Source organism: Pseudanabaena mucicola FACHB-723, from assembly GCF_014696385.1.
Lineage (GTDB): Bacteria > Cyanobacteriota > Cyanobacteriia > Pseudanabaenales > Pseudanabaenaceae > Pseudanabaena.
In genome coordinates this window covers 1-57,671 of record NZ_JACJQB010000014.1, presented here as the reverse complement: position 1 = coordinate 57,671, position 57,671 = coordinate 1, and the positions used below count along the sequence as shown (strand labels likewise).

Sequence of the window (57,671 nt, the reverse complement as noted above, 5' to 3'; positions counted from 1 at the left end):
TGAGCGCTTGACTAAAACCTTACATGAGCGTCTGGGTGATAAATACAATTTGTTTTTGGTGGAGGGACAAGACCGCAAGCCTGTGGTGATTGTGTTGCCTAGCCGTGTGAGTAATATCGACAACAACACCGTCCCTCAAAAAATCTTGATTGCGGTGCTAATTATTGCCAATGCTTACACGGCGGTAAATTTAGGGGCATTAGTATCAGGTATTCCCGTTGTCCAGCAACCACAGGAATATTTAGCGGGGCTACCCTTTGCCCTTGGCGTAGTAGCAATTTTGGGTATTCGCGAATTAGCGATGCGGATGATGGCAAAGAAATATCAAGTAACGATGAGCTTGCCCTTCCTATTGCCATCCTCGCAGCTAGGTTCTTTCGGGGCATTTAGTCGCATTTCTTCGCCATTACCAAATCGGATTGCCCTGTTCGATATTGCGATCGCACCTGCCATGGCAAGTGGCTTACTGTCTTTACTGATGTTGCTAGTGGGTTTACGACTTTCGGCAATCGGCATGGGTAGTATTGATATTCCCACACAGATCTTCCAAGCATCGGTTTTAGCTGGCACTTTGGCAAAACTATTTCTGGGTGATGCCCTCAGAAGTAGCTTTATTGCGATCCATCCCCTAGTAGTTTTGGGTTGGTTGGGTTCGGTGATTACCGCATTAAACCTCATGCCTGCGGGTCAGCTTGATGGTGGTCGCATTGTGCAGTCAATCTATGGTCGGCGCACGGCGAGTTGGACGACGGTATTAACCTTGATTTTCTTGGTGATTGCGACGGTGATCAATCCCCTTGCCCTTTACTGGGGTGGCATTATCTTGATCTTGTTACGAGATTTAGAGCGTCCGATGCTCAATGAACTATCGGAACTAGACGAAGATCGCGAAGCCTTGGGTATCGTTGCCCTCTTTTGGATGTTGATTACCCTGCTACCACTTACCTCTGGCGTGGCGGCGCGTCTGGGAATTGGTGGAGTGAGCGGCGGTCTACTGCCTTAAACTAAAAAGCACCGCAAGCGGTGCTTTTTAGTTATTTAGGAAAAATGCGTAACCGACGATTGGGTTCTGCGCCATAACTTTCCGATCGCAATTGATAATGCTCAACTAGTTCATGCTGCATTCGACGAATTACCGAAGAACGGGGCAGTAGTTCCACGGGCTGACTTTTGGGGATGACGATTTGTTCTACCGCGAGACGGGTTTCTTCGAGGGCTTCGATTTCGTCTTCAGAGTCACCATAGGCAAACATATTCAGATCGGTAATCGTGTCGGCAGGGCTTTCATCGATATGCAGAATGCGGCGCAAAGCGCGATTGATTTGGGGAAGGGTGCTAGTTTTAATCGCGTGGATCGGAATTTGACGGGCTTCGGCAACTTGGCGCACTTTGGAACTAGTCCGAATTTGCGATCGCAAAGCCAACACAATATCTGCCTCATCGAGATCCTTAGTTACTTCGATTGGCAAATTAATTGATTGAATCACCTGCTCGGTTTGATGGCGGCTAACACCATAGAGATATACATAGAGCGTGCCGAACCGCTCCTGCATTGCTCCATACATATTCGCAGGATCATTAAACTCTTCTTCCTCCTCTATGGCACTAGGGCTACTGAGATTATCCTCACTAGTAACTTTATTATTGAGATTATTTAGATCCACTAATCCCGATCGCGCTTGCACCGTCGGATCAAGGGGAATTGGTTTCATTCTGCCAGAGGAGCGCCAACCCTTCACCGCAGGATTTTTGACAACTTCAGGATTTTTGGGCTTTTCTTCAGTGGTGGTGACTTCGCCGCCATCACTGACTGCCCGAATCTGGCGACCGGGGTCGCGATCGCGTAGCAACATATCAATCGTTCCCGCCACATCATCATGGACTGCCCAACGGTAACGCTCCCACATTTCCACAGCAATATCAAAGGTGGGCTGGGCTTTGCGTTCGAGAATACTCTTTTGCGGTAAACCACGACGACGCATTTCCTCATCACCGAGGGTGACGGATTGAATACCGCCAATTAAATCGGAAAGAGTTGGGTTTTTGATTAAATTAGCAAGTTGATTGCCGTGGGCTGTACCAACCAGTTGCACACCTCTTTCGGCAATCGTCCTTGCGGCAAGGGCTTCCAGTTCTGTACCAATTTCATCGATGACAATTACTTCAGGCATATGGTTTTCCACTGCCTCGATCATCACTTGGTGCTGCAATTCGGGCTGTGAGACTTGCATCCGTCGCGCCCGTCCGATCGCAGGGTGGGGAATGTCGCCATCGCCAGCAATTTCGTTGGAGGAGTCAATAATCACGACCCGTTTATTCAAGTCATCGGCAAGCACACGGGCAATTTCCCGCAGGGCTGTCGTTTTACCCATGCCAGGTTTACCAAGTAATAAAATCGATTTGCCTGTTTCCACCAAATCCCGAATCATGGCGATTGTGCCATAGACGGCTCGACCCACCCGACAGGTTAGCCCAATGATTTCGCCTTTGCGGTTGCGGATGGCACTGATGCGGTGGAGGGTGCGCTCGATACCAGCACGATTATCGCCACCAAATTCCCCCACTTGTTGGACACAAATGGCTAAATCTTCTTTGGTAATCGGGTCATCGGTTAAATACTTGGTGCTATCAAAATAACGCGCCTCTGGCAATCTGCCCAGATCCATCACAATTTCAACAAGTTGTTCTAGTCCACCACAGAGTTCGAGGCTATTTTTGATACGCGGCGGCAAAATATCGAGGAGCTGATCAAGGTTGTCGGTAACTTGCTTGCGGATGGATTCCATTAGGCTTTTTTAAATTTTTGATAATTAAGTTTTTAAAGTCCCTTCTCCCATCGGGAGAGGGATTTAGGGTGAAGGCATTTTAATTTGCGAGACTAATTGTTTTGCGATTGCAATTAATTTAGACCTTTAGATAACTACATTGTAATCATTACCCAGTTTACTTTCAGTGGTCAGGCACACTTTCTGGCAAGGGCTGGCGAGTAATATAGCTACAGGCATCATCCATCCCTGCTAGACTGACCAGTATCAAAAATCAGGATCGTGATTACTTTTGAGTATCATCACTAAATAGAAATAAAGCCAGAACGACATCTCCTTTTTGTAAAGACATCATATAGGCTCACCATCTTCAAGGGTGTAAATATCTGGCTCTGTCTCTAAGAACTTAAAAGCATCTCCCAACATCGCAATCTTGGCAATTTCCTGACTCGATATCTCTGCTGCTTCCCAAAATAATTTTTCCTCTAGCAAAAATCGCTCTTCCCAAGATAGAGATCGAATCACCTGTGCAAGACTTTCAACTAATTGAGTGTTAATCATATTTTCACCCTGTTTTTAATCTTTGCTTTGAAACTATAGCAAAGCAAGTTTTGCTGAGGAAGAAGATGAGTTGCGGCGCAAAGCACTGCAACTCATCTTCTGGTTTTAATTTGCGAGACTAATTGTTTTGCGATCGCAACGGCTCGCCAGAGTAAACAAGATTTCTCTTCTAGATGATCAGGGACATCTTCCCCTGATTCTTCCAGAAAATCGATGACGATTTTACGAGCATAACTGCCATAGGCAACCCCAGCAACAGGAATGTTGGCTTGGCGTAGTTTGGTGACAGTGCTAGCATTTGTGCCGCCTGCGAGTTGCACAAAACCAAGGGGTAGCTGAAAATCTAGAACCTTCTGCCCTAGTTGCAAAGCGGCACGGGTTGCCCCATCGCCAATGTCACCACTCATCGGTCTACCATCGGTCTGCCAAATTAGCGATCGCGGCTGCGGCTGCATTCCTGAAAGCAAAGACATCAAGTAATCTCGCAAGTTTTCGCAATCTGGGAAACTAACCGCCATCAACTGAAGTTTGGGAATCACTGGACTGAGACGCTGCCAAAATGCGGAAAATTCTTTAGTGCGGTTAGGTTGTGTATGAATTTCGATCGCATCAATTTGTTTATTCATGATGAGATCAAAAATATCTTCAGGGACATAAACCTGTTCGCGGGTATGAATTATTTGCTCTGGACAGATTGGCAAGCAACGACCGCATCCATAACAAAGGTTAGATATAACCCCATTGTAATCATTACCAAATTTAATTGCTGTGGTGGGGCATACTTTCTCGCATGGTCTGGGGCAGTCTGGGGGGCAAAGTTGTGGATCAAAAAAAGCTTTCCGAAAATGCGGATCTTCGCCATCATTAAAGCTCACCATTACCAATGGCGATCGCGTTGCGCCTAAATCGATAGCGGCGGCGATGCCCTCCCTTGCGGCAGCGATGGTGGCTGGATCGGGAGCCATGTCGATGCAGTCGGCTCCTGCCAAGGTGTAGATTAGGGCAAGATGTCGAATTGCGGGTAAGTGTTGATAGCTAGCGCCACAAATGAGCTTAAACCACTGTTGCGATCGCAAAGATTCGATTGTCATTTTTATTTTTTATTTAAACCCGTCAAGGATGTCACTATCTAAGCGAATAGATACGGCTTGCTTTGTTATTGGCATGATCATTTTTGCGTTTTTCCAAAAGTGATCATCTAACTCTGGGATATCTGAAGTATCAATTTATGCATCGGTGATATTTTGAAGTTCTTCAAGGCGATCGCGTGAGATGGTCACAGTATTTTATCCTTTCTTTTTAGCTTTAAACTTTTGCCATTAATGACATCACTATCAAAAAATATTTTCTTCACTGATATTTTTCTTCTAAGTAATTAATATATTGCTCTTTACTATCTGTCTCAGGTGGTTGAATAACACCAACTAGTTTAGATATCCAAAAATTTGTGACATCTGTTGATGTTTGATTGTCTGCGAAGTTTTGGGTTTCTTGTTGAATAGAAGTTAGTAAGGATTGTACGAGTTGCCAACGTTCTGGCAATGGTAGTTTAAGCGCTTGGGCTTGCAGACTTTTGGCATTCATAAAAAAATTCGCCTATAGAGACTTAATTAGATTTTACCAGTTTCATAAAACTAGAGAGGTGATAGCGTTAAACCTTTACCATGAGGGAGTTAAGCAGGTTGGTCTGTTTGCTTTCTGCTGCGTCAATTTGTTTTTCTAGCTCGTCGCAAAGGGTCATGAGCTGATCGATTTTGGCAACAATGCGATGTTGTTCGGCGAGGGGAGGGAGGGAGATTTGAAATTGTTCTAAAACTTTTTTGCTTAATCCTTCACGGGACATTCCAACCTGTCTTGACCAAATCATAGACTGTCCATAAGGTGATATCAGTAAGCAGTGGATAAATTTTCTTATTTCAGGATTAACACAACGAATTATCGTAACGTGTTGACTGACATTTGCTTCTTTAAAATCATCTGGCACTATTGCACATCTACCTATAGAAGCGCCAGTAATATTTAGAAGAATGTCCATAGACATTACAGTTGTTGCTGACATTTTACTGTGTGTTTCTTCTGATATAAAAGCAACATCATCAAGCTGTATTCTATCATTCCAAATATTTTGAGAACGTATAAAGGGAATTCCTTCTGTCAAATAAGATTCTTTACCTCCACGAGGAGTACTTCCAGATCCTATTTTTGATACTATTTCGTCTAATCTAACCCATTCCCAACCATTCGGCAAATCATAGGGAACCTCATCAGGTTTAATTTCTGGCAAAAGTTTAGAAGCTTTGATTTTTCCTTCTTTGATTAGTTTTTGTTTCTCTTTTTCAATTTCCTTTAACAACTCACTAGCAGGGCGATCGCTAGGATCTTGGGGGACCAGCTTACCCATCACAGCAAGTTGGAGTATAGCTTTCCGTAGTTCCGCTACATTTTCTTTGACCGAATAAAGCTCGTCGAAATGTTGGGTGATGAAATGCCATGAGGTTTGGAAATCGCTGTGATCTTTGGCAGTTAATAAGCGATTTAGGGCAGCTTTATGGACGGTGATTTTTTTGCGATCGCGTTCTGTTTTTAACTTTTCCAGTTCATCACATCGCGCCATCAATTCATCAATTTTGGCAACAATTCGGCGTTGTTCTGCGAGGGGAGGAAGACCAATAATAGTTTCACCAATAATTTCTGTATTTAGATTTGGCTGTCCTTGACCTCTTGATGCTTCATGTAAAAAATAATACGTTTTTGAAGAAAGAAAATAATAGAAAAAAGGCTTGTATAACGCTGTATTCAAAAAAATAAATGCTGCAATTCCATCATTAAATGTTGTTTGAAAAGTGCATATTTTAGGGATTCCAAGTGTAGCACCACTATTCGTTAACATTAATGTATCTGGCGGAACCATTCGAGTTTTGTGTAAACCAGCTTCCTTAATTGAGTATGTGTACTTGGATAAATACATTTCATTTTTTGCCGTTAAATCACCAACTTTTAGAAATGGAATATGACCATCATAAAATCTTGGATCTCCTGCGGGTCTTGGGGAGCCACCTCGAACTATATTAGTAATCTGTCCTAGTCTCACCCATTCCCAACCATGCGGTGAATCGCATAGAACCTCATCAGGCTTAATCTCAGGCAAAGGCTTAGAAGCCTTAATCTTGCCATCCTTCACCAACCGACTTTTCTCCGCCGCAATCTCCTTTAACAACTCACTCGCAGGCTGATCAGCCTCATCTTGTGGCACTAACTTCCCCTGCATCGCCAAAGACAAAATCAACTCGCGCAGCTTCTTAATTCCATCAGGTGCAGCAAAAGCAACATCGAAGTATTGGTCTAGGAGATTGGAGAGAGACATTTTTTTGAGTAATGAGTAATGAGTTTTGAGTAATGAGTAATGGGGAGAGTTTTTTTGAGTAATGAGTTTTGAGTAATGAGTAATGGGGAGAGTTTTTTTGAGTAATGAGTTTTGAGTAATGAGTAAGAAGTAGACAAGAATTACTCACTACTCATTACTCGTTACTCCTTACTCACTATTTATTACTCACTACTCGTTACTCCTTACTCACTATTTATTACTCATTACTCATTTTCTGTTTTAGCCTATTAATAGTCGTAGTCAGTATTTTAATGATTCTTTCATTTTCTTCGATCATGCTGACAAACTTGGCTGGTGAGACAATATCAGACTTGATCATAATAGTGATCCAGTAGAGAGTTTCATTAGCCTCCTTCAAGGCAATAGAGTATTTGTTAATAAAATCCTTGGTTGATTGTGCATACTTTGCCTCCGAACAGTTAGCCCCAATCGAAGTACCACTTCTTAGAAACTGTTTCGACAAAACTTTCCCCGCATCATCAAAAGACCTCTTATTAAGCTCACAATAAGCCTTAATCACACGAACCGCAAAATTTTCTGTGCGTTCTTGAATACTAAGGGAGTCCATGGGGGGTGAGTAATGAGTTTTGAGTAATGAGTTTTGAGTTTTAAGTGATGAGTGATGATTAAGGAGTAGATAAACATTATCTAATACCATTGATCATTACTCAAAACTCATTACTCATTACTTCCTACTCATTACTCATTTCTAGCTTTGCCAAAGTTTAGCCGCAGTTAAATCTAGTTCTCCCAATAATGGCGAAGCGATCGCCATCTCTCCTGTAAATACCAACTCATCATAAAACCCCTCAACCCATTGCAAAATCGTCAACTTTTGCGCGATCGGGTCAACAATCCAATATTCCATAATTCCCCTCGCCGCATACTCCGATCGCTTATAGCGATAGTCTCGACTCTCCTGATTGGGGCTAACAATTTCCACTACTAACAACGGTGGCGGCATCTCCATCAAAACCAGCGATCGCGTTGCCCCTTGCATCGCCGCTTCCAACTCCTCCGAAAAAATCACCAAATCAGGCACACGCACCCCCACCCGTCGGCTATGCACTGCAATTTCCGTCTTCATCCTTAACCGCCCATAGGAAATACCCAACTGTAAAAAACAGGCAACCAAGAACATGGCAATGCGTTGATTGATCTCACTCTCCGAAGCCATCTCAATTAATTCTCCATTCTCCAATTCATACAAAAACTCGGTATCACTACTGAACTCAAGAAACTCCGCAAAGGTCAATTTCTTTACGGGTGCTTGATTTGTAGACTGAGATGTTGGTTTTACTTCAGCGATCGTCATAGTCATTAACTTGATCTCCTATGCGCTATAGCTTGATTATGCCTTGAAATAATTAGATTTGATTCCATTAACTGCCCCCACGATGCAAAGCATTTACCAGTTCTCGCTTGAGTGCATCCTGCGCCGCCTGCATTTGATTAGCGATTTCTAAATATTCCGCCATCAACTCATCAGGCTCCCCATGATTAACCATCACCTCATGGGGATTTTTGCAATCGAGATTATAGTTACGCGCCGCAATCTCCGCCGCCGAAACCTTCCACGCATACTCATTCACCTTGCGCCCCTTGCGAGACTTGCCGCCCCACCAAATCTTTTCGCGATCGAACTCCGCGATCGTGAGCGGCTTAGACCGTGAATAGGACTTGTAACCCTCTGGATAGGGATGCTCAAAAAACCACACATCCTTAGTCGGGTCACCCTTCTCAAAAAAGAGAATATTCGTATTAATGCCCGTATAGGGACTAAACACCCCCTTTGGTAAGCGCACAATCGTATGCAAATTAAACTCCTCTAGCAATTCCCGCTTGAGATTAGTTTTTGTTCCTTCACCAAACAAGAAACCATCAGGCAAAACTACCGCAGCCCGTCCCGTTTCAGGCTTGAGCAAGTGCATAATCAGAGCCATGAATAGATCGGCAGTCTCGCGAGTCTGGTACTTCTTAGGAAAATTGCTCTCAATGCCATCCTCCTCCATGCCTCCAAACGGTGGATTTGTAATCACAATATCTACCCGATCCTTGGGTGTGTAGTCCCGTAATGGACGCTTCAAGGTATTGTCGTGGCGAATATTTGTCGGCACATCAATGCCATGCAACATCACATTCGTCATCGCCAACATATGCGGCAAAGGCTTCTTCTCTACCCCATTGATATTTTTTTGCAAGTTTTGTAAATCCTCAGCCGTCTTTGCCTGCGCCTTGAGATGATCGATCGCATTCACCAAAAATCCCGCCGTACCACAGGCAGGGTCAAGCAACTTTTCGCCCAACTTCGGATCGAGAGTATCCACCATAAACTGCGTAACGGCGCGAGGTGTGTAATATTCCCCCGCATTTCCCGCCGATTGCAAATCCGCCAAAATCTTTTCGTAGATGTCATTGAATAGATGGCGATCGCCCGATGAGTTAAAGTCCACATCACTCTGAATGCAGTTAATCACCTGTCGCAACAAAGTCCCCGACTTCATATAGTTATAGGCATCCTCAAACACCGCGCCCACAACCCTGCCGTGCGGCGACACACCAGCAGCCGTCGCCAGCTTTTTCAACTCAGGAAAAAGCTGGATGTTTACAAAATCCAGTAACTCTTCCCCCGTTATCCCTTCAGGATTCTTTGCCCAGCTAGACCACCGCAACCGCTCAGGCAATGGCGACTTGTAGCCAGAAATTGTAAATTCCCACTCCTGTTCCTTATCATCAAAAATCTTCAGAAACAGCAACCACACAATCTGGCTAATGCGCTGAGCGTCACCATCGACACCCACATCCTTACGCATGATGTCCTGAATACTCTTGATTAACGTTGCGATCGCCATAATTGTCTAACTAGAATGCCTATGAGATTATAAAGCTATGCAGAAGCGCATAAGGGAGAATACAAAGATGAACAGTATCCAAATTAGAAATCAAGCCAAACAATACATTGACGCACTTTCTCCCGAAAGCCTGAAATTTGTTAATGATTTTCTTATTTATTTAGTCACACAAGAAGCCATTAGAAATACTGCTAATCAGATAGATAAAATTGAGAATGATGCTGAACTCAGTGCCTTAGAACTAGCAGGGGATTTAGTTGGCTGTTTAGAAGCCGCTTCAGATCTATCAACGAACAAAGAATATTTTCAGGGCTTTGGGGAGTAATGAAAACCAAAGTTATTTTGGATACGAGTCCGTTAGTAGCTCTGATCAACAAAAGAGATAATTATCATGAATGGTCAAAGCAACAGTGGGCGATGATTAAGCCGCCTCTATTGACTTGTGAAGCTGTAATTACAGAGAGTTTTTTTCTGCTTCGTAATACTCACGGCGGTCAAGAAACAATTCTCAAATTGCTTGAGCGTGAAGTTATCACTATAGATTTTGATTTGGAAAACGAGTTGATAGAAATCCAAAGATTATTAGCGAGCTATAAATCAGTCCCAGTATCCCTTGCAGATGCTTGCCTTGTGAGAATGTCGGAAGTGCAAAGCAGTAGTTCAGTATTTACCCTAGATAGCGATTTTCAAATTTATCGCAAAAATCGCCATGAAATCATCGATCTCATTATTCCCAATAGCTAGGATAAACGGCGCAAAGCGCCGTTTATCCTAGCTATTGGCTCAATCTAAGCACTATAAAGCGATCGCTTTAACTCACGCACAGCCCTTTGATAACCATCTAAGCCCCCAAAGGCGCGGACAATTTCCATCGGTGTTCCGATTTGGCTAAAAGGGGCGATCGTCAAAACTTGGTTCTCCTCGATCTGGGCAACTCCTTCATCTGCATATTTATCCAAGAGCGCATCTAGCACCCGCTTAGCTTGCTCGCCATACTCCGTAAAATAGTTGCGTTTTTTAACCCGTTCTGCCCTCTCCTTGCGGGTTAGAGGCGGCATATCCCAAACAATATGACAGAGCAAATCAAAAGGATCACAGTCGCGACCAATTTCATCAGCCAGAGCCTCAAAGAATATACCTTCCTGTGCCAACTCATCAACGATCGCCTGTTTTTTATCGGCACTGCTCCAACATTTCAAAAAGTCATCTAGGGATGCAAAATCCTTTGCGATAGCCTTGCGGGTATAGTCTTTCAGCGACTCTGTAATTAACTTTCCCTTCGCATCAAAATACTGCACCCGTTCCGCCGCCACCTTGACCTCGACATTCGCCACCACATAGCGCCTAAACGATGGATCGGCGATCGGTTCTGTAAAGTTATAGGAAGAATTACCCGCTTCTCGAAATCTTGTCTCACCTTCCTCAATTACATCTTGATAAACATTCATTTCATCCTCTGGCAAATCTGGCGGCACTGGTGATTCATCAGCCTTTGGCTCATAAATTTGCACTGGATCGCCATCAAAATTAGGGTCAGCAAATAGTTCGGTATCTTTTCTAAAATCCATAATCGTGAAATAGAACTTGCCATAGTCCTCATTAATCCGCGTCCCACGACCAATGATTTGCTTAAACTCGGTCATCGACTGAATCCTTTGATCTAAGACAATCAACTTACAGGTCTGAGCATCAATACCTGTCGTCATCAGTTTTGAAGTCGTGGCAATCACAGGATATTTGGACTCAGGGAAGATAAAGTACTCAAGCTCATTTTTTCCCTCTTCGTTATCCCCCGTAATTCGCATCACATAGCGCGAATCTGCTGCCAAATCTGGATTCTCATTAACTAACGCTTGACGCATCCGTTCCGCATGGTCAATATTTTCACAAAACACAATCGTCTTATCAAAGCGATTAGTAGCTTTTAGGAACTCGCTCACCTTCTTTGCCACTAACTTGGTGCGCTGTTCCAACACCAAATTTTTATCAAAGTCCTTCTGGTTATAAACCCGATCCTCAATCTCATAGCCATATTTATCGACCATCCCCTTATCAGGTCGCCAGCCTGTCAAGTCTTTATCAATATCAATCCGCACTACCTTATAGGGCGCAAGAAAGCCATCATTAATCCCTTGTCGTAGTGAATAGGTATAAAGCGGCTCACCAAAATAATCAATGTTAGAAACTTCTTTGGTTTCCTTGGGCGTAGCCGTTAGTCCGATTTGGGTCGCTGACGAAAAATATTCGAGGATTTGTCGCCATGCCGAATCCTCAGCCGCACTACCCCGATGACATTCATCGATCACAATTAAGTCAAAGAAATCACGACTAAATTGCTTATAAATATTCTGGATATCCTCAGTACCAGTTACAGCCTGATATAACGACAAATAAATCTCATAGGACTTATCCACCTGTCGCTTCTGGATTTTAGTCATTGTCGAGCCGAAGGGTTTGAAGTCATTAACCATCGTTTGGTCAACCAGAATATTGCGATCGGCTAAGAACAAAATCCGCTTCCTCGTCTTCGATTTCCAAAGCCGCCAAATAATCTGAAAAGCGGTAAAAGTTTTACCTGTCCCCGTTGCCATCACTAGTAATAGGCGATTTTGTCCCTTAGCGATCGCCTCAATCGTTTTGTTTATCGCCAATAGTTGATAGTAACGCGGAGTCTTATTAGACCCATCGCTGTAATAGTCCTGCGTGATAATACTATTTTGCGCCTCTGTCATACCTCGATGCGCTGACCACCATAGCCACAGCAGATCGGGTGAAGGAAATTCATCAAGGCTTAGTTCTCGCTCGATAATTCCATCATGGGCAATTTTGTTATGAAATAAAAAGCCATCGCCATTGGAGCTAAAAATAAAAGGAACTTCCAGCATTTCGCCATAGCCTAGCCCTTGCTGCATTCCATCCCCAATGGCATGGTTATTATCCTTGGCTTCAATAATGGCGATCGGGATATTCGGTTTGTAAAACAGGACATAATCAGCACGCTTGTTTTTAGCACGGGTATGTAAATTCCCCCGCACCAAAACACGCCCATTAGTCAGTGGAAATTCTTCGCGGATCTGTGTAGCAATATCCCATCCCGATCGCTCCAGAGCAGGAGTGATGTATTTGGTACAAATATCACGCTCAGAAAATTGCTTTTTATCCATGATTAAATTCTTAGGCTTGGTATGAAGTATAGCTGTAGTCCTTGAGCTCTATCCATTGAACAAAGTCTCGATCGCACAAACGCGGCACATCTGCCAACGGTTAATTTCACCAGTTAGGGCAGGACGACCACAGCGAGGACATTTGGGCATTTGGTGCGTGCGTTGTTTCATCACTTCTTGCCAACGCTGAAAGGCTTCACTGGCAGTTTCAGGTGGTTTGGGTATTTGGATTACCTTTGCGGGTGCTGATGGCGCAGTTTTATTATTTGGTGGCTGAATTGCGATCGCAGGTGGCAAATAACTAGGATGATCTTCTGCCACAACTTTGCGCTCCTTTAGGGTTTGCTGCTGCGTCGCCCATTTTGCTGTTGAAAAATGAATATCCTCAATCGCCCCCGCATTTCCCAGCAAACTATTAATCTTTGCCAAAATCCGCAACCGCTCAAAACTCAGAGCCTGTGACCATACAGCGTTCGACACCGCCACTTGCAAAGCCTTTTGATAAACCCCAATCGGGCAAGTTTGTTTCGCAACCGAATCCCCCACAATTTCTGACCATCGTTCCACAATCAGCAAATATTGCCCCCGCTGTTGCCAACTAGTGCGGGATTGGATGTTTCGCAAAATATTTGGTAATCCTGTGAAGGACATGTCTTTGATAGCCAAATATAGCTCTGCTATGGTTTGGTACTAGGTTAGCATTATCCCTTCTAAAACCAAGAATCGAGAGGTGGCGCAATGCATCACTTCTCGATTCTTGGTTGCCAGACTGGCAACAGCTATACAATCTGTTGCTTGCCACTCCAAACTCAGTTACGATCTAACAACGCATTTGCAAATATTCTCAAGATTTAATTAAACAGCTAATGACTCTGCAAACAGATATCGATACCGCCGCCGCTCAACTCAAGGGCAAGACTCCACAAGAAGTCTTGACATGGGCGCTTGGTAAATACGAAAAAATTTCCCTCGCCTCAAGTTTTGGTGCAGAAGATGTGGTGCTGATCGATATGCTCGCCAAGATCAAGCCCGATGCCCATGTATTTACCCTCGACACAGGGCGCTTGAATAGCGAAACCTATGATGTAATCGCCAAGGTGCAGCAAAAATATCCGCAACTCAATTTGCGAATCATGTTTCCCCAAGCAGAGGCAGTGGAACAGATGGTGAGTCAAAAGGGTATTAACCTCTTTTATGACAGTGTGGAAAATCGCAAGCAATGCTGTTATATCCGCAAGGTTGAACCACTGGGTCGAGCCACTCAGGAATTAGATGCTTGGATCACAGGCTTACGTCGTGATCAAACCGCTAACCGTTCGAGTATGGAAACCGTTGAGCTAGATGCCGATCGCAATATTGCCAAAATTAACCCCCTAATCGACTGGTCTTTTGATCAGGTTTGGGACTATATCCGCGCCAATGATGTCCCCTACAATGCCCTCCACGACCAAAACTTCCCTAGCATCGGTTGTGCGCCTTGTACCAGAGCCGTAGAAGCAGGTGAAGATCTGCGTGCTGGTCGCTGGTGGTGGGAGATGAGTAATCAGGAATGTGGATTACATGTCAGTAGCGATGGCACTTTAGTCCGCGCTAAGGGACAAGCCTAGACTTTTGTTGATCAGCCGATTGGTGGTACAAAGCGCCGCCAATCGGCTTTTTGATAGGTGATAAGATTTGGGCAGACAGAGACAACCTATGCGTAAAACTACTATGCAATATCGTGATTGGTACTTTCGAGGATGGCGATCGCGATATGGCTTTCTGCGATCGCAAAATGTCCATAGTCAGAAGCCGCCGATCCTGCTCATCCATGGATTTGGCGCAGCAATCGATCACTGGCGCGACAATATCCCCGCTTTAGCCGAAAATCATACGGTTTATGCAATCGATCTAATCGGTTTTGGTAATTCTGAAAAGCCACCCACCAAATATTCCATCCATTTATGGGTAGAACAGGTTTGGCAATTTTGGCACAAATTTATTAATGTGCCGATGGTCATCATTGGCAACTCCATCGGCGCACTCGTATCGGTAATTGCCGCCAGTCAGCATCCACAGATTGCATCAGGCGTAGTCGTGATCAGTTTGCCAGACATTGCTGCTTTTAACGATATGGTTCCCAAGGCACTGCAACCAATCGAACGCACGGTCAAAGCAATTGTGTCAGGTTTACTCGTCAAGCCCCTATTTCATTTAGTGCGCCAACCTTTCACAATTCGACTAGTGCTAAACAGAATCGTCTATTGCGATCGCAGTCGTGTCGATGATCAGTTGGTAGAAATTATTGCCGCCCCTGCCCGCGATCGCCAAGCTGCCGAAGCATTTTTACGACTCAATCGCAGTATTAATCAACCAAATTATTCCCCCAACTTGCCCCAAGCCCTTGAGAAGTTACAGGCTCCACTATTAATTTTGTGGGGCAGCAACGATCGGCTGATTCCCCCAGCAGAGGGTAAGCGGTTGGTAAAACATGCTCCTAACGCGACGCTAATCTATCTCGAGAATCTTGGTCACTGCGCCCATGATGACAATCCTCAAAGGGTCAATCATGAGATTGTAGGCTGGCTAACCTCATGATTTCATCAAAAAGTTATAATATCGAGAACATTAACTAACTTTTGTCGTCTTATATCTGCGCTGTTAGGCATGGCTAAATTCCGAGACATGACTAAATAACGATCAAAAAGGTTTATGTGGATGAATCCAAACATAATATCTCAGACCTACCAAGCGATTGAGAAGCTATGGCAAAGAATAATCAGTATCCCGTCAGATATTGCTTTGTTTATTAGTAATCTTGATATGGTCGAGCGAAGGATTCTGTATCCGCGCTATCAAAAATTTCTCCAAGAATATCAACCCCTCATCAATAGCCCACTGGATAACGAATGGAAAATTGTTAAAGAATTGAAAGCATATGGTGTTGCGATTACTCATTTGGATGATTTAGCAATTCCCCATAGCGATCGCTTTTTGCAATCGGCGCAGAGCGTTGCCAAGGAACTCCAATCAGCGACAAAGCTACCTGTAAACTTGGGCAAACATACCCTCAATATCAGTGCCGAGCAAGTTATGCGTTACCCTGAACTATTTATTTGGGGTGCAGATATCAAGCTGTTACGGATTATTGAGAACTATCTCAAGTTACCTGTTGCCTATGATGGTTTGTCCTATTACTACAGTCTGCCCGATGGTAAACAAGCAGGGCCTCGCAAGTGGCATCGGGATAAAGAAGATTGGCAAATTGTCAAAGTGGGCGTTTATATAAATGACGTGAATGATGACGGTGGCCCCTTTGAATGTGTCACGCCTGAGGTAAATGATTTTTTATGTCAGGAATTATTGTCTAAATCTTGGCGACGCTATAAAACTGCCCTGCATGAAGATATTGAGGCGATGTTGCCTGAAGAGTTACAAAAAAACTGGTATAAAAGCTGCACAGGCAAGGCTGGCACTGTCATTTTTGTGGATACAGCTCGCTATTACCATCGTGGCAAGCCCCCCAGCAAGTTTGAACGCGCAGCGATATTTTTTGGCTATTGCAGTCAGAAACCCCGACATCCCTTTTTCTGTGGCAGATCGCCTCTATTAGCGAGCCAACTGCAATATATGGCGAGTCTTTTGCCAGCAGATACTCGTGACTGCGTGACTTGGCGCGATCGCTTAAAGGGCTTGGGCAAATGGATTCCCAAAAATCGCCTCAAGGTTTAGCCCCAACGAAATACTGCTGAACCCCAGCTTAGTCCTGCGCCAAAACCTGCGATCGCAATTAGATGATCATTTTGAATTTTGCCAGCCCTAACCCATTCATCAATTGCGATCGGAATTGATGCAGCCGAAGTGTTGCCATACTTACCCATGTTACTGACCGCTTTTGCAGGATCGATGCCAAAGCGATTGACCACCGCATCAATAATGCGTTGATTGGCTTGATGCAATACTAACCAATCAAGATCATGGACTTCGTACTTGGCATGGTGCAGGGCTTTTTCAATGACTTCAGGGACACGGCGCACTGCAAAGCGATAAACCTCTTGACCATTCATGCTGATTGGCTCAAAGGTGCTGCGCCCTGAATAATTGATATTTAAAAATTCATTGCCCTTGCCATCACTCCGCATCTCGAAACCGAGCAAATTATTGGCAGATTTGTTGTCACTGCTTGCCTGTAAAACCACAGCGCCAGCTCCATCCCCAAATAAAATGCAGGTGCGGCGATCTTGCCAGTCCACCCATCGGGATAGGACATCAGCACCAATCAACAGGACGTTTTTGTAAACGCCTGTACGGATATATTGTGAGGCAGTGACTACGCCAAAGACAAATCCAGAGCAAGCGGCCACCATATCAAAGGCAACGGCTCGTTCTGCACCTAATATTTTTTGTACCCGTCCTGCTGTGCCAAACAAATCATCGCTGGTGGAGGTTGCCAAAATAATGAGGTCAATATCTTCAGGATTTAAACCTGCGGCGGCGATCGCTCGCCCTCCTGCCTTGGCTGCCAAATTCGCCACTGAATCTTCTTCACCATCGGCAATATGGCGCTCTTTAATCCCTGTGCGTGAAGCGATCCACTCATCGGTGGTATCGACCATTTGAGCAAGATCATGATTGGTCAATACGCGATCTGGAAGCGCAGAACCGCTTCCAATAAAACGTACTCCAAGAAGAGAAGATTCAGGATTAGACATTGGCTATATTTGATCTGAATGGCTACATATAAAAAACCAGTATTGCCGTTGCGCGACAATACCAGAAGCATTAAGTTGGCGGATCGTCGGGGGTGTCATCAATCGCGGGGATAGATACCTTGGGCTTGATTTGACCACGAATGCGGTCGAGTACACCATTTTCGGCGGCATCCTTGGCAACACGGATGGCATTGCGAATGCTCACGGCATTAGAGCTACCGTGACTAATTACGCAAACCCCTGCCACGCCGAGCAGTAACGCACCACCGTATTCATCGGCATCAATGCGCTCTTTTACCTTTTTCAGATTGGGTTTCAAGATCAAAGCGCCAAGTTTACCTCGCCATCCTCTGGGAATTTCTTCCTTGAGGATTTGCATGACTGCATTGCCGACACCTTCGGCAAATTTGAGTACAATATTTCCCGCAAAGCCATCACAGACAATTACATCAAACTGACCTTTGAGGATATCTCGACCTTCGGCATTGCCCGCAAAGGTGATTTGGGGATTTTCGCGGAGGGCTTGGTGAACTCGAATCGCTAGTTCATTACCCTTACATTCTTCTTCGCCAATATTAAGCAGACCCACTTTTGGTTCTTTAATGCCGATCGCATATTGGCTATAGAGCGACCCCATGATTGCAAACTGTTCTAAAAATTTAGGGCGGCAGTCCACATTTGCACCCACATCTAGCAGCAAGACAGGCTTATGAGCAACCTGTGTGGGAAATAATGCCCCAATCGCAGGTCGGTCAACCCCTGGCAAGCGTCCTAAGCGTAATAAAGCTGCTGCCATCGCTGCGCCAGAATGTCCAGCCGAAACTACGGCATCCGCCTGTTTGCGTTTGACTAAATTCATGGCAACGGCGATCGAGGAGTTGGGCTTACGACGCAACCCTTCGAGGGGTTCATCATCCATTTCGATGATGCCCTCCGACGGCACGATTTCTAAATGCTCACTTTCGCGATAGTTATGTTGCTTGAGGTAATTAGCAAGAACGTCGCGATCGCCTACTAGCGCTATATCTACACCCAATTGGGTTTGAGCTAATATTGCTCCTTCAATTATTTCGCGTGGGGCAAAGTCCCCACCCATCGCATCTACTGCAATTCTCACGTTTGGCGATCCTGTCTACGTTTTATGACTAAAACTGTAAAGAATTTTATTAAACCTTCCAGAAATTTTAACAGTTCGAGTCACCTCAGCCATCAGCAATCTCAAACAAGCCGCAAGAGATTTTGCAAAAGTGTTACGAAGCAACACTTTTGCAAAATCTCAAAACCGCAAAAATGAGTGGCGGTGCGAATTACCGTCACTCATTTTTGCGGTTTTGATTTTGAGCATTATGGAGTTGGCGCAATGGCTCTACTAGCTTCACGATCAAGTGGCAAAATTAATGGTGTGTTTTGGCTATTACCAAGAATTACTAGTTTAGAATTTTGAGATTGCGCTAGTTTTTCAGTAGCTTCGATTTGCCTTAGTTGCAACACTGCGGGAGTAAGCCCTTCCGCCAAGATTTTTTGAGCATCAGCGCTGCCCCTTGCCTCAATTCGTTTGCGATCGGCTTCTTGCTTCTCTTTTTCTAAGACAAATTTCATTTGTAAATTTTCCTGCTCAGCTTTGAGGCGTTGCTGAATGGCAGCTTGCAAAGTTTCAGGCACTTTGACGTTTCGTAGCAGAGCTTCATCGACAATAAAACCAATCGGCGCAAGCTGCGATCGCAATTTTTCGGCAAGTTTGAGACTGATTTCTTCGCGCTTAGTAGCATAAACATCTTCAGCAGAATATCCAGAGATAATTTCTCGCGAAATCGCCCGAAATCGTGAAATTACAATTTCACTTTCTTCAGTGCCGATATTCAGGTAAATACTTGCTGCTTTAGCAGGATCAATCCGATATTGGATGCTGATATCAATCGCTAAAGCCAAGCCTTCCTTAGAAGTTGCGCCAATTTCTTCTTTGAGATCACGTAATCGCACGGAGAACTGCACCACATCTGCGAAGGGATTAATCACATGCAGCCCTGCGGTTAAGCTGCGATCGCTGACCTTCCCCTGAAAATCTTCCACGCCAACATTTCCCGCAGGAATCACAATAATCAATCGACTCAAGGCATTAATCGTAGTGACTAAAGCGATTAACCCTGCGATCACCTGTATCACCAGTTGGGCAATGCGGTTATCGACCAGACGTTTGTTATTAAAAAATACCAATATCGAGACGAGTGAAGCGATCGCAGAAACGATAAACGACATTTGTGTATACCTAATGTTTAGCGAAATGGCATCGAATAGAGCAGACCACCCTGCTTCCAAGTGCGATTTAACCCACGGGGAATATCTAAGGGGGCAAGATTGCGTTTATAGATATCACTATAATTGCCAACTTGTTTGAGGATTTGCGTTGTCCAGTCTGGCGCAAGCCCTAATTCAATACCAAGGGAGTCAGTTGTACCGAGAAACCTAGCTACTTCGAGGTTTTTCGTATCTTTAAAAATTGTGTAGTTTTCCATAGTGATGTCCAATTCTTCAGCATAGAAGGTGGCATAAACTACCCATGTCACCACGTCACGCCAACGATCGTCATTGGCAACAATCGCAGGGCTAAGCGGTTCTTTGGACAAACTCAGATCGAGAATTTTGTGATCAGCAGGTCGGGGTAATTTGCTGCGCCATGCAGCGAGTTGTGACTTTTCTGACGAGACGGCTTCGCAATCACCTTGGGAGTAAGCATTGAGAACGGCATCTAGATCGGGTAGTACGAGCGATTCAACTTTAAGTTCAGCTTCTGCGATCACAGATTCCAGATTGTTCGCATTCACCCCAATTTCGACACAGATTTTTTTATTGTCTAAATCCTTCAGAGATAGCGCAACATCTTTATTGATAGTTGGCAGTTCATCTGATTTCGCAGAGGCTTCGGGGGAGGGATTGGCGCTAGGGGATGGCGAAGTTGTTGGGCTAGGGCTAGGCGTAGACTTACTCGTTGGCGCTTTGCCAATTCTGAGCATAATCCCCTGTCCATCAAAAAAAGTGGTCGGCGCAAAAGATATGTTAGGAGCAATTTCGCGACTAAGGGTACGGGTAGTATTTCGCATCAAGATATCGACTTCACCTGTTTGAATAGCGGTGAAGCGATCTTTAGCTAGCAATGGTTTGTAATCGACCGCCTTGGCATCTCCCAAAACAGCGGCGGCAATGGCGCGGCAATAGTCAACATCCAATCCGCTCCAAACGCCCTTTTCATCTACATAGCTAAATCCCGGTAACTTGCCATTGACACCGCAAATTAGCTTGCCCCGCGCCTTGACCTTTTCTAAGATACCTTCAGTTTCTTGGGCGGCGGGTGTGGCGCTCACCGTAGGTGTTGCAGTTGGTGATGGGGTGGGTTGCGGCTGTTGGCAGCTTGACAATAAGGCGATCGCTAAGCTTCCCAAAACGCACCATTGCTTGAAAGGTATTTTTTTTACAGTGTTTTTGGGATGGCTCTTGAGGGAAATATTATGTTCACGTAAATGCTTGGGCATTAAGCTCATAGTTTTACTGATGTCTAGCTCGATCTATCTATAGTCCAGTTGCAAGCTTACCTCAAAACCAAATTTAGTTTTGGGCATATAATTCTGGACAGCTTTGCCGCCTTGGTGGTAATCCTTCTAAATTTTTGGCAAACATCAGACTATCACCGTCATGAATCCAAGGGGGGCTTATTAACAGTATGGGTAGACCACCAATCAGATGTACATCTTCCAAGGATGCAGTGCTTGGAGGTCAGTTGCCGCCACCCATCGGGGGCTTGGTACTAGGTGGCATAGAGGGGGTAAAAAGAAGATTGCATAGTCCTGCGATCGCGGTTAGAGTTGTTGCCTTAAAAGAGGCTCTCAACTATGGCGAAACAGGCTTAGATCTAGTTTTGCAGGGTTTACAAGATTACTCAATCCCAGTGCAGCGTACTGCCCTGTCTTTACTATGGCGTAGACCAGAAGTGCATGTCCGCCAAGCCATAGCCGACTATAGCCAATATCATCTCTTCGATATTGTGGATACTTTGCAAGGTCATGGCTCTGCGATCGCAACTTTAGCTTTGTCAAAAAATGGCAGGATTTTATATAGCGCTGGTCTTGATGGCACAATCAAGGTTTGGGACTTAGGTAGAAATCACAATAAGCAGGTTGGCACAATTCGCGGTCACAGCCACATCGTTACCTCCATTGCCCTCAGTACCAATGGTCGCCTACTAGCCAGTGGTAGTCGCGACAAAACGATTAAAATTTGGGATGCTCTATCTGGCAAAGAGTTACTGTCATTAACGGGGCACCTTGGCTATATCAATTCGGTAGCAATTACCCCCAATGGCAAAACCTTGATTACAGGCAGCCAAGACACCACGATTAAACTATGGGATCTCAAAACAGGTACAGAGATTCGGACTTTGCGTGGGCATACGAGTTTGGTGGATGCCGTTGCACTAAGTCCCGATGGTAATGCGATCGCAAGTTGTAGTTGGGATACGACAATTCGGGTCTGGGATTTAATGTCTGGGAAATTGCGCTGGGAATTTATCGGACATTCGGCAAGGGTGCTATGTTTTGCGATTAGTCCCGATGGACGCACCCTCGTCAGTGGCAGTCTCGACACCCGCATCAAGGTTTGGGATTTGCAAACAGGTAAGGCAATTCGTACCCTAGAAGGTCATTGGGGCTGGGTCAAGTCTTTGATCATTAGTCGTGATGGTAAAACCTTAATCAGTGCCAGTTATAAAGAAATTCGAGTTTGGAACTTGGAAACAGGCGCACCAATTCAGGTACTCAATGGGCATGTCAACTTAATTAATGCGATCGCACTTAGTCACGATGAACAGACTTTAGTTAGTGGTGGCGAAGACTGCAACATTCACATCTGGAGTATTCCATAAAAAAGGTCGTGCAAAGCACGACCTTTTTTATCTAAGCTTCAACAGCATTTAATGTTTTCTTGCGCTTAGCTGCACGCCAGCCACCTAAAGCACCAGCTACCAAAACTCCTGCAACCGCAGGAGGCACAGGTACAGGTCGAGGTACATAAGCAGATATTGTGTCATTGCTGCACTCAAATCCTAATGTGGCAAGGAATGACATGCCGCGATATTGATCAGGCAAAGTAAAAGCAAATCCATAAACATACTTGTTGTTACTAGCCAAGTTCACAGTGGTCGGGAAAAGTTGAGCAGCTAGTTGCGCAGGAGTGAGGCTACGGACACTATTGTTTGCGAAAGTACCAGTATTAATTACATTGGGAATAGAGGTAGATCCGGGGGTATAGGCCGCAAAATATGGATCAGTCCAGAGCAAATCACCAAATCGGGAATTGGCGTTGCCATTATCGTTGTCAGCCTTAACTTTATCGTTGTAAGTCTTCAGATTGGTATAGCCTTGGTTACTACCAGCAACACTCTTACCTTTAACGCCTGTATATACACCATTTAGGTTACTTGAAGGATTCATGTCATTAGGGGCAAAACGAATACCAAGTAATGCTCCCTGAGCGTTTTGGAATTGGAAATTGCTGCCACTGTCATAGCCAAAGTCTAAAAACAAATCTCCATAGCCAACATTGTTGATAACCCCATTAGTGCCAGCTTTGTAACTAGTGTTAATACCTACAAAAATCTCATTGCCAACCTGCTTAAACCCCATCCCGTAGAAGTCATAGCGGCTAGCGGGTCCAAAATTGGCGTTTCCCGATAGACCACCTGAACCGTCATAGAGTTGATCGTCATTGGCATAGTTCCAACCATTTATCAATGTCCCCGCCTGTGCAGGCAGACTAACTGCGATCGCACCCAAAGCAACAATCGATGCCGAAATTACCTTTTTAAAAACTGACTGACCCATATCGCCCACCTTCGCCTAACTAGCACTATCTAAAAACTAAATCTAAAACTGCTACTCACATTTAAATTTAGTGAGTCTTCTGATATCCATAATCAGGTTTTTAGAACGGTTTGTCAGCTAGTTAAAGTTATGAGAAAGTTACTATCCGAGCCTAAATGTAGTTATAAGATAGTTATAATCACTAGAAAATCGGCAAAAAACAAGTTTTTTTAGGGTTTATAACGCTTATCCATTGCGAAGTTTTTGAATTTGACGATCGCTTTGCTGCGCCCATTGCGTATTTTTTTGCTGATTGAAATAAGCCTGCGCCTGAATGAATGACTGAATTGCCTCTTGCTTTTTGCCTGCCCTTACTTGCGCCACCCCAAGGGTATAAAAAGCCTCGGCATAGTCTTTACGCAACTGTGACGCATTCTGCAATCTAGTGATCGCATCTTCGGTTTTGCCTTGAATTAATAGAGCCGCCCCCAAGTTGTAATGAGCCTCTGCATACTGAGGATTTAGCTTCAAAGCCTGTGCATAGTGAGACATTGCCTTTGGCAAATCACCTTGAGTTTGAAATAGTAGCCCCAAGTTATAAATCGTCTCTGGTGATTGCGGCATTAATTTGAGGGCTTGAGTCAGACTTGCGATCGCATTATTAACATCTTTTTTCTCTTTATAGGCAAGACCAAGATTGTAATAGGCAACCGATAGCTTCGGATCAAGACGAATTGCTCTCTGTAAGTTGGGAATCGCTTTGGTTGGATCACCAGATTGCAATTGAGCCGCTCCTAAATTGCTAAATGCGATCGCAAATTTAGGATCAAGTCGAGATGCTCTCTGAAAAGCATGAATGGCATCTTTAAGGTTATTTGCCTGTGCATAGGCAAGCCCCAGATTGTAATAGGCAGCAGTTAGCTCAGGATTTTTCTTAATGGCGGCGCGAAACATGACGATCGCACCTTCTAAATTTTCTAGGCGCACATAGGCATTACCACGTTCTAAAAGCTGATCAGCCGTCTCATTGGGCGGCACGACAATCTGTTGCTGCACCTGAACTTTTTGTGGTGGCTTTTGTCGCAATTGTGCGATCGCATTACCTGCGGAACATGCACTAGCCACGAAGATCGACACAAAAATTCCCAAAACTGGCTTCATCATCTTTTTTGGTCTGTTCTTCATAGAAAATGTTAAATTGAGAGAGCTAAATTGACTAAGAACTTAGCGTTCACGACTTAGCCCAAAGCTTTACCAACAAGCTTCACAAACATAAGCCCCGCAAACATGATTCTCGTCATCGATAATTACGACAGCTTTACCTATAACCTCGTACAGTACCTCGGCGAATTATTACCCGAATTCCCCGCATTAGGTGAAATATTAGTTAAGCGGAACGACGAAATAAGCATTGAAGAAATCAAACAGCTTCGCCCCGCAGGCATCGTAATTTCACCAGGGCCTGGTCGTCCCGAAGAGGCAGGTGTATCCCTCGATGTCATTCGAGAACTAGATGCCAATACTCCGATTTTGGGTGTATGTCTCGGACATCAGAGTATGGGCTTAATGTATGGTGGCAAAGTTGTCTCTGCGCCTTACCTAATGCATGGCAAGACATCACAAATTTATCATACAGGAGTCGGTATTTTAGAGGGTTTATCTAATCCCTTTACCGCAACTCGTTATCACAGCCTCGTCATCGATCGCCACAATTGTCCCGATGTCCTTGAGGTGACAGCATGGACTGAAGATGACATCATCATGGGAGTCAGACACAAGCAATATCCCCATGTACAAGGCGTGCAGTTCCATCCAGAAAGCATTTTGACCGATGCAGGTAAAAATCTCCTGAGAAACTTCCTCAAGGGATTAAGCGTCTCATAGTCTGATATTTTTCTTGTTAGCACATCTTCAAATTTATAGCTACAGCCAGTCATGTTAAGTCCAAAACAAAACCCAAAATAGAGTTGTGGCGCTTCGCGCCACAACTCTATTTTGGGTTCTTACTTAGCTATAACAACTTGCCGTGAGCAATTCTCACATGCCCAAATACTCAGCGAACTAAACAACATGCGCCGCAGACAAATTCTTCGACTCGCACAAGGTGGAATCATTTCAGCCTTTACCGCAGGCATTATTGCCGATGCAGCAAATTCCCAAACCAATTCAACCCTCAGGCTTCAGTGGCTAGGGCATATGTCATTTTTAATCTCTGGGGATGGCGTAAATTTTTTAACACATCCTTTCCGTCCTGCGGGCTGCACTGCTAAGTTACCGATTCCTAGACCTGCTGCTGACTATATTTTGATTAGCTCACGTCTATTTGATGAGGGATATTTAGAAGACCAACCTAAAAATACGCGAGTTTTGTCTGAGCCGGGTTCCTATAACCTCAAGGGGATTAATCTCCAAGGCATCACCATGGATCATGATCGCCTTGGTGGGCGCAGATTTGGGCGTAACGTGGCATGGCGCTGGAAACAGTCAGGAATTTTTGTATTGCACCTCGGCGGCGCGGCTGCACCCATCACCCCTTCACAACGTATTCTCATGGGTCGTCCTGATGTACTAATTGTGCCAATCGGTGGCAATCCTCAGGGTAATGATCCTTTACAGTTAAAAGCCTATTCTCCAGCCGAAGCTAGAGCAATCGTCCAAGAGTTAAATCCACGTATTGTCATTCCCATCTATTACCGCACTGATAAGTCTAGTGAATCTTGTCAATTGGCATCTGTAGATGAATTTCTCGCGCTCATGCCCGAAGAAAGTATCCGCAAGCTCAACGGATCGACCTTAGAACTTAACGCTAATAATTTGCCACAAACTACAGTAGTCAGAGTCTTAAAGTCTTAGAAAAAAAAGAGTGCTTTGCACTCTTTTTTTTCTAAGGTATTACCTTCACAACTGCACCAACAGAAACATTGGCAAATAGTTCGCGAATATCCTCGTTATACATGCGGATACAACCATGGGAAGCTGCTTGACCGACCGAAGCTCGATTGGGTGTACCGTGAAATCCTGACCAGTTTTTGCCGTCAGTCCAGAAGCCAATCCAGCGATCGCCGAGGGGATTCTCAGGATCTTTGCTAGGAATAACATCTCCTGTAAATGGATTTTCCCAAGCAGGATATTCGATGGTTTGTAAGACTTTATGACTGCCCACAGGTGTCCCCCAGCCTGATTTACCCACAGCCACAGGATAGCTTTTGAGGGCGATCTCACCATGAAAAGCAGTCACTTTACGTTTGCTGATGCTGACTTCTAGTCGAGTCACCTTCATCGCAGCACGATCCCACAATTGACGATTGGGGTTGACAGCATAGGGAGATGGCAATGCTGGGACTTTGTTTTGCGAGCTAAGGGCTTGGTATAGCAGTACCGCTAATTCGCTTTTGGTGATCGCCGCAGTGGGTGACAAAACACGAGGATCAGGATAGTTAATCGCTAAGCCCTGTTGCGTAATTGTGGCGATCGCAGGCATGGCATATTCAGGGATCTGATTAGCATCGCGATACATCGACAACAGGTATGCCTGTGGGGTTTTGACAGATTTGATGTTGAGATTTAGTTCACGGGAGATCGCCACCATAGCCTCGGCTTTGGTAGCTGGCTCATTTAGTCGGGTTGTAATCTTAGGGACATTACTATTCGCAAAAGCGGTATCTAATAACTTTGCCAGTTCGGCGCGAGTAACTATGCGATCGGGCTGAAACTGTCCCGTTGCATTAGGATTTACCCAAGCATCACTCAACTTTGGATTTGCTAGTAATCCTTCAACAAATTGACGCGACCAGTGTTTTTGGAGATCGATAAATAAAAATTTAGGTATGCTTCGGGATGCTCTCAATGGGACATTTTGATTGCTTGCCCATGAATTATCACTATGGATAAGCGTATAAAATGCAGTCACAGCAATGATGTTAGTGGCAATGGCAACACGCACAAGAGACGGTAGAAGATGTTGCGATCGCATTCTCATAGGTTTCAATTGCTATAACGCTTGATATTGATTGAATGATCTAAAGTAGTTATGCAGTCTAACATATTCACTAAAATGACCATACATTGCTCTACTTTAGAACAATCTCCTCAAGACATTTTTGCGTAATCCCTCATTTATGCTGATTCCTATGAATAACCCCAACGTCGAGCAATTGTGTGATGTTTCCAGTCCCGACCAAATCATCACCGTCCGACCAGCTCAAGCAACCGATACCGTACAACGATTACCATATTTCGTCGGCATTTCTGGAACAACAGCAGGCGCAAAGGGAATTTCAATGAATCTAGTGATCATCCCTGCAGGCAGTGCCGCAGAACCACACTGCCACAATGGCTATGAAACAGCAATTTATCTGTTGGAGGGAAAAGTTGAAACTCGCTATGGCAAAGGGCTAAAACAATCAGTAATTAATGAAGCTGGTGATTTTCTATTTATTCCCGCAGGTGTGCCGCATCAACCCCATAACCTCAGTGACACCCACCCAGCCCGTGCGATCGTCTCTCGCAATGACCCCAACGAACAGGAAAATGTGATTATTTATGACCCCAATCAAGACTAAAGATGCGGTTCACAAACTCGATAGCTAATTGACTACCTCTTTATGTAGGCACAGCCGATCATTCATCCATACCCTTAGCTAGATTCACATCTCGAAATACTTTGTTATATTTCTTTACATAAGGAAACAACAAAGAGGACAAAGCAATGGCAAACGGTTATACAGTCAATGAGCGCGGCATTCTCAACAACTACGCGATCGAACCAAAGATGTATGTTGATGATACCGATAAAGCTGGTTTTACTCCCTACGCCGAACTTCTCAACGGCAGACTCGCCATGATTGGCTTTGTCTCTTTGTTAATTCTAGAAGTGTCGACAGGTCATGGATTGATTTGGTGGCTTGGTAATTTCTAACCCATGACTGTTTCCAATCAAAATTTTTAAGACAAAGTAAAAACGATAATTTAGCCCTACCAAAAGGTAGGGCTTTTTTTGGCAATTTGCCAATATCCTAACTGCGAGCGAGATAGCCACAAATGGCGGCGCAATGCGCTGCCATTTGTTAAATTTATCTAGACCTTTTGCCAAAGCTGAATTTCATAGCAAAGATGCTTATGAAACAAGTTTGAAGCCTGTAGACCTTCGGTAATCAATTTCTTAAATAAGTTTCCAAGGAAATAACGCAGCACAGCATAAATAGGCGGAACTGCGATCGCAATTAGATTGGCAATATATTTCATCGTCGATACGCCAAAGGTTTGAAAACTCTGCACACAGATATCTAAAGTCGGTACAATGTGCGCGGAAATATCATCAGTTGTAACGAGTTTAAAGCCATTCTTTTCCATTTCGCGGTGCAAATCCGCATTCACCAGACAGTTAGAAAACATACCTTCACGATATTCAGGATCTTTGCGTAACATGTCCGACAGCAACAGATAGCCACCAGATTTCACAATCTGCGAAGCTCCCTCGGCGATCGACTCTGGCGACATATATTGACTACTTTCGCTAAATAAAAGCAGGTCATAGGTCGGAGGAGCAGCTAGTTTCTGATAGTTCTGCACAAACTCCTCAAAAGTATTGACGTGAAAGACCGCCCGATGATTAGTTTTTTCTAGAAAGTTAGCTTTTTGCAATGGATCTGGCGCAACACCTTCCACCTGTAAACCTCGTTCTAACATCGTAATTGCATTCCCCCCATTACCACATCCCACATCTAAAACCGTGTGAATATCGGTGGGAAGAAAAGACAATAAATGGGTAGCGTAAGCTTCTTGAGCTGCCCTTAGTTTAGTGACCGTTAAATCATCGGTAGGAGCGGGGATTGGATTCCAATAGCCATAGTGAAGATAGGAAGAACCTGTGAGATCCAAATAGTATTGGAGAGCAGCATTTTGATAGCGAGTTACATTGTTCATAGATAGTTTATAGTACAGGTTTTGTTCACAGGCATCTGGTAATATTTGTGGCGCTTTGCACCACAAATATTACTTCTGGTTTTGAAAGGCTGGGGACAGTTATAAGTAGATAAACATAATGAAAACCAAAAATCAGAGCGTGAGTTGCCCACTTCGCGGGTAACTCACGTTTCTGGGTTTTAAGTTTATTTATGCTGAACTACTTATTTCTAAAAGAGAGCAAATCTATTTGATTTGGGATTCTAGACAAGGCTGAAACTCTTCCCAACGACGGCTCACCTGTGCATAACAGTCAGGGGGAAATATCTTCAGATTCTGAAACAGATTAATTTCCAAATGTTGTTCCATTTTCAGCAGCAATACAATTTCGGTTTCAGGGACATAGTTGGTCACTGCTTGTAACAACACTGTGAGCAATTCTTGATCGCTCGACAAAGTAGACATGAATATACTCAAATCCTGTAATGCAATAAACCGAGAGTGAAATGGAGTTACAGCTAAACGGCTTGGTGCGATTGCTAAAGGATCAACATCGCAAAGCAATACCCCACGTCCCTGTTGCCAAAAACCTTGCCATGCAAAATAGCCAATCAGCATCAGATTGTCTCGAATAAAACCCTTTTGCCAATAGCCAAAGTTACCTTGCCAATCGCTATCTTTTAGCTTCTTCGTCATCTATTACCTCGTAGATGTAGATTTATGGATTTGAGAAGTGTTTCGGCGGGCATCCTGACTTTTTTTTGCTAATTAGCAAAAAACTACAGTTGCGAGACAGTGTTGGATTTGCACCAAACTTTCCCCATTACTTTTAGTGGCTGTTCCCCACTAAAACCGAAATCTAGTGCTTCAGCATAGCATTTCTTATCTTCTAAAAATTAATTAAGCCGCCTGCGTAGCGAGCGGCTTAATTAATTTTTAGCTCTAATCATTTCTGAGGCTTGGCAATATCAAGATTGAGAAATGGAACTGCACCATTACCACCCAATACTTGTGGAAACTTACCATCCCATTTTTCGATCGCTTGTTTCTGCAACAGTTCCGAGGTCAAGGTTTCACGGAGAAGACGCTGAGCTTCAGCCTGCCCTTTAGCACGGTTAATCGTAGCCTCAGCTTCTTGTTCCGCTTCTCTAGCAATATATACAGCTCTCTGAGCGCGTTGTTCTGCAATTTGTTTCTCTTCTACTGCCTTAGAGAACTCCGTCGAGAAATTTAAATCGACAACACTTGTATCCAGCACAATAATTCCATACTTACTCAGGCGTTGGCTCAAGGCTTCGTCAAAGTCCAATTTGAGTTCATCACGCTTCGTAATCGCTTCCTCAACAGTACGCCTTGCCGCCGCAACCTTAAAGGACTCTTGCGTTTGCGGTGCAATAATTTTGGCAACAATATTTTGCAAAGTGCCTTGAGTTCGACGAATCGTTACGACTTCAATCGGATCGAGGCGAAAGTTAATCGCAAAACTTGCCGTCAGTTGTTGTAGATCCTTGGTGGAACTTTGGGCTGGCACTTCAAACTTTTGGACAGTTAAGTCATAGACATCCACCTGCGAAATCACAGGCGGTTTAAAGTGAACACCCTCCAGCAATACGCCATCTTTAGCTTTTCCTAGTACGCTCAATACGCCAGCTTCACCGGGATTAATAATGACGAAAGCATTAAAACTAATAACCGCGAGAATGCCGACGATCGCAACGAGGACTAAGGATTGCCAGCTTGTTTCTTGGTCTTGCATTGCTATTTTCTATAATCTGTGATTCTCAATCATAGCAAAATCACCAAGCTAAGTAGTTCAGCATAAATAACCTTAAAGCCCAGAAGCGTGAGTCGCCCGCAAAGCTAGCAACACTCTTTTGGATTTTAGGTTTGTCCTAACTGACTAAACGTCACGCTATCAAAAAGGCTACAATCATTACAATTTGTAAAGATTTCGTTACCCTTTACATTAAATTTCTCAGTAAATTTCTCCTTCAATTCTATCCAAGGGATTCTCTAGCTATGACTGAATTCGCAACCAAGCTATCTGAAACGCTCCAGCCTATTGCCGAACAATTTAAGGCTCTCAGTGTGCCCGAACCAGTTACCCATTGGGGGCACCCATTTTTCATGGCAATTGTCATTTTTGCAATGGGATCATTTGTGGCAATCTCAGGATGGCGCAGCCGCACTACCACTGAACCTGAAATTGCTAGTAAAAACAAAGCCGATCATCGTAAAGTTGCACCACTGATGACAGTATTTTTGGCGACTGGCTATACAGGCGGTTTACTCTCTTTGGTGATGCAAGGCAAACCACTGCTCGAAAGTCCTCATTTTATTACAGGCTCCGTAGTATTGACCTTGTTAGCCATCAACGGCACAATTTCCCTCACTGGTTTTGGTGGCAATCAGCCCTTCCTGCGTAACGCCCATGCTTATTTGGGTAGCGCAATTGTGGTGCTGTTGGTTGCCCATGCCTTGCTAGGACTAAAGCTCGGTCTTTCTATCTAAAATTCTTTTAGAAATCTTTTTGAAAGCGCCGCATCGTGGCGCTTTCAAAAATGCCTCTTAACTACATGGCGATAATTGCTATACAAGCCTAGATGGGTTAGTATTTGCCATAACTAAGCACACCTTACCGCCTCAACCCGCGATCGCCGCTATGGAAAACTGGGAGTTTTTGCTACAACGCAAAGGTGACAAGTCTTGGTTGCCGCTAGAATCTCCAACCGTCGAGATTTTGGAAGGACAATATAGACTTGCGGCACGCTCTGCTTTGGCAAATGCACTGGTGGGAATTGCGATCGCATATCGTCCTCTCGCCGATGTGCGGCATCAACCTTTGCAACAAAAACTGGTCAAACGCATCAGCCATGACGGACTAGTGATCGTGATGCCCTACACCAACTTTGTCGCAGGGCTATGGCAAATTGACTGTCTGGCTGCCGAATCTGAGACAGAATCGGGAAGTGAATCCGCAAGTATCGCCCCTGCATGGAAAGCCACAGTTAAGTTTGATGTCATTCCCGTATCTTCAGATTTTGGTTCAGATTGGCAATATATTGAGACTGAATCTGAAGAAGACGTAGAGACTTCTGCGGAAAGCGAACCGACTCTAGCCACAAATACGTTAGGAATAGAGCAACCTGAGCAAAAGACTGTCACCTACAGCTCTCCAATTTTGGATATTGCTGAACAAAGATCGACAGAACTTGTGCAGTCAATGTTTGAGGAATTTGCCATCTTTGAGGAAGAAGACGAAGATGAGAATTTAACTGATGGAAGTTCTTCGGGAAATGATGAATTAGATGATAATTACCAAAATCTAGAAACTGAAGAAATATCTCGTCAGCCGCGCATTTTATTGCGTCTGCATCAACCTCAATATATCGTCAATCCCGATAACAGCTTCAATCTCACGGGAGAGATTTATACTAAGGGAGAAGTGGAAGTAACACTTAAAAATCCACAAACCCTTGATGTGATTATTAACAAACGATTTGCGATCGCAGATTTGGGTGAACGGAATCCCAGCACAGGTACAATTTCCTTTAACTATCAAATTATCGTCCCACCACCATCAGAAGTGCAAGTTTTGATTGGTGAGGTGCAAATCCATCCACAGAAAGACTTTCAACAATATCAAGATCTATTCATTACCCAACAGGCAATTGCAGTTTCCTATCCTGCATCGCGGGTTTTACCAGAACTAATTAAAGAAGTTCAAACCCAAGAAAAACAAATTCAAGAAGAGCAAAAATTAATTGATGCAGCTAGCAATTCTGAGAGTTTCCCACAATTTCCACAGGGTTTTCCACAGGCTACAAATATCACCATCGAGCCAACGGAAAATCGATCGGGCAAACCAAAAACAACACCTGCACTTAGCCTGCCTCCCTTACCCTCAAATAAGCCAAAATCATCGTCAGGAGATGATTTACAGCTTCAAACACCTAGAACATTTTTATCATTACCTCCCTTACCACCACTAAAAAAGACGATCCAAAAGAAAGCTGTCACAGCAGAAACAACGCCCATAAATTCCAATTATTTCGAGGAAGAAATTGATAGTTTTCCACAGGAAGAAATTGACTCGACGCTGAGCGACCAGAATATTCAACTGTCCTTAGATATAGATTCTGAAGAACCAGAATTAATGTACAGCTTTGAAGAAGAGCTTCCACAAAACTATGAAGAAATTTTAGCGCAACCCAGTTTAGAAATTACTCAGCCTAGCAATAATCTCTTACCAAACTTCAAACAGACTGGAAATGAGCCGCCCCGTAACAATCGATTTCTCACTAAATTGCAAACCCTATCTGCCGATGCAATCGCCGCCCAAAAAGCTAGCCAGCGCACGGAAGAACTATTATTAGATACTTTTCCTGTTGATCCTTTGTTGGATGCAGAGGCACAAGCTAGCAATTTAAATATGCCTCTGATTGACTCAGATAACAATGCTCTGATTAATACAGAGGAATTAACAAGTCTTGCCAAATTAGATGTGGAACTAGATCAAGAACTTGATCGATTGCTCAGTTCTGAGCCAGATCTTAGCGATCTGATGCTCAATGAATACGTCTGGGAAGAGACTGTTGATCCTAACACCTTCCCAATTAGTGGCTTATCCAGTCAAAACTTGACAGTTTCTAACTTGTCAGAAACTGCTAAAACTATTCGCAATGTCCAAGAGTCATCCTCCCCCGTACTGCCCGATCAAGAACCAATTCCTGTGCCTGAAATCATTGTTCCTACAGGTGAAATCATCTCAGGTACGCCCATGTCAGTAACCGTGCGTCTACCTGCACTCCAGTCCAAATTCTTTGTGAAGTTCTGGATTAAAGATTTACAAACGAGAATGATTGTAGATGGCCCTCGATGGCTACTGGACTTTAGTACCATACCTAATGCCGAATTCATTGAAACTCGTACCAATATCTCTATTCCCCTCAGCAGTATTGATGTTGCCTTTGAAGCAATTGCGATTGAATCGCATACTCAAAGAGAGAGCCATAAAGTCAGAGTCACTCGCGCAGTTACGCCGCCAAATCTAGCACAGGACATCGATTTTGATGAACCATAGAGATTTTCAAAAGTGTCACTTTTGAAAATCTCTATTTAAAATCTCTATGGCTGGCTCTGTAACCAGTAATAGGTAGCCATGGGCAACAAAGTTGCGAGGATCAATAAAATAATCACCACAATATTCGATGAACTAGCCTCCGTTTCCTCTCTGGTGGCGTAGTTGCTAGTCTCGGTTTCTTCTACTGCCAACAGTGGCGCTCCAGGGTCAGGATTACCATTTAAAATTGTTTCCAAACGAGCCATTCCCTCATTGACTGCTTGGTTGTAATTTGCCTTACGAGCAGGATATAGCATCGTTTCATCGGCAATACTGCTAGCGATACTATCAGGCAAGATTTCCTTTACCTTTGCACCAGTCTGGATTGCAGTACGGTGGTCTTCTGTTGCCATAAATAGTAAGACTTGATTCTCTTTTTCGGCTTCAGAGGGAAACCATTTATCAAACAATTCCGATGCAAACTCTGTCGCAGGTTGCCCAAGATCAATGCGACGAATGGCAACGACATGAACTTCTGTTCCAGTCGATTCTGCAAGCTTTTCGGCTTTACTTGCGATCGCATTTTTAGTAGTCGCGCTCAATACATCCGAATCATCAATCACCCAAGTTTGAGCATTGAGAGTCTTGATTTCCGATAAATCAGGAATATCTGATACCTGTAAAGCCCACACGGCACTAGTACCAATATTCAGACTCAGCAAGAAGGCGATCGCAGTCAGACTAATGTATTGCAAACTGACTAAACTGGAACGAATCACTTCTCTAATAGACTTATTCATTAGTGCTTGGATATAGCACCATAACCGACGTAAAGAACTTGTAATCACAACTTATTAAACCTATATTCTAAATCTGTATTTACAGCAAGCCAAACATTCTCAGGCTGCCCCACTACTATATCAATCAGCAAGGAAACGCAGAAATTTTTTACTAATTGATCCCAATTATCGGCAAATATCTCGACAAATAAGCAAGATTTTTTAGGTATAATTTTATATTTTTGTTATATTTTTTGGCTTTGCGATCGCAATGTCATCAATCCTCCAAAGCTAAAACATCAAAAAACGCCCTCAATCTCTAGCTTCTTCACTCCTATAAAAATCATTTAGTTTGACTATTGCTAAGTATTGTTAAGGCTCAACAACTGAATTTTAGGCGATTTTTTTGGACAACTTTATTTACCTTGCCTGTGGATAACTCCAGATATAGAGTTTTTGCCTGTGGAAAACCTGTGGATAACTATTAACTTCCTGTGGATAACTAGCTACTTTTTGGGGATAACTTTGTGGAAAATGTGGAAAACTTTTAATAGGTATTTATACCCTGTGGAAAAGTGGCCACTTTTTCCACAGGGTTTTCCACAGGCAAAAATCTCTGTAAGCATTATTCAATATACATTTTTTAGAGTTTTCCACATTTTCCACAGCCCCTACTACTACTATTCAAGATCTTTTATTCTTTAAATAGTAATTATTAGATCGAACGAAAAAAAAATGAAAATAGAAATTCGTATTTTTTGATTTTTTTGGTTCAAAAATTTCCAACGATGTTATGATTGGTTGCCACAAAGTTGAAAAACAAATCGTAAAAAACAAACTGAAAAGCAAAGCAAAGTCATTCATAAAAAATTCTGGCTAAAAGACTTCATTAAAAAAATTCATTTTTGGGCAATACTTGAAAAATCAATTTTGGGGAAACCTGAAAAATTTTAGACAAATTGGAATACATCAAATTTCAATAAAATCAATTTTAAAATTAACTCCTGAAATTTCTATTCCGAAAAACCTGCTCAATAAATCTCTTCTCAAATCTTTTTTATCTAGCCCAACCTTCCAGAAAGAATTTTTGATTGCGATATTGTCAACTTAGTCAATTCATTTCTTGTTTGCTTTTTTCTTCTGTTGGATTGCTTTGCAACAGACAACTAATCTTTCAATGTTCCGTTCACTAGCTTCTAACTCAGTCTACAATTAGTTCCAATTAATTAACTTTTAACTATGCGACTAGTCTGCCCTCAAAACCAACTTGCTGCTAACCTTGCCCTTGTCGGTCGTGCGGTCGCATCTCGTCCCACCCACCCGATTTTGGCAAATATTCGCCTTGATGCTGATAGCTCCAGCCAAAGCCTTGGTATGACTGCCTTCGATCTGAATTTGGGGATTCAGGTTTCCTTTCCTGCTCAAGTTGTGGAAGCGGGATCAATTACGCTGCCTGCTAAACTGCTCAATGATATCGTTTCCAAGTTGCCCGATGAAGACATCACCATCAGTGTAGAGCGCGATAACACGATGGTATCGATTGTCTGTGGTTCAGGTCGTTACCAAATGCATGGTCTACCTGTGGAGGAGTTTCCCGAATTGCCTCAAATTGGCGAAGATGGTGAAACCACCTACTTGCCTGTTGAATCGATGCTCAGTGGCTTGTCATCGACTTTGTTTGCCACCTCTGCTGACGAAACTAAGAGAATTCTGACGGGGGTGCATTTGACGGCAAACAATGATTGTTTAGAGTTTGCGGCTACTGATGGGCATCGTCTGTCAGTGGTGCAGACAGGCTTTTTAGATGCTGATGAACCGCCTGTAACTGGGGATACCGTGACTACAAATCTGGAAGTAACTATTCCCGCACGGGCTTTGCGGGAGCTAGAAAGGATGCTCAATCAGCAAACTGAAGGTGCGATCGCCGTTAAATTTGACCGCGCCAATATGATTTTCCAGAGCGCTAATCAAATTTTGATTTCCCGTTTACTTGATGGCTCCTATCCCAACTATCGCCAATTGATTCCCAATCGTTTTGAGCGTCAAGTTACCCTAGAGCGTAAGTTATTTTTGTCAGCGCTGGAGAGAATTGCGGTTTTGGCTGATCAAAAAAATAATATTGTCAAAATCTCGATTGACTCTACAGGTCAAGAAATTTCCCTGTCCGTAGAAGCTCCTGATGTGGCAGCAGGACGTGAATCTTTACCTGCTCAAATTTCAGGCGAAGACGTGGAAATTGCGTTTAATGTCAAATATTTGTTGGATGGTCTGAAGGCATTACCTAGCAATGAAATTCAAATTCAGATGAATAATCCGACCAGTCCTGCGGTGCTTGTACCGATTGGAGCCACCAAAATGACTTATTTGCTTATGCCTGTGCAAATCCGTAACTAGATGGAATAGTGCCGCTAGTAATGAAGTACCGCGCTCAGCGCGGTACTTCATTACTTTTTGAGGAGCGTTAGAGACATTAATTATTTGCCGCCCTAACTTTTTTGACTTATATTGCCATATCGCAGAGAAAAATCCTGTAGACTTAGTTGCGTATGGAATTCCTCTTACCACCGTCTTCAACACATCTGCCACCCCGCAACTATGCTGAGGTACAACAGATGCAACCTAGCCAAACGTTGGCACTGCCGCCAGCGCTTGTTTATGATCCTAATTTCTCCCCTAAGGTTGCATCTACCCAGTTAAGAGCAGCAACTTCATCAGAACTGCCGCCAAATTTGCGATCGCAGTTACAGCTTTTTTTAGAGTCTCTGCCCGACCCCAATGCGATCGCTAAGCAGTTAATCGCGCCAACCATTGCGCCAACCATCGCTCAAGTTGGGCCAGTTAAGCCCCATAGTTTACCCAAGCCCAAACCCAATGATCCGCCCCGTCCTAGTCTGCCGCCACGGGTGGGTGAGTCACTCAATGTAGTAAGCGATCGCCAAGAATATGACATCAATACACAGGTATTTGTGGCTGAGGGCAATGTTGTCATCAAATACCTGAAATCAGAACTAAAAGCGGATCGGGTACGACTCGATACAACTACCCAAGAGATAATTGCCGAAGGGAATGTATTTTTTACCCGTGGTGATCAAAAAATCGTTGGTTCAAAGCTTGTTTATAACTATGGCAAGATCCAAGGTGAATTTCTCAATGCTTCAGGGGCGATTGATCTTGGTACTTTAAATAGCTCTGAAGTGTCTCGCTCGCCATCGGAAGTCGCCTCTAACTCAACGACTGTGTCTTTGTTTGGTTCAGCAAATGCTAACGATGGGCAAGTACGTCGCTTTGGTTTTGTAGCGGAGCGACTGATTATTGATGGGGATACTTGGACTGCGGAAAACCTGAGAGTTACCAATGATCCATTTAGCCCACCAGAGCTAGAACTGATCACTCGTAAAGCGACACTAACGCCAATTTCGCCAACGCAAAACCGTCTAGACCTAGAATCCCCAACCCTTGTCTTTGATCAAGGCTTTTCGCTGCCAGTACCAGTAAATAGCATTACCCTTGATCGCTTTCAGCGCTTTGCCCCAGCCCTGTTGGGTTTTGATCGTCCCGATCGCGATGGTGTGTTTTATCAGCAGAGTTTTGATGTCATTAGCCAACCCAATTTAAGCTTTCAGTTATCACCGCAGTTACTAATTCAGCGAGCCTTTACTTCTCAAAATGGATTTTCTGGTTTCGATATTTTTGGGTTAGTTGCTACCCTCAATAGTGCCTTTGATAATGGACAAAGTTTATCGGCAAGGGTGAGTGTATCTGGCTTGAATTTTTCGCGCTTGGACTCATTGTTGAGAGCTAATATTACTTATCAAACCCCCGTATTTGGTAATTACACGCTATTGTCACAGTACGCTTTTCGCGATCGCGTTTTTAATGGTTCACTAGGCTTTCAAGATGTCAATAATTTACTGGGATCAACCTTAATCTCGCCAACCTTTACTTTGGGCGACTCGCAAATATCTCTGAACTATCAAATTGCCGCTCAGTTAGTAGAATCAATTCGGACTGATCGAGAACCTAGCTCTGTGGGGTCATTACTCCGTTTGCAAAGTGCAGCAACATTGAGCCGTGCTTTTCCACTATTTCGTGGTGAACCTGCCCCTGCGGAAAGGGAGACAGGTTTAAGATATTCGCCGAAACCGATCGTGCCAAAAATCGATGCTTTTGTTTCGGCACAAGGGGTTAATTCTTTATATTCCAATGGTGCAAACCAAGCGGTATTGTATGGAACTGTTGGTTTGACAGCAGAACTCGGTAATTTTGCCAAGGACTTCTTGGACTACACAGGCTTAAATCTCATCTATACCCAAGCTTTTGCCCTTGGTAAATCTCCTTTTCTCTTTGATCGAGTTGCCGATACGAGATCTCTGACCGCAGGTATTGTCCAGCAAATCTATGGGCCAGTGCGGGTGGGAATTCAACAAAGTTGGAATTTGGATACTGGGAATTTGTTTGATTCTGTCTATTCTTTGGAATATATCCGCCGCACCTATGCGGTGGTGATTCGCTATAACCCGACTCAAGGTTTGGGAGAGTTTTTACTGCGAATTAGTGATTTTAATTGGACTCGTCCCCCTGCCAATGTTACTAATGTTCAAAATGGTGTCGAACAGCGTAATTAGTCAAAAATCACAAAAGCCCCGCAATGCGGGGCTTTTGTGATTTTTGAATCTAGGCAGGAACAAACTTGAGCGATACGCCATTCATGCAATAGCGTTGTCCTGTGGGTTTGGGCCCATCGTTAAAAACATGCCCCAAATGTCCACCACAATTGCTGCAATGCACCTCAGTTCGCTTCATGAATAGGGAATTATCAACAGTAGTGGCGATCGCGCCTTCAATGGGATCAAAGAAGCTTGGCCAACCTGTACGACTATTGAACTTGGTGTCCGATTTGAATAGCGGTTGGTCACAGCCCGCGCAGTGATAAGTCCCATTGCCATATTCCTTATCTAGAGGGCTAGAAAAAGAACGCTCAGTGCCATGCTTTCGCAAAACCCGAAATTGCTCTGGGGTGAGGATTTGTTTCCATTCTTCTTCTGTTTTCATGATTTTGTATTGCTTAGTTGCTGAATTGGATTGATCGGAGTCTAGCGCGATTACGTCATCGGCTAGAGATTGCGATCGCAAAGTTTGCCATAACCAAGAGCCACCGAGTAAGGCTGCCCCAGTTATCAGAAGGTTTCTTTTTTTCATTGCTTCATCTAGTGGTTTGTGGGAACTACGTCGGAAAACATAGAATTGGATTAACAACTGCTGAATTTAACGTTGTAACAGCCACTACGATTTACAATCTAGTTTATAATCTTAACAATACTTAAAGCTGAGAAATCACTTCAAACTTTAACAGGTTAAACAACAATGGCATTTGAACTTCCATCTTTACCCTACGCCCAAGACGCGCTTGCAGCATCGGGTATGTCTGCTGAGACCCTATCATTTCACTATGGTAAGCACCACAAGGCTTATGTTGACAACCTCAACAACCTAATCAAAGATACTGACCTTGCTGATAAGTCCTTAGAAGAAATCATCAAGATTAGCTACAAAGAAGGTAAGGCAGGAATCTTTAACAATGCCGCTCAAGTGTGGAACCACACCTTCTACTGGAATGGGATCAAACCTGCTGGTGGTGGCGCTCCTACTGGTGCTTTGTTGGATGCGATCAATGCTAGCTTTGGCAGCCTAGACAACTTTAAGACCGAATTTAAGAATGCTGGCGCAACCCAATTTGGTAGTGGCTGGGCATGGTTGGTTGCTGAAGGCGGCAAGCTGAAAATCACCAAAACCCCTAATGCTGAAAACCCTTTGATTCATGAAGGTCAAGTGCCTTTATTGACCATGGATGTTTGGGAACATGCTTACTATTTAGATTTCCAAAATAGCCGTCCTAACTTCATGGCTAACTTTGTTGACAATCTGATTAACTGGGATTTCGTTGCCGCCAACTTTGCGGCTGCCTAGTCTATAAACAAGAAAAGGTTGCGCTGCAACCCTTTCTCGCAAAAGCAAAAGAGAAGTATCGCCAAGCGTTACTTCTCTTTTGCTTTTTAAAGCGCGCGCATACTTTGGAGAATTGGTATAAGATCGGGGCTAGTTGTTACCTTAGTAATCGAGCATGACGGCAATCGCACCCATCCCTAATACTTCCGCAGTCGCCTCCTCACCAGATACTCCCAAAACTATTGATTGGCTGGCGATTGCCCATGATTTCATGGCTGTGGTGGGTGAGCGCTATGTTGTACGGACTCGTGAGGAGCTATTAGCTTACGAATGTGATGGACTTATTAGCTATCGTCAACAACCAGCTTTAGTCGTGCTGCCCCGTACCACGGCAGAAATGACGGCGGTGATTAAAATTTGCGATCGCAATCGAGTGGCGTTTGTGGCGCGTGGCTCTGGCACAGGTTTATCGGGTGGTGCATTACCGTTGCCTGACTCAGTGCTGATCGTGACATCGTTAATGAAAAAGATTTTGGATGTCGATTTTGATAATCAGCGAGTTGTGGTGCAGCCGGGGGTAATTAATAATTGGGTGACCCAAGCCGTCAGTGGTGCGGGGTTTTATTATGCCCCAGACCCCTCTAGCCAAATTATCTGCTCCATAGGTGGCAACGTCGCCGAAAACTCTGGTGGTGTGCATTGCCTCAAATATGGTGTCACGACCAATCATGTCCTTGGCGCAAAGATCGTGCTGCCCGATGGCGAGGTGAAAAACATTGGCGGCAAAATCCCTGAAATGCCAGGGTATGACCTCACGGGCGTATTTGTGGGTTCGGAGGGAACATTAGGAATTGCGACGGAGGTGACGCTCAAGATTCTCAAATCGGCAGAATCGATTCAAGTTCTCTTAGCCGATTTCACTACGGTAGAAGCCGCAGGCTCGACTGTATCGGATGTGATCAGTGCAGGAATTATTCCGGGGGGGATGGAAATCATGGATAACATGAGCATCAATGCTGTTGAAGATACGGTGGCGACGAATTGCTATCCCCGTGACGCGGCTTCGATTCTCTTGATTGAAATTGATGGATTAGAAATAGAAGTTGCCGAAAGTGCTAAACGGATTGAAGCAATCTGTTATAAAAATGGTGCTAGAAATGTCACTTCAGCTACTGATGCTGACCAACGCCTAAGGCTCTGGAAAGGTCGCAAGGCTGCCTTTGCGGCGATGGGTCGCCTTAGCCCTGACTACTATGTGCAGGATGGGGTGATTCCACGGACGAAGCTGACCTATGTTTTGCAAGAGATTGAGAAGCTTAGCGAAAAATATGGCTACCATGTTGCCAATGTCTTCCATGCGGGGGATGGGAATTTACACCCCTTGATTTTGTATAACAATGCGGAAGCTGGCGCTTTGGAAACTGTAGAAGAACTGGGCGGTGAGATTCTCAAACTCTGTGTGCGCGTGGGTGGCAGTATTTCGGGTGAGCATGGTATTGGTGCAGACAAGAAGTGCTATATGTCTGAGATGTTTAGTGATACTGATTTGGAAACAATGCAGTGGGTACGTGATGTTTTTGACCCGCAGGGAATTGCGAACCCTACTAAAATTTTGCCCACTCCGCGCACCTGTGGTGAAGGAGCGAAATCTAGCTATGATGCTAAATATAAGCTGATGGATCGGTTTTAATAAACCCGAAAATAGCGTAGCTATTTTCGGGTTTGAGATTACTTGACTCGAAATACTGCCCGCACAGGCAGGTGGTCAGAAACTTGATCGAAATAATCCCCATCAAATCCTAAATCCTTTTCGGGTGAGAGAATCTGAATGGACTGGGGAAGATATTCCTCTTCTGCACCCTTGGGCAACTGGGAAACAGCAATATGATCGATCACGCAACCTGTGCCGCGATTAGAAAAACGCGGACGACCATCGGCAGTTGTGGGCAGACTACGCTTTTTTAAACAGTTCTCTTTTGCGGTAGTTTCTATCTGTTTGGTTAGGAAAGTGATCGGAGCATCCCGCAAGCCTCGATTTTGATCTGACCAAGTTGGACTATTAAAATCGCCCAAAATAATTAAGTCAGGATCGGATTGAGAATTCTGTTGATATTTCTTGACTTCTTGGCGGAGGCGATCGCTTTGGTTTTTGCGTAATCGATCGGCTTCTTTGCCGCCGCCCCCCTTTTGATGCAATATCACCAAAGTAAAGTCAAAGGTTTTGCTGTCCTTGGGTGCTGTTTGTAAATAGGTGACTAAAGGCGATCGCAAAGTGCCTGTGATGTTTACTTGTCTCCATTCTGTGACCTTTTGCGCTTTGATTAAATCTTGGCGGTAAAACAACGCTAATCGCTGCTTACCCCCTGTTTCACCCAAAATAAAATCCCACTGATGCGATTTTTGTAAGGTTTCCTGTAGTTTCTTGGCGGCGATGGGACTAATTTCCTGTACGCCAATGACATCAAAATTGCGATCAATAATTTCGCTAACCCGTGCAATTTTTTCGCTGTTCGTACCATCAAAATTTTCGAGATTGAATGTACCGACACGAATCTGGCCGGGGACGTTGGCGCTCAACAGCAAATTGCCACAACTTGCGATCGCAATCAGTCCACCAATTCCTAGGCAAGTACCAAGTAAACGTTTCAATTGTTGCAATTTCTGCCATCCAATGTCTACAAGCTGATCGTGATTATGTTCGGTGTCACAAATAATCTGACATTCTATTTCTGGATCGTTATTTGAATCAAAGCTCTGCAAGCTAAGGCTTTGCGGTCGTATTGTTGAAACCTATGTGATTGCAATAATTTGTTGTAATAATCCTTGTAATGCCTGACTATCTGTTGTTTCTAGCTTACCAAGTTTTTTAATGACAAGTTGTTTCTCAAGGGTGGTAATAATCGGCTTAATCAGTGAAGGTTTTAGCAAACCTGCATTTGACCAATCAGTTATTAAGATTTCACCAAACTGCAAGGGCATTTTTACTTGGCTAGTAACAGCAATTAGCAGTATGTCTAGCTTTGACTGGTTGTAGATTTCTGAGCTAATAACAATTGTTGGGCGTTTTTTGGTTGTGGTTTGATCAGTAAAGGGAAATGAAACTAAAAGCACATCTCCAAATTTATAGGTTGTCATATTCTGCATCTTCGGGGTTGTCCCATATTTTTGCGAAACTAGCTTCTGAAACTTTGGCAGCAGCAATGGTTAGGTTTTGGTCAGAGTCGGTCTGACGTTGATAGAGAAAGTCGATAAAGTCTTCTACTTCTATAACTTTCTCTGATGAAAGTTTACGGATCTTGTCTAATAATCTTTGTTCGACTGTAATTGTGGTATTCATTTGGTGTTATCTCATTTGCGATCGATAATTTTACAGAGTGTTTTGCCTGAGACTGATTTCATAGAGATAGCTCAACCAATTGCTTTTCTGTTTCTAGATTTTGGCTTTCACTAGCAACTTCGAGCCAAGTTTGTACTACGTCTTTGAGCATTTCCAATAAATGTTCGTAACTATCGCCCCAAGTGTGGCATCTTTTCAATGCAGGAACAGAACCACACCAAACTCCATCTTCTTGCCAAATAATTGCTTTGATTTTCATGGGTTGATTCCGTCCTAAAATTTTTTATTGGAAAGCAAAGACAATAAAACTAATCTCCAAACAGTACTAGAATCATATACAAAACGTGGAAAATATGCTGTTGGCAACTTTTGAATATTTTCATTATTCAAAAATTCGTAATCCCAACCAATATGGGTTATAAAACGCTGAAACACTTCGTGTTCATAGGTATTAAATTTACCCCCCCACTCAAAGAATAGCTTTTTCTGTACGCTGAACCCAAACTTACTTCTGCTGTGATACAACCATAAGAAATCAATAGATCGTAAATTTTCTTCCCGTAAATTTGCAATGCTCTCTTCATTTAAGAAACCTTGAGAAGTTCGATTTGCTAATTGGAGTATAATTTCTTTGGTTAGACAATCTGCTTCTTCCCATTGTTGCGATGCGAGCAAATTATCTAGTTTTTTACACTCCGATTTAAAATTAGCAAGACGATCTGCTTCTTGTCTTATAGATTCTTCTTGCTGAAGACGTATTTTTTCTTGTCGCTTTTTCTGTTTCTCTTCTTTCTTTTGACGACGCAACTGCTCACTAAAAGCCTCAATACGTTCATTCTGAACTCGTTGCAAAATTTTGGCTAGAGGTTGAATGTATTGACTTATGGTTTGTTCAGGTACTCCAAAACTTACACTATCTAACTTTATAGAATAGAAAGGATCGTCACCATCAACGATCGCATAGAGATCCACCAAAAATAGTGCATAAATCTTTTGTAAAGTCGTTAGCCAATCGCCAATAATTTCATAGAGATCGTCATCATTAATTGCCTCTGAAGCCTCATCGCGTATTTGCTGCGCAACTTCTCGCCAAGGCAACTCCACATCAAAATTTCCCTTGAGAATCTCCGCACTACGACTACCCCAAAGTTGATAATGAAAATAGGCTTTGCGGCGCGTAATTTTACTGAAACTCATTACACAAGGCACATTAGGCAAAATGCTCTTTAGTTGAGCCGCATTCGCATCAAAAATATTTTCATCATCAAAAAATCGACTATAAAAGCGCACATTGCCCTGAAAAACGAGATTAGCAAACTTCTTGATTTGGCTCTCTGCGTCCGCAACTAACTCCGTCCGAAAATAATCGGGACATCCCTCCGTAATTTGCATCTTGGAGCAAACAAACAAAGGGCGATCACAATCTTGGGCTAAATTTTCTAATTCCTGACGGCTAAAGATTGTGGGTAACTTAATTTTGTCCCAATCTGCTTGAATTTGGCGAACTTGTAAATCCTGACGGCTTTTTAATTCATGTTGCTGCAATTCTCGTTTTAAATCACGCCACAATTCACTTAGCTGTGCCTTGAGTTCTCGCTCTTTCTCAGCAAGGGCAACATTGATCATCAATTCGGCTTTCTTGAGTTCATTTTGTTGTTGCTGTACCTCGGCAAGTTGCATTTGCGCTTCCGCGAAATATTGCATCGCCTCACTGTTATTTCTCAATACAATTGCGATCGCATTCTCATCTTCTGCCTGATAAGTTGCCTCTTCCCCAAAGAGTTCGGTTCTAAAAAACTGCCCGATAGTTCCAGTAATATCATCAATTACTGTCATGCCCACTTCAAAGACTTTTGCTGCCAATACGCTCCAAATAAACATCAGCAACCTTTCTGAAAAATTATGATTAAAATTATATCAACTTTTACAGAGAGAAATCAGGCAAGTTCTGTTTGTAGATTTGCGATCGCACCAGCAACAGCATCAAGATAAGCATCCAAATCCATACCATGCGCCTTAGCAAATAACCTCAGCGTATCAACCTTTGTGCTAGTCTCACCCTGCTCAATTCGACGTACCTGACGATCACTTAAACCAATAATATCTGACTGACGGAGTTTATGTTGCTTGCGTAAATTGGCAATTGCCCTGCCAAAAACTTGATTATGCTCCGTTTTCAGAGATTCAAACTTCCGTTTCCATTCAGGATCGTTAGCACAACGCAAAGCCTCAAGATCGAGATGGATGTCTGCATCTTCCCAATACAAGCAACTGCCATCATCATCAATAGTAAAACTACTACGATCATTAGCAGAAATGCATTTTAAGGCTGGCAAAGATTCAAAGGGAACTTCTAACTTTTCCATTGCACAACTAAGAATTAATAATTGCTCTCCGATTACTGTTGCATCCGCAATTAGTTGTTCCTGCGCTCCCATAGTCCAAGCATTCATTACCCGTTGAGGTACAACAGAGCTAGCATGAACAAGCGTATTTCGCATTACTCGGAGGTTGGCTCGATCAAACATTTGAGGCATCCAAGTGGGATTGATATCTTCTCTAATAAACAGAACTCGTAAGTGATGTTTCTGATTTGCCGATCGCACAATATCTGCAATCTCTGGTAAGCCAGTTGCAGAAGCTAGGACAAATAAATTTAGAGCTGATTCTAAGTCTTGAGAGTCTGATGGATGTAGAACTTGCACAGACTTAGAGTGGGATACAAGATCTTTGTTTGCGCTATCTTGCACTAGAACAGTGATTGTCTGTTGGCTGGGCATTACTGATCCTCCTTGATACATACTTTTTGCTCCCATTCGATCAGAAGCTGCGATCGATTTTCTAAAACGAGTTTCAAAATTTGTTTTTCATCTTTACTTGATATTTGAGGATTGGGTGGGTATTTAGCTGTAAAAACTAAACCATTCTCTTTACTACAAAGCAAAATATCAACACGGATCTCCCATGCGCCTGCCTTTCGTGCGTGAAAGTGCGGCGGTCTATGATCGTGAGAATTAAAGAAAAGATACAGACCGTCTGTTTGAGAGCATTGAACCTTACCCAAATCCTGACCTAAATTTGATTTTGCAAGACAACTAATATTAAATATAAATTTAAGCGGACATATTGTCAATCATTCTAAAAATAATAATGTCCGTAAATATGGCTTCATATTATCAGGGGACTATCAGGTTTACGTTTTTTCTCAAAAGGATTAAAAGTAAGCCAGTCACGAAAATCTACAAGATTCCGATTTGATAATCAGACTAGCGTTTTCTACATATAGGTTTGCTCTAAAAGCAGTGAGGTTATGAGGGTTGTGCTTGCGTTAGAATATTTCAAAAACAATATGGCAAATAGTCTCAGCGATCGCAAAAAACGTATCTCTAAGCCCAAGCGCCCATCGACGATTAAACGCTTCTTTAAATGGCTAGAATGGCGATTTGCGACACCAGAATTTATTGGGGGAATGTACGCATCGTTAACGCTGTTCTTCTTTATGGCAGCGACGAATACCTTGTCGGGGTGGTTGTATGTCATTAGTGGCGTGAGTGCGGCGTTGTTGATTGTGGGGGCAGTGATGCCCAAGCGACTGCTGGCGGAAATGGTCGTTGTGCGATCGCAAATTGATCCAGTTAGTGTCGGTGATGATCTATGGGTCGATTTGCGAATTCAGAATGCGGGGCGCACTGAAAAAAGATTAATGGAAGTACGGGATGTATTGCCAGAGGGATTATCAAATGTTTTGCAACAGGATGTGGTGATTGAATTCATCTCTCCCTTGCAAGAGCATCATTGGAACTATGAAGTCAAGACCACGAAACGTGGCGTGTTTCTATTTCGCTCAACGGAAATTGCAACTTCCAGTCCCCTCGGACTATTTCGCAGTCGGCGGAATTGTCCATCAGGGCAGAAAGCAATTGTCTATCCCACCGTATTACCTCTCGACCGCTGTCCTCTCGTTGACCAACTAGGCAGTGATACGAGTCCTCGCCAATACAGCGATGAACATAACTATAACAATGCGACGGAAGGTTTAACGAAAACTCTCAGACCCTATCGTTGGGGCGATCCGATTCGGTTGGTACATTGGCGCACCAGTGCCAAGTTTGGTGAGCTGCGGGTGCGGGAATTGGAAGTGACAATTGGTGGTCAAGAGGTGGCGATTGCCCTTGATACTTCCGCAGGTTGGCAACCCCAAGCCTTTGAGGAGGCAGTAGTTGCGGCGGCTTCCCTCTACTTCTATGCTCAAAAATCGAAACTGAGTGTGCGACTTTGGACATCGGAAACAGGTGTCGTTCAGACCGATCGCGCTGTTTTAGAAACCCTAGCGGCAGTGAATGTTGCCGATGCGTCGGCGAAACAGGTGGATATTCTCAAGGATTTACCAGATTTGCCCGTTGTCTGGATCTCACATCGTCTCGATAGCATTGGCTATTTACCCTTTGGCAGCCGTTGGCTGATCTGGCAAGCTTTGGGGCAGTCTGCCAAGGGGGCTATCCCCAATCAGCGATCGCTGGGGTTAACCATTGAGCCGATGGAGGATGCCGATGATCCGAGTTACCAGTCTTTGCGATCGCAACTTCAGGGTTATTTAACAACCTAGTCTGTGACCAAGTTTTCGTATAAATCGGCAATCACAATATTGGAGAAAAGCCAACTGTCGGGGGGAACGAGCATGATCCGTATGTCTTGATCTTGCTGGACAAACTTCACCCATTGCTGATCTTCATATTTGGTTAACACCTGTAAAACGCGATCGCAAAGTTCTCTTCCATAGGTTGCTTGCAAACTATGCAAACTTAATCCCTCGGCTAATCGTAAACCCTGCATTAATGTATCCATTAATTCTTCAGCATCGGTCACAATCGGCGCGGTAAAGCCAAGCCCTGTGGTTTGCCATTGGCAAATCGCATCAAGATATTCGCGCATTTTGCGAGGTCGATCAATTCTTTGACGCTGGAGATAGCTGGTTGCACCCATGCCCACACCGTAAAAGGGTTGATTATGCCAATAGGTCAAATTATGCTCAGCCTCATAGCCTGTTTGAGCATAATTCGAGATTTCATAATGCCGATAACCTGCGGCGGGCAGTAATTCATGGGCTGTGAGATACATCTCGACAGTGTGGGATTCCGTCGGTAGTGGTGTATCCCCCGATTGATAGCGCTTCCCAAAAGCCGTTCCTTCCTCAATGGTGAGATCATAAACAGAGAGATGGGTGGGCTGTAAGGCAATTGCCGCCGCAATCGAATCGCGCCAATCCTGCATTGATTGATGGGGCAGTCCTGAAATTAAATCCAAACTGAAGTTCTCAAATCCTGATTTCTGAATCGCATCCACCGCTTCATAGATTTCGGCAACACTATGACCACGCCCACAAACATCCAACAATTCCTGTTGAAAAGCCTGTGCGCCGAGACTAATCCGATTGATCCCTAAACGACGATATCCGCGCAAGCTCTCGGTGCTGACCGTCCCTGGATTCGCTTCTAGGGATATTTCCGCATCAATGGCAATCTGGAAATATTTTGCGATCGCATCCAAAATTTGGGACACCTGCGCCACAGTGAGCAGCGATGGCGTACCACCACCAAAAAAAATAGTTCGCAATTTCTCTCTAGGTGGAATTTCCTGAACCGTGAGGGCAATTTCTTGACAGAGAATATCAACATACTGCTGTTTTAAGTTTTCTCCACCTGTCGTAATTGCGAAGTCACAATAAAAACAGCGCCGCTTGCAGAATGGAATATGTAGATATAGGGATTGGGGGAGGAGGCGGGGCGGAGCAAGCATGGGTTAAAATCGGCTGTATGCAGCTATTATCACATTTTCTAAGTAATTTTACTTATAGCGAAATCTACTGATGAATTTGTCAAAATAACTGAAAACAGGGGCATTTAATCGGTTTTAATTAGAGATGTGAGTAGCAACAAGCAAAGGCAAGACACAACCATGGGAATTGCGAGACGACAATTCTTACAAGCTGGTCTGACCAGTCTGATCGGATGGCAATTTCTCACCCGCAATCGTGTGGCATTGGCAGCAGAGCAGTATGTCCGCCAAGCAAATGCCGCTCAACGTAAGCGAGCGTTATTGATTGGCATTAATCAGTACGATGTCAAAGAGGAGCGTAACTCCCAAAATTTAGCGGCGGGATGGATGTCTCTGCATGGCTGTGTTAATGATGTTGAGTTGCAAAAAGAATTATTAATCCATCGCTTTGGTTTTGCCGCGCAGGATATCGTCACCCTCACCGATCGCAGTGCCACCAAGTCGAATATTGCCAACGCGATTACCGAACATTTAGTCGCACAAACCCTGCCCGATGACTTGGTAGTGGTGCATTTTAGCGGTCATGGCTCGCGCCTCGGCAATTACAATACGCTTGTGCCTGTCGATAGTGGCTTACCGCAAAATCTCGATACCTTGCAGGATATTACCGAACAGGAATGGCAAAGCTGGCTGCAAGCGATCGCCACCGATCGCCTGTTGAATGTGATTGATGCAGGCTTTTATTATCCGAATATGTCAATGGTCGGCAACTTCCGTTTGCGATCGCGAATTGGTCTTAAAAATTGGCAACCCAGCACCGAAATTGAGACAACTGAAAACTCTTCAAGGTGCACAACCCTGCGGGCGGCTACGGGTGAGATGCTCTGTGCCGATGCTCAATGGTCGGGGTTTAGCTGTGGTGCATTTAGCTATGCTCTCGTGCAACAGCTATGGCAAATCACCCCAGCTACCACGATTCACGTTGTCATGAGTGATGTCGCGACTCTCCTCGATCGACGCGCCCTTCACAATGACAGCCTCACCATCGATAAGCAGGTGGCGAGTATGTGGGCTGAGGATACCAAACAGAAATCGAGCGCTAGTAATACCTTTGCCGCTTTGCCTGTGCCTGACATTAGTAGTGATGGCGTGATTACCAGTGCAAGCGATCAATTCACCGCCGATGTCTATCTGGCGGGACTACCGATCGCAGTTTTGGGCAATTATGCCGCAGGCTCGATTCTAAATGCGATCGATATTGATCATGTCATCACCGTTCCCAATATTCCTGAATCTAATATTCCTGAATCTAATGATGCTAATGCTCCTGTGGCGAAAAATATTCCTAAAGCCATTCCTAAAAGCATTGCTAAAGTCAAGACAACCGTACAGTTAAAATCGCGCAACGGATTCACGGGCAAAGTTGAAATTCTTGGCGATCGCAGTAATTCCAAAGCATTGCCCAAATTAGAAACAGGGCAGTTATTGCAGGAAGTAATGCGCGCAATTTCCCGTAATGTGCAACTGGCGATCGCCTTGGATACAGGACTCAGCAGAATTGAGCGTGTTGATGCCACTAGTGCCTTCTCAATTTTGCCCAATATGTTTAGCGTCAATGCCAATGAACAATGTGCTGATTGTCTATTTGGGGTGCAATCTGCTAGCTATGGTCTATTCACAGTTGGTCATACGCCGATTTTAGGTTCTTTCGGCTCGGTGGGCGAGTCGGTGGGAGTGGCGATCAAACGTTTGCAGCCTTTTCTGGAAGCACTCCTTGCCGCCAAATTAATCCGTGCTACTGAAAATCAGGTGACTTCCCATTTAAATGCGCGGGTTACGCTCAAAGCAATTGTTGGTGTTGATGAGCGCTCGGTGGTGATTGCCAGTCGGGAGTCTGCCCGCGCCTTAATGATTCCCACCGATAGCAAAATTAGTAATACCATCAGAACCAAACCAATCAGCATTGGCGATCGTCTTGAATGTCAAATTGAGAACTTCTGCGACGAACCTCTATACATGCGAATTTTCTGTCTCGATCCGCGTAGTAAAATGCTCACCCCTAACTTCATTGCGCCGCCCTATGCCAGTGATAGTATCATTCCCCCATTAGAAACCCTCACGATTCCCTATCCCAAAGCGCCGATGAATTGGACTGTTTCTGCTCCCAAGGGAATGGTTGATGTGCAGGTCGTCATCAGTCGCTCACCGCTTTTAAAGGTGACAAAAGCCCTAGATGCAATCCAACGTCAAGCTTCATCGGTGAATGGATTAATTTCTATTCCCAATCCATTGCAAGTTGCTCAAGCACTCCTCGCTGATCTCGATCAATTTGGTAAGCCTTCTGAGCTAGGGAATGCGGTGAATGTGAATGATACATGGATGCTTGATGTCAACCATTGGGCAACTTTTAGTTTTAACTATCAAGTTGTTTAATTTGCGATCGCAATATTTTGACTCTTATTTATTCGTATTTGCCATTTTAATTCTTTTTATTTACCTATGTAATCTTACTAATTTAATAATAATGATATACAGCATAACACTATTAAATTAATATAAATAATCTCAAGTGAATGGCATCTAATAATTCTATAATCTTTGCAGATCCTTCACTCTAATTATTGCAACCATGGTTTTATCTCGCTCAGAAATATTATCCTCCATGCTTTCAGAATTAATTGAGATTTTACGCGATCGCAATGGTGAAACATGGGCTGCCATTGTGAGAATTGCAGAAGGTAAATCGGCAACTATTGCCATTGATGACACAAGGATATTGTTAACAGCAAATGCTGGAAGTGACCTAAAAATAACGATTTCTGAAGCTGATACGGAATCTGTAAATGATTTTGAAAGTACTGGTATTGCGTTACGAAATATTATTTTTGGTAGATCGACCTTAGAGAAATCTGTTGCCTCTGGCAAGATATTTATCCGTGCTAGCTTTGGTGATTTACTAAAAATTCGTTCAATCGTATCTGCGGTTTTATTTGATACAGCCGTTGAGCCTCGATTAACTCGTCTTTGGCAAAAATTTGATCAGGAATGGTAAAAGTAAATTGTAAAGAACAAAATTTCTCATAATTAAAAAACATAAACAAAACCTATGGCGCACGCTGCGCGCGCGCCATAGGTTTTGTTTAACTAGATTTTAAGTTTACTCAAAATTGAAATAGTTCCAAATCCAATTAAAATAACTCCACTAAACCAGTTAAGCCAGCTTGACCAACGACGTAATTCTAAGAATTTTTTGATCACACCAGTAAATGTCCCTGCGATCGCAAGGGGCAATACTGAGCCAATGGCATAGGCTAAAAGAAACTCTGTCCCAACTAATAAATTGCCTGAACCTGACACCCAAGCTAGTAATGTAACCAGTACAGGTGTGCTGCAAGGGGAAGCCACAAAACCAAAGGATAAGCCAATTAGTAGCGATCGCAATCCTTTGGGTAAATTTGGCGATACTTCCCAATTACCAAAGCTTGGCAATCGCAACGAAATTACTTCCAATAGCTGTAAACCCATCGCAATTGCGATGATCCCCATCACCACCGACCATCCCCAAGCCGATTGTCCATAGATTTTGCCAAGTAAGGCGGCGGCTAGTCCAAACCCTGTTAGTGCGATCGCAAAACCCAAACAGAACCAAGCCGATTGCCGCGCCGATTGCCAAGTGCTTTTGGCTTCATAGCCACCGATATAGCCAATCGTCAGGGGCAACATCGAGAGGGTGCAAGGGGTTAAACTGGTCACTAGTCCCGCCAAAAAAACTACGCCCACACTTGTCCATGCCGCATGATTGAGCTGATTATTGACTAGGGCATCTGCCCATTGTTCTAGTTGATAAAACCAATTAGGCAGCGATCGGAAAATATTTTCTATAGGTTGCAGCATAGATTTTGATGATACAAGAAAAACTGCCACTACAAATCTGGTGGCATCAAACTCACATCAAATTCACGCAAAAACTTAGCACTGTCTTCTGGCATTGCTGTATTGATGTACATGCCGCTTCCTAGCTCAAAACCCGCAGCTTTAGTCACCCTTGGCACGATCGCTAAATACCAGTGAAAATAGTTGGAATCTCGATCATCGGTGGGCATGGAGCGAATCGTAAAGTTGTAAGCAGGATTATTTAACCCATAGAATAGCTTGGCTAAGACTGTTTTGAGTGTATAGGCGAGATCCTCTATCTCTGCATCAGTAATGCCGCCAAAGGAGGCAGTATGTCGTCTGGGAAACACCCACATATGAAACGGTGATAGTGCGGCGTAGGGCATAAAGGTAACAAAATGTTCTGTTTCTAAAACAATTCTTTCCTTTGCTTTTAACTCATCATTGAGGGTATAGCAAAATAGACAGTCTCCCATATCATCAAAAAAGCTGGTTGCTTCTATCATCCGATAACGGATTTGTGAAGGTACAACGGGAGTTGCTGTAATTTGTGAGTGGGGATGTTCTAGGGAAGTTCCAGCGCTTTCACCATGATTTTTGAAGATAATGATACTTTCAATGCGACGGTCTAGCCGAATCTCGTTATATCTTTGCCGATAGGCGCGGACGATATTAATCACATCATGAATATCCATTCGTGCAATCGTGGCATTATGGTCAGGATGTTCAATGAGAACTTCGTGATATCCCACCCCCGTAATCGAGCGATGAATTCCTTCACTCTGACGAATGCGATCCCCGATAGGAGATAGGGCTGGATATTTATTGGGAATAATCCGTACCCGCCAGCCCCGTTCATCTTCAATGCGTAAATACTCTGCTTCATCCGCATTCTCATTACCTTTGCAAAAAGGACAGCTATGTTTGTAAACTGGTAATTCAGGGGGTATGTCCTCTTGCGATCGGGCAAATTCGTGAGGGCGCTTGGCTCGTTCTGTGGCAAAGATCACCCAGTCCTTAGTAATCACGTTTTGGCGTAGATGTGACATGAAAGTTTACTAATTTATTTGATTTATTCAGAAAACACAACAAATCGATCTCTTCCCTGTTGCTTAGCGCGATAAAGCGCCACATCGGCTTGATGAATTAGCACAGTTGGCTCTAGCAATAGAGTGGGAACTAAACTGCTAATTCCAATGCTGATCGTCACTATATCGCTGATATCTGAGTTGTGATGAATAATATTTAATTTCTTAACCGATGATTGTATTTCCTCAGCAATTATAATTGCGCCATTCAAATCGGTATTCGGTAAAATCACAACAAACTCTTCGCCGCCATAACGAGCCACCAGATCACTAGAACGGCAAGCAATTTGATGCACTGCTTGAGCAAGACTTGTCAAACATTTATCGCCCATGGGGTGTCCATAGGTGTCATTAAAGCGCTTGAAATAGTCAATATCAAACATCAATAACGATAGCGGTTGTTGCTCTCTACATAGCCTGTGCCACTCAAAAATGAGCCTTTCATCAAAGCAGCGTCGATTGGCAATCTGAGTTAAGCTATCGATGTGAATTAGCCTTTGTAGCTCTAAATTTGCCTGTTTAAGTTGCTCTTGGCTTTGCTGTAGTTCCGAAGTTCTATTAAGTACCAGCGACTCTAAATTAGCGAGTGCTTTTTTGAGTGAGATCTCGGCGGCTGTCCGTTCATCAATTACCGCAGAAAGAATCAGTGAAGTTAATGATACAACTGCCATAAAAGATTGCAATAAGAGTAAAGACTGATTGGGGGAGTCTGCTATGTACAGCCCATACCCTCTAGCTGTGGACAAAATCGCAATTAATGAAACTATACTCACTAATAGGCTGGCGAAAAAACTCCCATAACGAAAAACTATCCAAATGAGAACGGGAATAAATAGATAAGCAAGTGGATAACTTTTTAAAAAAGAAATCCAGATCACAATCATGAGTAGAGATATGACGATTATTGCTTCTATTGCTTGGCGTTTTGATTCTTTACGTGCCTGGGTTGGCCATAATATTAATGTTGGTGTAAATATGAGGTGTGGTAAAGCACTGGCTAACCACCATGTGATCCAACTGCTCAGATATCCATCCCATTGAATTACTTGAGTAACAGCTAGGCTGGTGACTCCAAAAGTTGCCGATATCATTGGAGCAAAAACTACCGCCGCAATATAGATTACGACGGTCTTAACATGGCTAAAAATATATCGGTAGGGAGCAAACCTTTTAATTAAGTAGGTTGCAACTATGGGCTGGGCAACATTGCCGCAAGCGCAGGCGACTAGAATACCTATTAAACTTGTGAATGGTAGATTTAGGTTTGATAGTCCTAGCGCAAGGGCGACAGTCGAGCCAACAATAATTCCTAAAGACACACGCTTGCCTAGTAAATAGACGAGGGCGAGGGTCATGCCTGACGGAAACCAAACTGATGCAACTGTCCCCGGTAATGTTGCAAATATATGGCTAAGTCTTACACCGACAGCATAGGCAATTGCTATTAATAAATTCAGAATAATAAACCTGATTATTCCTCCTTTTGATAGCAAATTACCTTTCATCGGATCTCCTTTAGTTTTTTGGTTCTATGATGTTTTTTTCGCATCTACATTACTTCTTTGAGCATCCAAAAACCTGCAAAGTGTTCGACATCAGGACTAGTTTGAACAGCAAGGAAATGGAATCCTTGAGAGTTTTGTTTGGACTTTTCAAAGGCTGCGCCTTGATCAATGGCATTTTTATCTTTGGGGGCTTGGAGGTTGGCTAAGACCCATCGAGCATCGGCACTGGCTTCTAACTGCATCTGGGTGCGATCGCCGAGTAAGTTCCGCTCAAATTTTATGAAGACGGGATCAACGCCTGACATCCAAGCTGCTAAAGCGGTGGCTCTGGCGGAAATAATAATAATTCCCGAAATAATTGTGTCAGGATCAAGATCACCAATATCTAATAGCTCACTAAAGTCCATTGACCATTCATTAGCATCTGCAAAGTCTCTTGCTTTTAGAGATACTGAGATCCAGCGTTCACCCATGAGGGCATCGGGTACGGGCTTGGGATCTTGAGCTGCTAATACTTTGAGGGGTAAGGGGTTAGGATCAACGGCTTGAAATCCATCACGGTTAGGGTAAATACTTGCCATACGCTCGGCTAACCATGCCGACAGTGTAAATACTCGACGTGATGCCTGTCCTGTGATGCCTGCTAGTTTGCAGCCCCGCATAATGATATTGGTCATGCTAGGACGAAAGAACCGAATTTTGATCGGGGTTTGTCCTGCACTACTTACGCAATCTAAGAGTTGTTTGGCTAGCCATTCGGAGTTGACTTCATTGGTCGGACATTCGCGTACCCATTCAAAATTGCGATCGCGATCGCAGATCAGCAATTCCCACACTTTTTTATTATTAGCATCCAGTAAGGGACGGGAATAAAAATCTAACTCCCAAATATTCGACATAAACTGTGTATTTTCTAATTTGTTTTCTATGAACAGCTTAAATCATTGACTGGAGCAATGACGTAGACTTTTTCTCGTCTTGCTTTGAGTCTTTCCCCTTTTTTAGGTATTTCATATAGAACCCATTTGGTATCTTAGGAAGCTTTGGCAAGGCGCTTAAGCATAAGCCTAATAAAGCAAAGATGAATTCTCGCATTAGCGTTGTCTAAAGTTCT

54 protein-coding genes and 1 riboswitch (1 of these 55 running past the window's edge) are annotated in these 57,671 nt (G+C 43.7%); of the genes, 20 read left to right on the top strand and 34 right to left on the bottom strand.

All coding sequences use genetic code 11. From position 1 onward, the window contains the following. A protein-coding gene (locus tag H6F41_RS09220; RefSeq protein ID WP_190403183.1) for a site-2 protease family protein crosses the window boundary here: on the top strand, positions 1–1,003 show its 3' portion. 548 nt of this gene lie to the left of the window's left edge; only the last 1,003 of its 1,551 coding nucleotides appear in the window; its start codon lies off the left edge, out of view; its stop codon occupies positions 1,001–1,003. A gap of 31 nt (positions 1,004–1,034) precedes the next feature. Here H6F41_RS09220 and H6F41_RS09215 read toward each other — a convergent pair whose 3' ends face one another. The 8 genes from H6F41_RS09215 to H6F41_RS09180 all read right to left on the bottom strand — a co-directional run bounded on the left by H6F41_RS09215 (position 1,035) and on the right by H6F41_RS09180 (position 9,563). After that, on the bottom strand, positions 1,035–2,786 hold the full coding sequence (locus tag H6F41_RS09215) for a R3H domain-containing nucleic acid-binding protein (RefSeq protein WP_190403182.1): 1,752 nt from the start codon (positions 2,784–2,786) through the stop codon (positions 1,035–1,037). Positions 2,787–3,116: 330 nt separating this feature from the next. Further along, a complete protein-coding gene (locus tag H6F41_RS09210) occupies positions 3,117–3,326 on the bottom strand; it encodes a hypothetical protein (protein ID WP_199288719.1) in 210 nt (69 codons plus the stop codon). A 92-nt stretch (positions 3,327–3,418) separates the two neighbouring features. After that, positions 3,419–4,417, bottom strand: coding sequence for a circadian clock protein LdpA (ldpA, locus tag H6F41_RS09205; protein ID WP_190403181.1), 999 nt, complete (start codon positions 4,415–4,417; stop codon positions 3,419–3,421). A 259-nt stretch (positions 4,418–4,676) separates the two neighbouring features. After that, positions 4,677–4,910 (bottom strand): hypothetical protein, encoded by a 234-nt coding sequence (locus H6F41_RS09200; RefSeq protein ID WP_190403180.1) that lies wholly within the window; start codon positions 4,908–4,910, stop codon positions 4,677–4,679. A 67-nt stretch (positions 4,911–4,977) separates the two neighbouring features. Next, the gene (locus H6F41_RS09195) at positions 4,978–6,690 is read right to left on the bottom strand and encodes a restriction endonuclease subunit S (RefSeq protein WP_190403179.1); all 1,713 of its coding nucleotides are present in this window, start codon (positions 6,688–6,690) and stop codon (positions 4,978–4,980) included. A gap of 217 nt (positions 6,691–6,907) precedes the next feature. After that, positions 6,908–7,279, bottom strand: a complete 372-nt coding sequence (locus H6F41_RS09190; RefSeq protein WP_190403202.1) for a four helix bundle protein — start codon at positions 7,277–7,279, stop codon at positions 6,908–6,910. 141 nt (positions 7,280–7,420) lie between these two features. After that, positions 7,421–8,032: a Uma2 family endonuclease gene (locus tag H6F41_RS09185; protein WP_242022982.1), complete on the bottom strand. Its 612-nt coding sequence runs from the start codon at positions 8,030–8,032 to the stop codon at positions 7,421–7,423. A gap of 61 nt (positions 8,033–8,093) precedes the next feature. After that, complete coding sequence (locus H6F41_RS09180; RefSeq protein ID WP_190403178.1) at positions 8,094–9,563, bottom strand: type I restriction-modification system subunit M; 1,470 nt, start codon at positions 9,561–9,563, stop codon at positions 8,094–8,096. Between the two features lie 67 nt (positions 9,564–9,630). Here H6F41_RS09180 and H6F41_RS09175 point away from each other — a divergent pair, with 67 nt between their 5' ends. Continuing rightward, positions 9,631–9,888 carry a hypothetical protein gene (locus H6F41_RS09175; protein WP_190403177.1) on the top strand — a complete coding sequence of 86 codons (258 nt, stop codon included), beginning with the start codon at positions 9,631–9,633 and terminating at the stop codon, positions 9,886–9,888. Further along, a complete protein-coding gene (locus H6F41_RS09170; protein ID WP_190403176.1) occupies positions 9,888–10,307 on the top strand; it encodes a type II toxin-antitoxin system VapC family toxin in 420 nt (139 codons plus the stop codon). Before H6F41_RS09175 ends, H6F41_RS09170 begins: the two co-directional genes overlap by 1 nt. Positions 10,308–10,351: 44 nt before the next feature. Here the strand turns inward: H6F41_RS09170 and hsdR are convergent, their stop codons facing one another. Together hsdR and H6F41_RS09160 are read right to left on the bottom strand one after the other, a co-directional pair. Next, the gene (hsdR, locus tag H6F41_RS09165; protein ID WP_190403175.1) at positions 10,352–12,727 is read right to left on the bottom strand and encodes an EcoAI/FtnUII family type I restriction enzme subunit R; all 2,376 of its coding nucleotides are present in this window, start codon (positions 12,725–12,727) and stop codon (positions 10,352–10,354) included. A 48-nt stretch (positions 12,728–12,775) separates the two neighbouring features. Beyond that, the gene (locus H6F41_RS09160; protein WP_190403174.1) at positions 12,776–13,393 is read right to left on the bottom strand and encodes a DciA family protein; all 618 of its coding nucleotides are present in this window, start codon (positions 13,391–13,393) and stop codon (positions 12,776–12,778) included. A 200-nt stretch (positions 13,394–13,593) separates the two neighbouring features. Between H6F41_RS09160 and H6F41_RS09155 the strand changes: the two genes are divergently transcribed. The 3 genes from H6F41_RS09155 (at position 13,594) to H6F41_RS09145 (ending at position 16,438) form a co-directional block, all read left to right on the top strand. Continuing rightward, a complete protein-coding gene (locus H6F41_RS09155; RefSeq protein WP_190403173.1) occupies positions 13,594–14,334 on the top strand; it encodes a phosphoadenylyl-sulfate reductase in 741 nt (246 codons plus the stop codon). A gap of 88 nt (positions 14,335–14,422) precedes the next feature. Then, positions 14,423–15,304 carry an alpha/beta fold hydrolase gene (locus tag H6F41_RS09150; RefSeq protein WP_242022981.1) on the top strand — a complete coding sequence of 294 codons (882 nt, stop codon included), beginning with the start codon at positions 14,423–14,425 and terminating at the stop codon, positions 15,302–15,304. 120 nt (positions 15,305–15,424) lie between these two features. Further along, on the top strand, positions 15,425–16,438 hold the full coding sequence (locus tag H6F41_RS09145) for a phytanoyl-CoA dioxygenase family protein (RefSeq protein WP_190403172.1): 1,014 nt from the start codon (positions 15,425–15,427) through the stop codon (positions 16,436–16,438). On the opposite strand, the gene H6F41_RS09140 is transcribed toward H6F41_RS09145, so the two are convergent. From H6F41_RS09140 to H6F41_RS09125, 4 genes are all read right to left on the bottom strand, one after another. Next, positions 16,435–17,418 carry a beta-ketoacyl-ACP synthase III gene (locus H6F41_RS09140; protein ID WP_190403171.1) on the bottom strand — a complete coding sequence of 328 codons (984 nt, stop codon included), beginning with the start codon at positions 17,416–17,418 and terminating at the stop codon, positions 16,435–16,437. The two genes, H6F41_RS09145 and H6F41_RS09140, sit on opposite strands and share 4 nt — an antisense overlap. A 70-nt stretch (positions 17,419–17,488) precedes the next feature. Then, the gene (gene plsX, locus H6F41_RS09135; protein WP_190403170.1) at positions 17,489–18,535 is read right to left on the bottom strand and encodes a phosphate acyltransferase PlsX; all 1,047 of its coding nucleotides are present in this window, start codon (positions 18,533–18,535) and stop codon (positions 17,489–17,491) included. 227 nt (positions 18,536–18,762) lie between these two features. Then, positions 18,763–19,674 (bottom strand): prohibitin family protein, encoded by a 912-nt coding sequence (locus tag H6F41_RS09130; RefSeq protein WP_190403169.1) that lies wholly within the window; start codon positions 19,672–19,674, stop codon positions 18,763–18,765. A gap of 17 nt (positions 19,675–19,691) precedes the next feature. Further along, positions 19,692–20,945: an amino acid ABC transporter substrate-binding protein gene (locus H6F41_RS09125; RefSeq protein WP_190403168.1), complete on the bottom strand. Its 1,254-nt coding sequence runs from the start codon at positions 20,943–20,945 to the stop codon at positions 19,692–19,694. 188 nt (positions 20,946–21,133) lie between these two features. Between H6F41_RS09125 and H6F41_RS09120 the strand changes: the two genes are divergently transcribed. After that, a complete protein-coding gene (locus tag H6F41_RS09120; RefSeq protein WP_190403167.1) occupies positions 21,134–22,330 on the top strand; it encodes a WD40 repeat domain-containing protein in 1,197 nt (398 codons plus the stop codon). Positions 22,331–22,361: 31 nt separating this feature from the next. Here the strand turns inward: H6F41_RS09120 and H6F41_RS09115 are convergent, their stop codons facing one another. After that, positions 22,362–23,288 carry an XDD3 family exosortase-dependent surface protein gene (locus tag H6F41_RS09115; RefSeq protein WP_190403166.1) on the bottom strand — a complete coding sequence of 309 codons (927 nt, stop codon included), beginning with the start codon at positions 23,286–23,288 and terminating at the stop codon, positions 22,362–22,364. Positions 23,289–23,513: 225 nt separating this feature from the next. Next, positions 23,514–24,431, bottom strand: coding sequence for a tetratricopeptide repeat protein (locus H6F41_RS09110; RefSeq protein ID WP_242022980.1), 918 nt, complete (start codon positions 24,429–24,431; stop codon positions 23,514–23,516). Positions 24,432–24,554: 123 nt separating this feature from the next. Between H6F41_RS09110 and H6F41_RS09105 the strand changes: the two genes are divergently transcribed. Beyond that, positions 24,555–25,151 carry an anthranilate synthase component II gene (locus H6F41_RS09105; protein ID WP_190403165.1) on the top strand — a complete coding sequence of 199 codons (597 nt, stop codon included), beginning with the start codon at positions 24,555–24,557 and terminating at the stop codon, positions 25,149–25,151. 186 nt (positions 25,152–25,337) lie between these two features. Continuing rightward, positions 25,338–26,120: an MBL fold metallo-hydrolase gene (locus tag H6F41_RS09100; RefSeq protein ID WP_190403164.1), complete on the top strand. Its 783-nt coding sequence runs from the start codon at positions 25,338–25,340 to the stop codon at positions 26,118–26,120. Positions 26,121–26,151: 31 nt separating this feature from the next. Here H6F41_RS09100 and H6F41_RS18955 read toward each other — a convergent pair whose 3' ends face one another. After that, complete coding sequence (locus tag H6F41_RS18955) at positions 26,152–27,246, bottom strand: L,D-transpeptidase (protein ID WP_242022986.1); 1,095 nt, start codon at positions 27,244–27,246, stop codon at positions 26,152–26,154. 151 nt (positions 27,247–27,397) lie between these two features. On the opposite strand from H6F41_RS18955, the gene H6F41_RS09090 reads away from it, so the two are divergent. Both H6F41_RS09090 and H6F41_RS09085 read left to right on the top strand, forming a co-directional pair. Next, positions 27,398–27,829: a cupin domain-containing protein gene (locus tag H6F41_RS09090; RefSeq protein WP_190403163.1), complete on the top strand. Its 432-nt coding sequence runs from the start codon at positions 27,398–27,400 to the stop codon at positions 27,827–27,829. Positions 27,830–27,975: 146 nt separating this feature from the next. After that, entirely contained in the window at positions 27,976–28,185 is a 210-nt protein-coding gene (locus H6F41_RS09085; RefSeq protein WP_190403162.1) for a chlorophyll a/b-binding protein, read from the top strand. 158 nt (positions 28,186–28,343) lie between these two features. Here H6F41_RS09085 and H6F41_RS09080 read toward each other — a convergent pair whose 3' ends face one another. The 3 genes from H6F41_RS09080 to H6F41_RS09070 all read right to left on the bottom strand — a co-directional run bounded on the left by H6F41_RS09080 (position 28,344) and on the right by H6F41_RS09070 (position 30,927). After that, complete coding sequence (locus H6F41_RS09080) at positions 28,344–29,192, bottom strand: SAM-dependent methyltransferase (RefSeq protein ID WP_190403161.1); 849 nt, start codon at positions 29,190–29,192, stop codon at positions 28,344–28,346. 225 nt (positions 29,193–29,417) lie between these two features. Then, positions 29,418–29,867 (bottom strand): hypothetical protein, encoded by a 450-nt coding sequence (locus H6F41_RS09075; RefSeq protein WP_190403160.1) that lies wholly within the window; start codon positions 29,865–29,867, stop codon positions 29,418–29,420. Positions 29,868–29,894: 27 nt separating this feature from the next. Beyond that, positions 29,895–30,043, bottom strand: a riboswitch (cobalamin riboswitch). Positions 30,044–30,117: 74 nt separating this feature from the next. Next, complete coding sequence (locus H6F41_RS09070; RefSeq protein WP_190403159.1) at positions 30,118–30,927, bottom strand: prohibitin family protein; 810 nt, start codon at positions 30,925–30,927, stop codon at positions 30,118–30,120. 263 nt (positions 30,928–31,190) lie between these two features. Between H6F41_RS09070 and H6F41_RS09065 the strand changes: the two genes are divergently transcribed. Both H6F41_RS09065 and H6F41_RS09060 read left to right on the top strand, forming a co-directional pair. Then, a complete protein-coding gene (locus tag H6F41_RS09065; RefSeq protein WP_190403158.1) occupies positions 31,191–31,682 on the top strand; it encodes a DUF4079 domain-containing protein in 492 nt (163 codons plus the stop codon). 151 nt (positions 31,683–31,833) lie between these two features. Further along, positions 31,834–34,254: a hypothetical protein gene (locus tag H6F41_RS09060; protein WP_190403157.1), complete on the top strand. Its 2,421-nt coding sequence runs from the start codon at positions 31,834–31,836 to the stop codon at positions 34,252–34,254. 44 nt (positions 34,255–34,298) lie between these two features. On the opposite strand, the gene psb32 is transcribed toward H6F41_RS09060, so the two are convergent. Continuing rightward, positions 34,299–35,033, bottom strand: coding sequence for a photosystem II repair protein Psb32 (psb32, locus tag H6F41_RS09055; protein WP_190403156.1), 735 nt, complete (start codon positions 35,031–35,033; stop codon positions 34,299–34,301). A gap of 1,218 nt (positions 35,034–36,251) precedes the next feature. On the opposite strand from psb32, the gene dnaN reads away from it, so the two are divergent. Then, positions 36,252–37,406 (top strand): DNA polymerase III subunit beta, encoded by a 1,155-nt coding sequence (dnaN, locus tag H6F41_RS09050; protein WP_190403155.1) that lies wholly within the window; start codon positions 36,252–36,254, stop codon positions 37,404–37,406. Between the two features lie 152 nt (positions 37,407–37,558). After that, on the top strand, positions 37,559–39,637 hold the full coding sequence (locus H6F41_RS09045; protein ID WP_190403154.1) for a DUF3769 domain-containing protein: 2,079 nt from the start codon (positions 37,559–37,561) through the stop codon (positions 39,635–39,637). Between the two features lie 49 nt (positions 39,638–39,686). Here the strand turns inward: H6F41_RS09045 and msrB are convergent, their stop codons facing one another. Further along, the gene (gene msrB, locus H6F41_RS09040; RefSeq protein WP_190403153.1) at positions 39,687–40,211 is read right to left on the bottom strand and encodes a peptide-methionine (R)-S-oxide reductase MsrB; all 525 of its coding nucleotides are present in this window, start codon (positions 40,209–40,211) and stop codon (positions 39,687–39,689) included. 165 nt (positions 40,212–40,376) lie between these two features. Between msrB and H6F41_RS09035 the strand changes: the two genes are divergently transcribed. Next, entirely contained in the window at positions 40,377–40,979 is a 603-nt protein-coding gene (locus H6F41_RS09035) for a superoxide dismutase (protein ID WP_190403152.1), read from the top strand. Positions 40,980–41,229: 250 nt separating this feature from the next. Continuing rightward, the gene (gene glcD / locus H6F41_RS09030) at positions 41,230–42,648 is read left to right on the top strand and encodes a glycolate oxidase subunit GlcD (protein ID WP_408962538.1); all 1,419 of its coding nucleotides are present in this window, start codon (positions 41,230–41,232) and stop codon (positions 42,646–42,648) included. Between the two features lie 38 nt (positions 42,649–42,686). Here glcD and H6F41_RS09025 read toward each other — a convergent pair whose 3' ends face one another. The 7 genes from H6F41_RS09025 to H6F41_RS08995 are packed head-to-tail and all read right to left on the bottom strand — an operon-like array spanning position 42,687 to position 47,359. After that, the gene (locus tag H6F41_RS09025) at positions 42,687–43,718 is read right to left on the bottom strand and encodes an endonuclease/exonuclease/phosphatase family protein (protein ID WP_190403150.1); all 1,032 of its coding nucleotides are present in this window, start codon (positions 43,716–43,718) and stop codon (positions 42,687–42,689) included. 30 nt (positions 43,719–43,748) lie between these two features. Next, the gene (locus H6F41_RS09020; RefSeq protein WP_190403149.1) at positions 43,749–44,093 is read right to left on the bottom strand and encodes a type II toxin-antitoxin system PemK/MazF family toxin; all 345 of its coding nucleotides are present in this window, start codon (positions 44,091–44,093) and stop codon (positions 43,749–43,751) included. Continuing rightward, positions 44,080–44,295, bottom strand: a complete 216-nt coding sequence (locus H6F41_RS09015) for a DUF2281 domain-containing protein (RefSeq protein ID WP_190403148.1) — start codon at positions 44,293–44,295, stop codon at positions 44,080–44,082. The genes H6F41_RS09020 and H6F41_RS09015 overlap by 14 nt, the downstream gene beginning before the upstream one ends. A gap of 58 nt (positions 44,296–44,353) precedes the next feature. Continuing rightward, complete coding sequence (locus H6F41_RS09010) at positions 44,354–44,554, bottom strand: type II toxin-antitoxin system HicB family antitoxin (RefSeq protein ID WP_190403147.1); 201 nt, start codon at positions 44,552–44,554, stop codon at positions 44,354–44,356. Between the two features lie 14 nt (positions 44,555–44,568). After that, a complete protein-coding gene (locus H6F41_RS09005; RefSeq protein WP_190403146.1) occupies positions 44,569–46,176 on the bottom strand; it encodes a GUN4 domain-containing protein in 1,608 nt (535 codons plus the stop codon). 56 nt (positions 46,177–46,232) lie between these two features. Next, the gene (locus H6F41_RS09000; RefSeq protein ID WP_190403145.1) at positions 46,233–47,075 is read right to left on the bottom strand and encodes a helix-turn-helix domain-containing protein; all 843 of its coding nucleotides are present in this window, start codon (positions 47,073–47,075) and stop codon (positions 46,233–46,235) included. Next, on the bottom strand, positions 47,075–47,359 hold the full coding sequence (locus H6F41_RS08995) for a DUF4160 domain-containing protein (RefSeq protein ID WP_190403144.1): 285 nt from the start codon (positions 47,357–47,359) through the stop codon (positions 47,075–47,077). Before H6F41_RS08995 ends, H6F41_RS09000 begins: the two co-directional genes overlap by 1 nt. Before the next feature lie 285 nt (positions 47,360–47,644). Here H6F41_RS08995 and H6F41_RS08990 point away from each other — a divergent pair, with 285 nt between their 5' ends. Continuing rightward, positions 47,645–48,901, top strand: coding sequence for a DUF58 domain-containing protein (locus H6F41_RS08990; RefSeq protein WP_190403143.1), 1,257 nt, complete (start codon positions 47,645–47,647; stop codon positions 48,899–48,901). On the opposite strand, the gene hemW is transcribed toward H6F41_RS08990, so the two are convergent. After that, entirely contained in the window at positions 48,898–50,091 is a 1,194-nt protein-coding gene (hemW, locus tag H6F41_RS08985; RefSeq protein ID WP_190403142.1) for a radical SAM family heme chaperone HemW, read from the bottom strand. The two genes, H6F41_RS08990 and hemW, sit on opposite strands and share 4 nt — an antisense overlap. Before the next feature lie 126 nt (positions 50,092–50,217). On the opposite strand from hemW, the gene H6F41_RS08980 reads away from it, so the two are divergent. Continuing rightward, positions 50,218–52,503 (top strand): caspase family protein, encoded by a 2,286-nt coding sequence (locus H6F41_RS08980; RefSeq protein WP_190403141.1) that lies wholly within the window; start codon positions 50,218–50,220, stop codon positions 52,501–52,503. 229 nt (positions 52,504–52,732) lie between these two features. Beyond that, the gene (locus H6F41_RS08975) at positions 52,733–53,122 is read left to right on the top strand and encodes a hypothetical protein (RefSeq protein ID WP_190403140.1); all 390 of its coding nucleotides are present in this window, start codon (positions 52,733–52,735) and stop codon (positions 53,120–53,122) included. A gap of 92 nt (positions 53,123–53,214) precedes the next feature. Here H6F41_RS08975 and H6F41_RS08970 read toward each other — a convergent pair whose 3' ends face one another. From H6F41_RS08970 to H6F41_RS08955, 4 genes are read right to left on the bottom strand one after another with little or no spacing between them, the layout of a single operon-like run. Next, on the bottom strand, positions 53,215–53,943 hold the full coding sequence (locus tag H6F41_RS08970; RefSeq protein ID WP_408962537.1) for a cytochrome c biogenesis protein CcdA: 729 nt from the start codon (positions 53,941–53,943) through the stop codon (positions 53,215–53,217). Positions 53,944–53,993: 50 nt separating this feature from the next. After that, positions 53,994–55,013: a galactose-1-phosphate uridylyltransferase gene (gene galT, locus H6F41_RS08965; protein WP_190403138.1), complete on the bottom strand. Its 1,020-nt coding sequence runs from the start codon at positions 55,011–55,013 to the stop codon at positions 53,994–53,996. A gap of 23 nt (positions 55,014–55,036) precedes the next feature. Beyond that, entirely contained in the window at positions 55,037–56,557 is a 1,521-nt protein-coding gene (locus H6F41_RS08960; protein ID WP_190403137.1) for a sensor domain-containing diguanylate cyclase, read from the bottom strand. A gap of 44 nt (positions 56,558–56,601) precedes the next feature. After that, on the bottom strand, positions 56,602–57,456 hold the full coding sequence (locus H6F41_RS08955; protein ID WP_190403136.1) for a Tab2/Atab2 family RNA-binding protein: 855 nt from the start codon (positions 57,454–57,456) through the stop codon (positions 56,602–56,604). Between the last annotated feature and the right edge of the window lie 215 nt (positions 57,457–57,671).

Excerpts from the sequence above, each read along its gene's own strand:
- H6F41_RS09215 (WP_190403182.1), bottom strand. The coding sequence starts at position 2,786 with ATGGAATCCATCCGCAAGCAAGTTACCGACAACCTTGATCAGCTCCTC.
- H6F41_RS09210 (WP_199288719.1), bottom strand. The coding sequence starts at position 3,326 with ATGATTAACACTCAATTAGTTGAAAGTCTTGCACAGGTGATTCGATCT.
- ldpA (WP_190403181.1), bottom strand. The coding sequence starts at position 4,417 with ATGACAATCGAATCTTTGCGATCGCAACAGTGGTTTAAGCTCATTTGT.
- H6F41_RS09200 (WP_190403180.1), bottom strand. The coding sequence starts at position 4,910 with ATGAATGCCAAAAGTCTGCAAGCCCAAGCGCTTAAACTACCATTGCCA.
- H6F41_RS09195 (WP_190403179.1), bottom strand. The coding sequence starts at position 6,690 with ATGTCTCTCTCCAATCTCCTAGACCAATACTTCGATGTTGCTTTTGCT.
- H6F41_RS09190 (WP_190403202.1), bottom strand. The coding sequence starts at position 7,279 with ATGGACTCCCTTAGTATTCAAGAACGCACAGAAAATTTTGCGGTTCGT.
- H6F41_RS09185 (WP_242022982.1), bottom strand. The coding sequence starts at position 8,032 with ATGACTATGACGATCGCTGAAGTAAAACCAACATCTCAGTCTACAAAT.
- H6F41_RS09180 (WP_190403178.1), bottom strand. The coding sequence starts at position 9,563 with ATGGCGATCGCAACGTTAATCAAGAGTATTCAGGACATCATGCGTAAG.
- H6F41_RS09175 (WP_190403177.1), top strand. The coding sequence starts at position 9,631 with ATGAACAGTATCCAAATTAGAAATCAAGCCAAACAATACATTGACGCA.
- H6F41_RS09170 (WP_190403176.1), top strand. The coding sequence starts at position 9,888 with ATGAAAACCAAAGTTATTTTGGATACGAGTCCGTTAGTAGCTCTGATC.
- hsdR (WP_190403175.1), bottom strand. The coding sequence starts at position 12,727 with ATGGATAAAAAGCAATTTTCTGAGCGTGATATTTGTACCAAATACATC.
- H6F41_RS09155 (WP_190403173.1), top strand. The coding sequence starts at position 13,594 with ATGACTCTGCAAACAGATATCGATACCGCCGCCGCTCAACTCAAGGGC.
- H6F41_RS09150 (WP_242022981.1), top strand. The coding sequence starts at position 14,423 with ATGCGTAAAACTACTATGCAATATCGTGATTGGTACTTTCGAGGATGG.
- H6F41_RS09145 (WP_190403172.1), top strand. The coding sequence starts at position 15,425 with ATGAATCCAAACATAATATCTCAGACCTACCAAGCGATTGAGAAGCTA.
- H6F41_RS09140 (WP_190403171.1), bottom strand. The coding sequence starts at position 17,418 with ATGTCTAATCCTGAATCTTCTCTTCTTGGAGTACGTTTTATTGGAAGC.
- H6F41_RS09130 (WP_190403169.1), bottom strand. The coding sequence starts at position 19,674 with ATGTCGTTTATCGTTTCTGCGATCGCTTCACTCGTCTCGATATTGGTA.
- H6F41_RS09125 (WP_190403168.1), bottom strand. The coding sequence starts at position 20,945 with ATGCCCAAGCATTTACGTGAACATAATATTTCCCTCAAGAGCCATCCC.
- H6F41_RS09120 (WP_190403167.1), top strand. The coding sequence starts at position 21,134 with ATGGGTAGACCACCAATCAGATGTACATCTTCCAAGGATGCAGTGCTT.
- H6F41_RS09115 (WP_190403166.1), bottom strand. The coding sequence starts at position 23,288 with ATGGGTCAGTCAGTTTTTAAAAAGGTAATTTCGGCATCGATTGTTGCT.
- H6F41_RS09110 (WP_242022980.1), bottom strand. The coding sequence starts at position 24,431 with ATGATGAAGCCAGTTTTGGGAATTTTTGTGTCGATCTTCGTGGCTAGT.
- H6F41_RS09105 (WP_190403165.1), top strand. The coding sequence starts at position 24,555 with ATGATTCTCGTCATCGATAATTACGACAGCTTTACCTATAACCTCGTA.
- H6F41_RS09100 (WP_190403164.1), top strand. The coding sequence starts at position 25,338 with ATGCGCCGCAGACAAATTCTTCGACTCGCACAAGGTGGAATCATTTCA.
- H6F41_RS18955 (WP_242022986.1), bottom strand. The coding sequence starts at position 27,246 with ATGAGAATGCGATCGCAACATCTTCTACCGTCTCTTGTGCGTGTTGCC.
- H6F41_RS09090 (WP_190403163.1), top strand. The coding sequence starts at position 27,398 with ATGAATAACCCCAACGTCGAGCAATTGTGTGATGTTTCCAGTCCCGAC.
- H6F41_RS09085 (WP_190403162.1), top strand. The coding sequence starts at position 27,976 with ATGGCAAACGGTTATACAGTCAATGAGCGCGGCATTCTCAACAACTAC.
- H6F41_RS09080 (WP_190403161.1), bottom strand. The coding sequence starts at position 29,192 with ATGAACAATGTAACTCGCTATCAAAATGCTGCTCTCCAATACTATTTG.
- H6F41_RS09075 (WP_190403160.1), bottom strand. The coding sequence starts at position 29,867 with ATGACGAAGAAGCTAAAAGATAGCGATTGGCAAGGTAACTTTGGCTAT.
- H6F41_RS09070 (WP_190403159.1), bottom strand. The coding sequence starts at position 30,927 with ATGCAAGACCAAGAAACAAGCTGGCAATCCTTAGTCCTCGTTGCGATC.
- H6F41_RS09065 (WP_190403158.1), top strand. The coding sequence starts at position 31,191 with ATGACTGAATTCGCAACCAAGCTATCTGAAACGCTCCAGCCTATTGCC.
- H6F41_RS09060 (WP_190403157.1), top strand. The coding sequence starts at position 31,834 with ATGGAAAACTGGGAGTTTTTGCTACAACGCAAAGGTGACAAGTCTTGG.
- psb32 (WP_190403156.1), bottom strand. The coding sequence starts at position 35,033 with ATGAATAAGTCTATTAGAGAAGTGATTCGTTCCAGTTTAGTCAGTTTG.
- dnaN (WP_190403155.1), top strand. The coding sequence starts at position 36,252 with ATGCGACTAGTCTGCCCTCAAAACCAACTTGCTGCTAACCTTGCCCTT.
- H6F41_RS09045 (WP_190403154.1), top strand. The coding sequence starts at position 37,559 with ATGGAATTCCTCTTACCACCGTCTTCAACACATCTGCCACCCCGCAAC.
- msrB (WP_190403153.1), bottom strand. The coding sequence starts at position 40,211 with ATGAAAAAAAGAAACCTTCTGATAACTGGGGCAGCCTTACTCGGTGGC.
- H6F41_RS09035 (WP_190403152.1), top strand. The coding sequence starts at position 40,377 with ATGGCATTTGAACTTCCATCTTTACCCTACGCCCAAGACGCGCTTGCA.
- glcD (WP_408962538.1), top strand. The coding sequence starts at position 41,230 with ATGGCTGTGGTGGGTGAGCGCTATGTTGTACGGACTCGTGAGGAGCTA.
- H6F41_RS09020 (WP_190403149.1), bottom strand. The coding sequence starts at position 44,093 with ATGACAACCTATAAATTTGGAGATGTGCTTTTAGTTTCATTTCCCTTT.
- H6F41_RS09015 (WP_190403148.1), bottom strand. The coding sequence starts at position 44,295 with ATGAATACCACAATTACAGTCGAACAAAGATTATTAGACAAGATCCGT.
- H6F41_RS09010 (WP_190403147.1), bottom strand. The coding sequence starts at position 44,554 with ATGAAAATCAAAGCAATTATTTGGCAAGAAGATGGAGTTTGGTGTGGT.
- H6F41_RS09005 (WP_190403146.1), bottom strand. The coding sequence starts at position 46,176 with ATGTTTATTTGGAGCGTATTGGCAGCAAAAGTCTTTGAAGTGGGCATG.
- H6F41_RS09000 (WP_190403145.1), bottom strand. The coding sequence starts at position 47,075 with ATGCCCAGCCAACAGACAATCACTGTTCTAGTGCAAGATAGCGCAAAC.
- H6F41_RS08990 (WP_190403143.1), top strand. The coding sequence starts at position 47,645 with ATGGCAAATAGTCTCAGCGATCGCAAAAAACGTATCTCTAAGCCCAAG.
- hemW (WP_190403142.1), bottom strand. The coding sequence starts at position 50,091 with ATGCTTGCTCCGCCCCGCCTCCTCCCCCAATCCCTATATCTACATATT.
- H6F41_RS08975 (WP_190403140.1), top strand. The coding sequence starts at position 52,733 with ATGCTTTCAGAATTAATTGAGATTTTACGCGATCGCAATGGTGAAACA.
- galT (WP_190403138.1), bottom strand. The coding sequence starts at position 55,013 with ATGTCACATCTACGCCAAAACGTGATTACTAAGGACTGGGTGATCTTT.
- H6F41_RS08960 (WP_190403137.1), bottom strand. The coding sequence starts at position 56,557 with ATGAAAGGTAATTTGCTATCAAAAGGAGGAATAATCAGGTTTATTATT.
- H6F41_RS08955 (WP_190403136.1), bottom strand. The coding sequence starts at position 57,456 with ATGTCGAATATTTGGGAGTTAGATTTTTATTCCCGTCCCTTACTGGAT.